The 43,589-nt window shown below is 30.3% G+C and carries 39 protein-coding genes and 2 pseudogenes; 25 read left to right on the plus strand and 16 right to left on the minus strand.

Going from position 1 to position 43,589, the window contains the following annotated elements; translation table 11 throughout:
* Positions 1–153 (plus strand): annotated as a pseudogene (locus QM495_RS04020) (leucyl/phenylalanyl-tRNA--protein transferase); the annotation flags it as partial.
* 18 nt (positions 154–171) lie between these two features.
* On the opposite strand, the gene QM495_RS04025 reads toward QM495_RS04020, so the two are convergent.
* Together QM495_RS04025 and QM495_RS04030 are read right to left on the minus strand one after the other, a co-directional pair.
* Positions 172–813: a hypothetical protein gene (locus QM495_RS04025; protein ID WP_408670823.1), complete on the minus strand. Its 642-nt coding sequence runs from the start codon at positions 811–813 to the stop codon at positions 172–174.
* Between the two features lies 1 nt (position 814).
* Positions 815–1,294, minus strand: coding sequence for an RNA polymerase sigma factor (locus QM495_RS04030; protein ID WP_408670824.1), 480 nt, complete (start codon positions 1,292–1,294; stop codon positions 815–817).
* 137 nt (positions 1,295–1,431) lie between these two features.
* Here QM495_RS04030 and QM495_RS04035 point away from each other — a divergent pair, with 137 nt between their 5' ends.
* Positions 1,432–1,758 carry a nucleotide pyrophosphohydrolase gene (locus QM495_RS04035; RefSeq protein WP_408670825.1) on the plus strand — a complete coding sequence of 109 codons (327 nt, stop codon included), beginning with the start codon at positions 1,432–1,434 and terminating at the stop codon, positions 1,756–1,758.
* Complete coding sequence (locus tag QM495_RS04040; protein ID WP_408670826.1) at positions 1,759–1,998, plus strand: hypothetical protein; 240 nt, start codon at positions 1,759–1,761, stop codon at positions 1,996–1,998.
* Positions 1,999–2,122: 124 nt separating this feature from the next.
* On the opposite strand, the gene QM495_RS04045 is transcribed toward QM495_RS04040, so the two are convergent.
* Positions 2,123–5,230: a WD40/YVTN/BNR-like repeat-containing protein gene (locus QM495_RS04045; RefSeq protein WP_408670827.1), complete on the minus strand. Its 3,108-nt coding sequence runs from the start codon at positions 5,228–5,230 to the stop codon at positions 2,123–2,125.
* Between the two features lie 85 nt (positions 5,231–5,315).
* On the opposite strand from QM495_RS04045, the gene QM495_RS04050 reads away from it, so the two are divergent.
* The 4 genes from QM495_RS04050 (at position 5,316) to QM495_RS04065 (ending at position 9,903) form a co-directional block, all read left to right on the plus strand.
* A complete protein-coding gene (locus QM495_RS04050) occupies positions 5,316–6,530 on the plus strand; it encodes a 3-phosphoshikimate 1-carboxyvinyltransferase (RefSeq protein ID WP_408670828.1) in 1,215 nt (404 codons plus the stop codon).
* A gap of 100 nt (positions 6,531–6,630) precedes the next feature.
* The gene (queA, locus tag QM495_RS04055) at positions 6,631–7,680 is read left to right on the plus strand and encodes a tRNA preQ1(34) S-adenosylmethionine ribosyltransferase-isomerase QueA (protein WP_408670829.1); all 1,050 of its coding nucleotides are present in this window, start codon (positions 6,631–6,633) and stop codon (positions 7,678–7,680) included.
* A 180-nt stretch (positions 7,681–7,860) separates the two neighbouring features.
* Positions 7,861–8,898, plus strand: a complete 1,038-nt coding sequence (gene rlmN / locus QM495_RS04060) for a 23S rRNA (adenine(2503)-C(2))-methyltransferase RlmN (RefSeq protein WP_408670830.1) — start codon at positions 7,861–7,863, stop codon at positions 8,896–8,898.
* Between the two features lie 27 nt (positions 8,899–8,925).
* Positions 8,926–9,903, plus strand: a complete 978-nt coding sequence (locus tag QM495_RS04065) for a polyprenyl synthetase family protein (RefSeq protein ID WP_408670831.1) — start codon at positions 8,926–8,928, stop codon at positions 9,901–9,903.
* Here QM495_RS04065 and QM495_RS04070 read toward each other — a convergent pair.
* Complete coding sequence (locus QM495_RS04070) at positions 9,900–11,423, minus strand: GH3 auxin-responsive promoter family protein (protein ID WP_408670832.1); 1,524 nt, start codon at positions 11,421–11,423, stop codon at positions 9,900–9,902. The two genes, QM495_RS04065 and QM495_RS04070, sit on opposite strands and share 4 nt — an antisense overlap.
* A gap of 47 nt (positions 11,424–11,470) precedes the next feature.
* Here QM495_RS04070 and QM495_RS04075 point away from each other — a divergent pair, with 47 nt between their 5' ends.
* Both QM495_RS04075 and fabD read left to right on the plus strand, forming a co-directional pair.
* Positions 11,471–12,268 carry a DUF2797 domain-containing protein gene (locus tag QM495_RS04075; protein WP_408670833.1) on the plus strand — a complete coding sequence of 266 codons (798 nt, stop codon included), beginning with the start codon at positions 11,471–11,473 and terminating at the stop codon, positions 12,266–12,268.
* Positions 12,269–12,372: 104 nt separating this feature from the next.
* Positions 12,373–13,254: an ACP S-malonyltransferase gene (gene fabD / locus QM495_RS04080; protein ID WP_408670834.1), complete on the plus strand. Its 882-nt coding sequence runs from the start codon at positions 12,373–12,375 to the stop codon at positions 13,252–13,254.
* A gap of 52 nt (positions 13,255–13,306) precedes the next feature.
* Here the strand turns inward: fabD and galE are convergent, their stop codons facing one another.
* The 7 genes from galE to QM495_RS04115 all read right to left on the minus strand — a co-directional run bounded on the left by galE (position 13,307) and on the right by QM495_RS04115 (position 20,443).
* A complete protein-coding gene (gene galE / locus QM495_RS04085) occupies positions 13,307–14,317 on the minus strand; it encodes a UDP-glucose 4-epimerase GalE (protein ID WP_408670835.1) in 1,011 nt (336 codons plus the stop codon).
* Positions 14,310–15,443 carry a DegT/DnrJ/EryC1/StrS family aminotransferase gene (locus tag QM495_RS04090; RefSeq protein WP_408670836.1) on the minus strand — a complete coding sequence of 378 codons (1,134 nt, stop codon included), beginning with the start codon at positions 15,441–15,443 and terminating at the stop codon, positions 14,310–14,312. The genes galE and QM495_RS04090 overlap by 8 nt, the downstream gene beginning before the upstream one ends.
* An 87-nt stretch (positions 15,444–15,530) precedes the next feature.
* Entirely contained in the window at positions 15,531–16,418 is an 888-nt protein-coding gene (gene cysM / locus QM495_RS04095; protein ID WP_408670837.1) for a cysteine synthase CysM, read from the minus strand.
* The gene (locus tag QM495_RS04100; protein WP_408670838.1) at positions 16,415–17,209 is read right to left on the minus strand and encodes a serine O-acetyltransferase; all 795 of its coding nucleotides are present in this window, start codon (positions 17,207–17,209) and stop codon (positions 16,415–16,417) included. Before QM495_RS04100 ends, cysM begins: the two co-directional genes overlap by 4 nt.
* Positions 17,210–17,256: 47 nt before the next feature.
* Positions 17,257–18,021 (minus strand): nitroreductase family protein, encoded by a 765-nt coding sequence (locus QM495_RS04105; protein ID WP_408670839.1) that lies wholly within the window; start codon positions 18,019–18,021, stop codon positions 17,257–17,259.
* Between the two features lie 43 nt (positions 18,022–18,064).
* Positions 18,065–19,180: a 3-isopropylmalate dehydrogenase gene (leuB, locus tag QM495_RS04110; protein ID WP_408670840.1), complete on the minus strand. Its 1,116-nt coding sequence runs from the start codon at positions 19,178–19,180 to the stop codon at positions 18,065–18,067.
* A gap of 87 nt (positions 19,181–19,267) precedes the next feature.
* A complete protein-coding gene (locus QM495_RS04115; protein WP_408670841.1) occupies positions 19,268–20,443 on the minus strand; it encodes a 2-isopropylmalate synthase in 1,176 nt (391 codons plus the stop codon).
* A gap of 147 nt (positions 20,444–20,590) precedes the next feature.
* On the opposite strand from QM495_RS04115, the gene QM495_RS04120 reads away from it, so the two are divergent.
* The 16 genes from QM495_RS04120 (at position 20,591) to argH (ending at position 39,785) form a co-directional block, all read left to right on the plus strand.
* Positions 20,591–22,135 (plus strand): hypothetical protein, encoded by a 1,545-nt coding sequence (locus QM495_RS04120; RefSeq protein WP_408670842.1) that lies wholly within the window; start codon positions 20,591–20,593, stop codon positions 22,133–22,135.
* 381 nt (positions 22,136–22,516) lie between these two features.
* A complete protein-coding gene (ilvD, locus tag QM495_RS04125; RefSeq protein ID WP_408670843.1) occupies positions 22,517–24,199 on the plus strand; it encodes a dihydroxy-acid dehydratase in 1,683 nt (560 codons plus the stop codon).
* Between the two features lie 4 nt (positions 24,200–24,203).
* Positions 24,204–25,937: a biosynthetic-type acetolactate synthase large subunit gene (gene ilvB / locus QM495_RS04130; protein WP_408670844.1), complete on the plus strand. Its 1,734-nt coding sequence runs from the start codon at positions 24,204–24,206 to the stop codon at positions 25,935–25,937.
* A gap of 2 nt (positions 25,938–25,939) precedes the next feature.
* Positions 25,940–26,461 carry an acetolactate synthase small subunit gene (ilvN, locus tag QM495_RS04135; RefSeq protein WP_408670845.1) on the plus strand — a complete coding sequence of 174 codons (522 nt, stop codon included), beginning with the start codon at positions 25,940–25,942 and terminating at the stop codon, positions 26,459–26,461.
* Between the two features lie 19 nt (positions 26,462–26,480).
* The gene (gene ilvC / locus QM495_RS04140) at positions 26,481–27,953 is read left to right on the plus strand and encodes a ketol-acid reductoisomerase (RefSeq protein WP_408670846.1); all 1,473 of its coding nucleotides are present in this window, start codon (positions 26,481–26,483) and stop codon (positions 27,951–27,953) included.
* 667 nt (positions 27,954–28,620) lie between these two features.
* Positions 28,621–29,238 (plus strand): GNAT family N-acetyltransferase, encoded by a 618-nt coding sequence (locus QM495_RS04145; protein WP_408670847.1) that lies wholly within the window; start codon positions 28,621–28,623, stop codon positions 29,236–29,238.
* A gap of 1 nt (position 29,239) precedes the next feature.
* Positions 29,240–30,421, plus strand: a complete 1,182-nt coding sequence (locus tag QM495_RS04150) for an argininosuccinate synthase (protein WP_408670848.1) — start codon at positions 29,240–29,242, stop codon at positions 30,419–30,421.
* A 2-nt stretch (positions 30,422–30,423) separates the two neighbouring features.
* Positions 30,424–31,401, plus strand: coding sequence for an N-acetyl-gamma-glutamyl-phosphate reductase (gene argC, locus QM495_RS04155; protein ID WP_408670849.1), 978 nt, complete (start codon positions 30,424–30,426; stop codon positions 31,399–31,401).
* Between the two features lie 17 nt (positions 31,402–31,418).
* The gene (gene proC, locus QM495_RS04160; RefSeq protein WP_408670850.1) at positions 31,419–32,213 is read left to right on the plus strand and encodes a pyrroline-5-carboxylate reductase; all 795 of its coding nucleotides are present in this window, start codon (positions 31,419–31,421) and stop codon (positions 32,211–32,213) included.
* 11 nt (positions 32,214–32,224) lie between these two features.
* Positions 32,225–33,352: an aspartate aminotransferase family protein gene (locus QM495_RS04165; RefSeq protein ID WP_408670851.1), complete on the plus strand. Its 1,128-nt coding sequence runs from the start codon at positions 32,225–32,227 to the stop codon at positions 33,350–33,352.
* The gene (locus QM495_RS04170) at positions 33,352–34,548 is read left to right on the plus strand and encodes a glutamate-5-semialdehyde dehydrogenase (protein ID WP_408670852.1); all 1,197 of its coding nucleotides are present in this window, start codon (positions 33,352–33,354) and stop codon (positions 34,546–34,548) included. Before QM495_RS04165 ends, QM495_RS04170 begins: the two co-directional genes overlap by 1 nt.
* On the plus strand, positions 34,532–35,308 hold the full coding sequence (gene proB, locus QM495_RS04175; RefSeq protein WP_408670853.1) for a glutamate 5-kinase: 777 nt from the start codon (positions 34,532–34,534) through the stop codon (positions 35,306–35,308). Before QM495_RS04170 ends, proB begins: the two co-directional genes overlap by 17 nt.
* A gap of 1 nt (position 35,309) precedes the next feature.
* Entirely contained in the window at positions 35,310–36,257 is a 948-nt protein-coding gene (locus QM495_RS04180; protein ID WP_408670854.1) for an N-acetylornithine carbamoyltransferase, read from the plus strand.
* 126 nt (positions 36,258–36,383) lie between these two features.
* Positions 36,384–37,166 carry an acetylglutamate kinase gene (argB, locus tag QM495_RS04185; protein WP_408670855.1) on the plus strand — a complete coding sequence of 261 codons (783 nt, stop codon included), beginning with the start codon at positions 36,384–36,386 and terminating at the stop codon, positions 37,164–37,166.
* Positions 37,167–37,355: 189 nt separating this feature from the next.
* Entirely contained in the window at positions 37,356–38,414 is a 1,059-nt protein-coding gene (locus tag QM495_RS04190) for a M20 family metallo-hydrolase (RefSeq protein ID WP_408670856.1), read from the plus strand.
* A gap of 93 nt (positions 38,415–38,507) precedes the next feature.
* Entirely contained in the window at positions 38,508–39,785 is a 1,278-nt protein-coding gene (argH, locus tag QM495_RS04195; RefSeq protein WP_408670857.1) for an argininosuccinate lyase, read from the plus strand.
* A 333-nt stretch (positions 39,786–40,118) separates the two neighbouring features.
* On the opposite strand, the gene QM495_RS04200 is transcribed toward argH, so the two are convergent.
* The 5 genes and pseudogenes from QM495_RS04200 to QM495_RS04220 all read right to left on the minus strand — a co-directional run.
* On the minus strand, positions 40,119–41,639 hold the full coding sequence (locus tag QM495_RS04200) for a DUF3570 domain-containing protein (RefSeq protein WP_408670858.1): 1,521 nt from the start codon (positions 41,637–41,639) through the stop codon (positions 40,119–40,121).
* A 14-nt stretch (positions 41,640–41,653) separates the two neighbouring features.
* Positions 41,654–41,866 (minus strand): DUF4266 domain-containing protein, encoded by a 213-nt coding sequence (locus QM495_RS04205; RefSeq protein WP_408670859.1) that lies wholly within the window; start codon positions 41,864–41,866, stop codon positions 41,654–41,656.
* Positions 41,863–42,846 carry an FAD:protein FMN transferase gene (locus QM495_RS04210; protein WP_408670860.1) on the minus strand — a complete coding sequence of 328 codons (984 nt, stop codon included), beginning with the start codon at positions 42,844–42,846 and terminating at the stop codon, positions 41,863–41,865. The genes QM495_RS04205 and QM495_RS04210 overlap by 4 nt, the downstream gene beginning before the upstream one ends.
* Positions 42,847–42,850: 4 nt before the next feature.
* Complete coding sequence (locus QM495_RS04215) at positions 42,851–43,282, minus strand: thioredoxin family protein (RefSeq protein ID WP_408670861.1); 432 nt, start codon at positions 43,280–43,282, stop codon at positions 42,851–42,853.
* A 116-nt stretch (positions 43,283–43,398) separates the two neighbouring features.
* Positions 43,399–43,589 (minus strand): annotated as a pseudogene (locus QM495_RS04220) (RNA pseudouridine synthase); the annotation flags it as partial.

The raw sequence follows: 43,589 nt of genomic DNA on the forward strand, positions 1-43,589 counted from the left end.
GCTTCTAAATTGGCATTTATTTATTTAACTCAAAAATTAGAAAAAGAAAATTACAAATTAATTGATTGTCAAGTATATAATAATCATTTAGCCAGTTTAGGTGCCAGTGAAATTTCAAGAGATAATTTTTTGAACTTCTTAACGAGCAACTAAACTTACTTTAAATATGCTTTATTTTCTTAATTCTTCAATATCAGTAATCATGTCGTTTAGCTTTCTAAAAATCCTACCGTAAATTAGATTTACATCAAAATTGTAGATTTTATCTCCAAAAACAGCCATCAAACTTGCAATTAAAACAATTGGTATTAGCCATAATATAGGGAACCCGTTTACTAAATAAATTTGATAAGGCTTACCTAATATTTCTGAAATAAATAGTTGAAAATTTCCAGAAAACCAAATACTAACACTAGCAATAATAAAAAAGAACGGATAGTAAATTCTTGCCATTTTTCTGTTCACAGCAAGTTGGTCTTTCATCCAATTATCAAAAGATTTTAAATATTGAAAGCTGCTTACGTTTTTATCTACGGTTTTTAAGGAGTTCATTAAGCGTTTATTAACAATAACAATAGCATTGCAAATAATAAAAGTTCCAATACCTAAAATGAGCATATTAAAGAAAATTGTAAAAATCAAGAATAATGTACTTCCTAAAACCAAGGCAATAAGGTTTCTTTTAAACATCCTGTTAAATTTCTCTATAAGATGTTTCGATTTTTTATGGTATAAATTGTTTAATTTTGGAGCTACAAGTGCATCATTTTTTAAAAAGCCATCTTTCCAAATTGTTTCTATTGATTTTTCCATTTTAATTTAATATTTTTTTTAAGCGTTCTTTAATTCTTGTAATTCGTACGGCAATGTTGTTATGAGATGTTCCAATAATTTCACCAATTTCCTTATAAGGTCTTTCTTCTAAATACAATAAAATTACTGCTCTGTCTATTTCAGATAATTGCTTAATTGCATTGTATAATAAATTTAATGATTCATCAGAAAACGCATGATTATCTTCAGAAGCTTCAGGAACATTATAATCTGAAACCGTATGTTGGCGATTATTTTTCTTCTTTTTAATCATTGTTAAACAAATGTTTAAAGACAATCTATACACCCAAGTAGACCATTTAGATTCTCCTCTAAATTGGTCCTTACTTCTCCAAACTTGTAAACAAACTTCCTGATAATAATCTTCGAAATCCTCCTGAGAATCAGTATATGCCCTACATATTTTAATAATTATTCCAGAATAGGGTATAATTGAATTCGTATAAAAATCGCTACTCATTAAATGTTTTTTCTTAATTAGTGTGTTAAGTTAAAGATTATTACACGCTAAGTGAAATATTTTTAAATGATAAAAATTCAGTCGAAATAATTATATAAAGAAATGATATCTTTGAACAATTATTAAACCAATTTTTTATGGATATTAAAAATTCACAATTAGTAGTTGATACTTGGATAAAAGAACATGGGGTTCGTTATTTTAATGAACTTACAAATATGGCTCAGCTTACTGAAGAAGTTGGTGAAGTTGCACGTATTATTGCAAGACGTTACGGAGAACAAAGTGAAAAAGAAAGCGATAAAGGAAAAGATTTAGGTGAAGAATTGGCGGATGTTGTTTTTGTGGTTTTATGTTTGGCAAACCAAACAGGAATAGATTTACAAGTTGCATTTGATAAAAAAATGGATATAAAAACAAAGCGCGATCACGATCGTCATCATAACAATCAAAAATTGAAATAAATGAATCAATATAAAAATCAACCGTTTTTAAAATTAGTAATCCGATTTGGATTTATTTTTTTAATTGTAATTACACTATTGAAAATAATAATGTCTATTTATAGCAATGGGAGTATTTCAGGAATGATAAATGAATTTTTTTCAGAAGAAACTTGGCTACTATTTGTTAAAATACAATTGGTAATGTCTGCTTTTTATGGTGTGTTTATGGCAGGTTACTATAAGTTTATAAAAAAATAAAAGAGGTTGTCTAAAAGCAGATTAAATGTCAACCAAATTTATTTCAGGTTCTCATGATATAAGTGATAATTTTGGTGAGATGCTGAAACAAGTTTAGCATAACGAATTTCAACATCTCTTTTTTCTAATTTAAATTTATTAAATTAATATCACTTTGTTTTACCTTTTGGTTAAGGGTTTTAACATCCTTTTCAAAAATTGAATAAATTTTAGCCAATTCAATATCAATTAACTTAATAACTTCATTTTTAAATGCTACAGATTGGTCAGTTGGTTTAAAATCTCCAATTGAACTTAGCGCATTTAAATGTGCTAATTTGTTATTTAACTTAATTGGAAAGTTTAATGGATCTTGATTACTCTTACTTTTTGTTTGATATAAATTGTTTTCGTATTTTGTTAAATCTTTTACAATTTTATCAGCCAATTCAATAATTTTTTTATTTTTTTCTTTATCAGTTATTGAAGATTTTAATTGTTTTACTTGCCCTTTAATTTTTGTAATATTCTTCAATGTTTTATGAATTTCAGTTAACTTTTCTTGAATTTCAATAATAAAATTAAATTGAGCTTCTAAAACTTCACCAGTTGCTGAACTTCTTGGGTCTTTTAAAAGTGTAAAAGTTTGTTCAGAAACTGATATTCCATTTTTACTTAATTTCACTTTATAATCTCCAGGTAAAGCTTTTGGACCTCTTAATGAAGCCCACCATAATATCATCCCTTTAATTTTTTCAGCATCAGGATATTGCATATTCCAATTAAACTGATTTGCACCTTTTTTAACTTTTAGTTTTTCTTCCTTTTGATCTGTATCAGGTTTTGTTGAAAAAGTTTTGATATGCTTTCCTGAATTTTCATAAATTGAAAGACTAATGGTATCTTTTTCTTCCACATTTTTAACAAAATAATGAATATTTACACCACCTGAATGGTTTTGTCCAGCAGTTTTTGAAGTTCTTTTACTTCCACCCATTCTGTAGCTATTTATAGGTTTATAAAGAAAGGCGTCTTTAGAAATTAATTCTTTATTTAATTGATGTAGAGGTGTTAAATCATCAATAATCCAAAATGAACGACCTTGAGTAGCAGCAATTAAATTGTTGTTTTTTACAGCCAAATCAGTAATAGGTACAATGGGTAAATTTAATTGGAATGAACTCCAATTTGTACCATCATCAAAACTAACATACATTCCAGCTTCAGTTCCAACATATAATAACCCTTTTCTATTTGGATCTGAGCGAAGTGCTCTTGTGAAATGTTCACCAGCTATTCCATTTGTAATTAGTTTCCAAGATTTCCCATAATCTTCAGTTTTGTAAATATATGGAGTATAATCTCCTAATTTATAACGTGTACCAACAATGTATGCTCCTCCAGCGGTAAATGGATCAACTTCAATACAGTTTATCATCATCCATTCAGGCATTTTTTTAGGAGTTACGTTTGTCCAGTTTTTGCCACCATTTTTAGTGATGTATACTAAACCATCATCAGATCCTGTCCAAATTAAATCTTTTTCAAAAGGAGATTCAACAGCCGCAAAAATAGTTCCATAATATTCTACACCAGTATTATCTTGTGTAATTGGTCCGCCTGACGATTTTAAAGTTGAAGGATCATTTCTGGTTAAATCTGGACTAATAATTTCAAAAGATTGCCCTTCATTATAGGTAACATGAACATGGTTAGATGTTGTGTATAACTTCTTCTTATTATGTGGAGAAAAGAAGATAGGATAATTCCATTGAAAGCGGTATTTAAAATCTTCTGCTCCATGCCCCATGGGGTCATCAGGCCAAACATTAATAACTCTTCTTTCTCCGGTTTTGTGGTTTATACGAGTTAATAATCCGCCATAACTTCCACCGTAAACAATATCATTATTTAAAGGGTCAACAGCAATATGCGCACTTTCTCCACCAGCGGTACTTTCCCAATCACTTTCTCCAATAGATCTTCCATCTGTACGGTGTAAAATTCTCACCGTTGAATTATCTTGTTGTGCTCCATAAATTCTGTATGGAAAATGATTATCGGTAACTACTCTATAAAATTGTGAAGTTGGCTGATTCATAATAGAACTCCAATTTTCCCCAGCATCAAAACTTACTTGCGCACCACCATCATCAGCAATAATCATTTGTTGATTATCTTCGGGTGCAATCCATAAATCATGATGATCTCCGTGCGGTGCATTAAAAGTTTTAAATGTTTTTCCACCATCTTTAGATTGGTGGTATTGAACATTCATTACATATACAATATTTTCATCTTGCGTATCGGCATAAATTCGTGTGTAATACCAAGCACGTTGGCGTAATTTTCGTTCACTATTAATTAATTTCCAAGTTTTACCAGCATTGGTAGATTTGTAAATTCCACCATCTTTATTTTCAATCAATGCCCAAACAATATCTGAATTTATTGGAGAAACAGTTACACCACTAATTCCCCAAACTCCTTTTGGTAAACCTTCATTTTTAGAAATATTTATCCAAGTTTCACCTTCATCAGTACTTTTCCATAAAGCAGAACCTTCACCTCCACTAGATAAACTATAAGGTGTTCTTCTAACATTCCAAGTTGAAGCATATAAAACACGTGGATTTGTTGGGTCGATTATTAAATCTACAGCACCAGCATTTTTATTTGCAAATAATACTTTTTTCCAATTTTTACCACCATCTATAGATTTGTAGATACCTCTTTCAGAAGTTGGTTTGTATAAATCACCCAACACTGCTACAAATACAATATCAGCATTTTTTGGGTGAATTCTAACTCTTGGAATATGACGAGACTTTTCTAAACCAATATGCTCCCAAGATTTACCAGCGTTTACAGATTTCCACATTCCATCACCAGATGAAACATTCCCACGAACTGTAACTTCTCCATTTCCAACATACATCACATTATTGTCAGATTCACTAACAGCTATAGCACCAACTGAACCACCAAAAAACTCATCTGAAATATTGCTCCAAGTATTCCCGGCATCAGTAGTTTTCCAAACTCCACCACCAGCAGCTCCAAAATAAAAGAGATTTGCCTTATTTGGAACTCCTGTAACTGCTGCACTTCTTCCGCCTCTAAAAGGTCCAATATTTCTCCATTCTATAGATTTGTAATATTCTTCACTAAATTTGGATACTATTTTTTGTGCGTTAACTTTGTGTGCTGAAAACAACAAAATACAGCCAACTAATAAGACGTATTTTTTCATAAGGTGTGGTTAATTTGATTGATAAAATATTGAATAGTAAATCTAATAAAAAATAATGTATTAAAGCTTACGAAGTTAAAAGAGGATGAATTTGCTAAAAATTGATAAAATATTTAAAACAGTATCTGGAAATGTTCAAATTACCGGATCTAAAAGTGAATCAAATAGGTTATTGGTTTTACAACAATTTTATCCGAATTTAAGTATTGAAAACGTCTCAAATTCAGATGATTCAAAGTTAATGCAGAAAGCTTTAGCTAGTACTTCAAATGAAATAAATATTGGACATGCAGGAACTGCAATGCGATTTTTAACCGCTTATTTTTCAGTTAAACTAAATTCCGAAATAATTTTAACAGGTTCACATAGAATGAAAAATAGACCTATTAAAATTTTAGTAGCTGCATTAACTTCCTTAGGTGCTAATATTGAGTATTTAGAAAAAGAAGGATATCCACCTTTAAAAATTATTAGAAAAAAAATGACCTCTAATTTTATTGAAATTGATGGTAATGTTAGTAGTCAGTATATTTCAGCACTGTTATTAATTGCTCCAACATTAAAAAATGGTTTGCAATTAAAATTTAAAGGAGAAGTTACTTCTGTACCTTATATTAAAATGACGTTGCAATTATTAGCTGAATTAAATATTAAATTTTCTTGGGAAAATAACATGATTTCAATTTTCCAAAAACCAACAATTAGTGATAAAAATATTGTTGTAGAATCGGATTGGAGTTCGGCTTCGTATTACTATAGTTTAGTCGCGTTAAGTCCGAATTCTGAAATTACGTTGTCATCGTATAAAAAAACAAGTTTACAAGGAGATTCAGTTTTAGCAACTATTTATAAAGATTTAGGTGTTAAAACTACGTTTAAAGAGCAAACAATTATTTTAAAAAATACGAATACGCCTATTTTTAAACCTTTAGAATTAGATTTAATTAGTGCGCCAGATATAGCACAAACCATTGCTGTTACTTGTCTTGGATTAGGAATAGCATGTTTTTTAAAAGGGCTTCATACCTTAAAAATAAAAGAAACCGATAGGTTAGTGGCGCTAAAAACCGAAATTGAAAAATTAGGTGGTGAAGTTATTATTACTAATGAAACACTTCATTTAAAAACTTCAACTAAAAAAATAAAAGAACATATAACAATTTCAACCTACGATGACCACAGAATGGCAATGGCTTTTGCTCCGCTTGCAGTGAAGGTTCCTATTCAAATTGAAGATGCAAATGTAGTTTCAAAATCGTATCCAGCTTTTTGGAAAGATTTTAAAAAATTAACGACTTAAAAATCTCTAAAACAAAGTTTTATTGCGAAACACTTGACAACGCCTATGCCGATGTTGTATATTTGCGCTCATTCTGTAAAAAAAAACTAAAAAGGCACACATGAAATTATCAAAATTTAAATTTGAATTACCAGACGAATTATTAGCAGAATATCCTGCAGAACATAGAGATGAATCTCGTTTAATGGTTTTAAATAGAAAAGAAAAAACCATTGAACATAAAATGTTTAAAGATTTAATTAATTATTTTGATGAAGGTGATTTAATGATATTGAATAACACAAAAGTTTTCCCGGCTCGTATGTATGGTGAAAAGGAAAAAACAGGTGCTAGAATTGAAGTTTTCTTATTAAGAGAATTAAATGCTGAAAGTAGGTTATGGGATGTGCTAGTTGATCCAGCTAGAAAAATAAGAATTGGAAATAAATTATTTTTTGGAGATGACGAAAGTTTAGTTGCTGAAGTTATAGATAATACAACCTCAAGAGGTAGAACTTTACGCTTTTTGTACGATGGTTCTTATGAAGAATTTAGAAAAAAATTACAAGAATTAGGTGAAACACCATTGCCAAAATACATTCAAAGAGCAGTGGAAGAAAGTGATGCAGAGCGTTACCAAACAATTTATGCAAAACATGAAGGTGCTGTTGCTGCACCAACTGCAGGAATGCATTTTTCGAAACATTTAATGAAACGTTTAGAAATTAAAGGCATAGATTTTGCTGAAGTGACATTACATGTTGGTTTAGGTACTTTTAGTGCGGTTGAAGTTGAAGATTTATCGAAGCACAAAATGGATTCAGAAAAAGCAATTGTAACAGCAGAAACAATGAATCAAGTAAATAATGCTATTAATTCAAAAAAACGTGTATGTGCTGTTGGTACAACTGCAATGAGAGCTGTAGAAAGTTCAGTTTCTTCAAATGCACGTTTAAATGAGTTTAATGGTTGGACAAATAAATTTATTTTTCCTCCATACGAATTTAGCATTGCAAATTGTATGATTACAAATTTTCACACACCAAAATCTACATTAATGATGATGGCAGCTGCTTTTGCTGGTTATGATTTTTTAATGGAAGCTTATGAAGAAGCAGTAAAGGAAAAATATAAATTTTACTCGTACGGAGATGCGATGTTGATTATTTAAAAATAAACTATTTTAAATAGGTTTAAAATTGTCTAAAAAGTTACATTTAGTACATCATTCTGAACTTGTTTCAGAATCTCATCACACTAATTATTAATCATGATGAGAACCTGAAACAAGTTCCGGTTGACGAGAAGTAAACTTTTCAGACAATTTTATTTTATAAACTTCATATACTTAATGAATTCAAAAAAAGACATACGAGCTTTAACCAAAGATCAATTACGAGATTTTTTTGTAGAAAATGGTGATAAGGCATTTAGAGGAAATCAAGTTTATGAATGGTTGTGGAGTAAAAGCGCGCATACTTTTGAGGATATGACTAATGTTTCAAAAGAAACACGCCAAATGTTACAAGAAAACTTTGTGATAAATCATATTGAAGTTGATAATATGCAGCGCAGTAAAGATGGAACTGTAAAAAATGCGGTTAGATTACACGATGGATTAGTTGTAGAATCGGTTTTAATACCAACAGGTACTAGAACAACAGCTTGTGTTTCTAGTCAGGTTGGTTGTAGCTTAGACTGTTTATTTTGTGCTACAGCGCGCTTAAAAAAGATGCGTAATTTAAATCCTGATGAAATTTTCGATCAGGTTGCGGCTATCAATAAAGAAAGTCTATTATATTACAATCATAAATTATCGAATGTTGTTTTTATGGGAATGGGAGAACCCTTAATGAATTACAATAATGTATTAAAATCTATAGAAAAGATAACTTCACCTGAAGGATTAGGAATGTCTCCAAAAAGAATTACAGTTTCAACTTCAGGAGTTCCAAAAATGATAAAAAAATTAGCAGATGATGAAGTAAAATTTAATTTAGCGGTTTCATTACATTCTGCAATTGATGAAGTTAGAACTAAAATAATGCCTTTTAATGAAAACTTTCCATTGAAAGACTTAATAGAAGCATTAGAGTATTGGTACGCAAAAACAAGTAGTAGAGTTACCTATGAATATGTTGTTTGGAATGGAATAAACGACAATAGAGAAGCCATCATGGCATTGGTGAAGTTCTGTAAACATGTACCTTGTAAAGTAAATTTAATTGAATATAATCCAATAGATGATGGTGATTTTCAGCAAGCAAAACCTCAAGCAGTAAGTGATTATGTTAGCATTTTAGAAATGAACGATATTATTGTAAATGTTCGTCGAAGTAGAGGAAAAGATATTGATGCTGCTTGTGGACAATTAGCGAATAAAAGTTAAACAATTTTCCGTACTTTTGATTTCTTTATGAAGCTAGTAGAACAAATAAAACAACCCATACTTCAAGAAATGGAACTCTTTGAAAGTAAGTTCAGAGAAGCCATGGCTACAAAAGTTCCACTTTTAAATAGAATTACACACTACATTGTTAGAAGAAAAGGAAAACAAATGCGACCAATGTTTGTTTTTTTAGTAGCTAAAATGGTTTCTAATGGGAAATTTGATGAGCGCACCTATAGAGGAGCTTCTATAATTGAGTTAATTCATACAGCAACTTTAGTACATGATGACGTAGTAGATGAGAGCAATAGAAGAAGAGGTTTTTTCTCTATAAATGCACTTTGGAAAAATAAAATAGCAGTTTTAGTTGGAGATTTTTTATTATCAAAAGGATTATTACTCTCTATTGATAATGATGATTTTGATATTTTAAAATTGATTTCTGTAGCTGTTCGAGAGATGAGTGAAGGTGAGTTACTTCAAATTGAAAAGGCTAGAAAATTAGATATTACTGAAGATATTTATTTTGAAATTATTAGACAAAAAACAGCAACTTTAATTGCCGCTTGTTGTGGAATTGGAGCAGCATCAGTAGGAAGCTCAACTGAAGAAGTAGAAAAAATGCGTTTGTTTGGTGAATTAATAGGAATTGCATTTCAAATTAAAGATGATTTGTTTGATTATACCGATGCTAAGATTGGGAAACCAACAGGAATTGATATTAAAGAACAAAAAATGACACTTCCACTAATTTATGTGTTGAATAATTGTTCAGAAAAAGAAAAAAAATGGTTGATTAATTCCGTTAAAAATTATAATAAAAACAAACAGCGAGTTAAAGAAGTAATTTCTTTTGTGAAAGAAAAAGGAGGTATTGAATATACTACAGCTAAAATGGAAGAGTATCAATCTAAAGCACTGGAAATTTTAGAAACGTATCCAACTTCAGAATATAAAAATTCGTTGTTAACAATGGTTAATTATGTTATTGAACGAAAAATTTAATTAATACTTGTTGTTAACTCCAACAATTCTTCTAAATATTTTCTAGAATTAGACAACCTCGGTACTTTATGTTGCCCACCTAATTTGCCTTTTTGCTTTAACCAATTATAAAATAACCCTTCTTTTGCAACATTAATTTTTGGCATTGCCAACGTTAAATTATGATAGCGTTTTGCTTCATAATCAGAATTAATAGCTTTTAAGGCGTTGTCTAATATTTCAGTAAAATAATCAATACACTCTGGTTTTTTTCTAAATTCAATTAGCCATTCATGTCCTCCATTATTTTTTCCATTCATAAAAACAGGAGCAACGGTGTATTCAGATACTTCAGCTTTGGTTATTAAACATGCTTTTTCTAATGCATTTTCGGCATTTTCAATAATTAATTCTTCGCCAAAAACATTGATAAAATGCTTTGTTCGGCCCGTAATTCTAATTCTATACGGATTTAAAGAGGTGAATTTCACAGTATCACCAATTAAATAACGCCACAAACCACCATTGGTTGTAATTACTAAGGCATAATTTGTATGTAATTTAACTTCAGAAAGTGAAATTGTTTTAGAATTTTCACCATCAAATCTATTCATAGGAATAAATTCATAAAAAATTCCGTAGTCTAACATTAATAATAAATCGAAAGAATTATTTTCATCTTGAATGGCAAAAAAACCTTCAGATGCATTATAGGTTTCGTAATATTTAAACTCTTTTTTCGGAATTAATTTTTTGAATTGTTCTCTATATGGATTAAAGTTTACGCCACCATGAAAATACACTTCAAGATTTGGCCAAACTTCCAAAATATTACTTTTTCCAGTTCTTTTTAATACTTTATTTAATAAAACAAGCATCCAGGAAGGAACACCAACCAAACTTGTAATATTTTCATGAATAGTTTCATTTAAAATGGCTTCCATTTTAGTTTCCCATTCACTCATCAAAGCTACTTCTTGTTTTGGTGAGCTGCTAAAATCTGCCCAAAGAGGCATATTTTCAATAATTATAGCCGATAAATCACCAAAATAGGAATTGTTATCTTCATAAACAGCGCTGCTTCCACCTAAACGTAATCCCTTTCCTGTAAACAGTTGTGCTTCAGGATTGTTATTAAAATAAAGGCAAAGCATATCTTTTCCAGCTTTAAAATGGCAATCTTCTAAAGCCTCATCACTCACAGGAATAAATTTACTTTTTGCATTGGTAGTTCCACTAGATTTTGCAAACCATTTTATAGGTGTTGGCCAAAAAATATTTTGTTCACCTTTACGAGCACGTTCAATTAACGGCTCAATAGATTCGTATTGTTGAATGGGTACTTTTTGAGTAAATTCTTTATAAGATTTGATAGTCGAAAATTCAAATTTCTCTCCAATTTCAGTATGTTTTGCTTTTTCTAATAATTTAAAGAGTAATTCATTTTGCACATCAATAGGATACTTTAAAAATAACGCTACTTGATGTTTTCTTTTTTTTAAAAACCAAGAAATTATTGAATTTACAATTGGAAATGGCATATATTATTAAGTATCTTTATCGAGTTAAATTTACTAAAAACTTTTGTATGCAATATCAAACTATACTAAAAAAAATGAAGACAGAATTAAATGATGTCGTTCAGTATTATTTAGATGTTGAAAATGATGTTTTAAATTTAAATCAGTTATTAGGTCGTGAAATTGAAATTAGTTTTGAAGGTTATCAGTGTTTATGCTGCGGAAAAGAGAAGAAAATTTTTAGGCAAGGGTATTGTTATGATTGCTTTTATGAAAGTGCAGCAGTTGGTGATTGGATTATGAATCCTGAATTAAGTAGGGCACATTTAGGTATTGAAGATCGTGATTTGGAGTATGAAAAAGAAGTACAATTAAAACCACATATAGTTTATTTAGCATTATCAAGTAACGTAAAAGTTGGTGTTACGCGTAAAACGCAAGTTCCAACGCGTTGGATTGATCAAGGAGCAACAAAAGCCATTGAAATTGTTGAAGTCCCAAATCGTTATTTAGCCGGTATTACAGAAGTTGCTTTGAAAAATTATGTTGCTGATAAAACCAATTGGCAAAAAATGTTAAAAAATGAAGTTTTAGAAGCAGATTTAATTGAAGAACGAGAAAAATTAAAAGCATATATTCCTGAAGAAGCACAACCGTATTTTTTAGGGAATAATGGAAATGTGACAGAAATTGAATACCCTGTTGTTCAATATCCAACTAAAATAAAATCTCTAAATCTTGAAAAAACACCTGTTTATAATGGAAAATTAATGGGCATTAAAGGACAATATTTGTTATTTGAAGATGGTATTGTTTTTAATGTTAGAAATAATGAAGGTTATAAAGTAATTATTACGGTACGTTAATTTCCATCAAATATTTTAATTTATGATTCATAAAAAAAGATTGACTCGAATATTACAAATTATTCCTATTTTTGTTTTTTGAAATAAATAACGAAATAAATAAGATGAAAGCATATATTTTTCCAGGTCAGGGAGCTCAATTTACAGGAATGGGTTTAGATTTATACGAAAACTCACCATTAGCTCAAGAGCTTTTTAAAAAAGCAAATGAAATTTTAGGATTTCCAATTACAGATATAATGTTTGAAGGAACTGTTGAAGAATTAAAACAAACCAAAGTAACACAACCAGCTATATTTTTACATTCTGTAATATTAGTAAAAACGTTAGGCGATGATTTTAAGCCTGAAATGGTTGCAGGTCATTCTTTAGGTGAATTATCGGCCTTAGTTGCCAACGGAGTTTTAACTTTTGAAGATGGTTTAAAATTGGTTTCTAAAAGAGCGTTAGCCATGCAAAAAGCTTGTGAAGCTCAGGAATCTACTATGGCTGCAGTTTTAGGCTTAGAAGATACAATTGTTGAAGAGGTTTGCGCAAGTATAGATGGTGTTGTTGTTGCAGCTAATTATAATTGTCCTGGACAATTAGTTATCTCTGGTGAAATTTCTGCTATTGATAAAGCGTGTGAAGTATTAACTAAAAAAGGTGCAAGACGAGCTTTAAAATTACCTGTTGGTGGTGCTTTTCATTCACCATTAATGGAACCAGCAAGAGAAGAATTAGCTGAAGCCATTAAAAATACAACGTTTAGTGAGCCAAATTGTCCGGTATATCAAAATGTAGTGGCAAAAGCTGTAACTAATTCTGAAGAAATTAAAGAAAATTTAATAGCTCAACTAACGGCTCCTGTACGTTGGACACAATGTATTGAGGCAATGATTGCTGATGGAGGAACTGAATTTATTGAAGTAGGACCCGGTAAAGTTTTACAAGGCTTAATGCGAAAAATTGATAGAAGTGTTACTGCAAGTAGTGCTTCAGTTTAATTTATAAGTTTCAGTAGCAGTTTATTTAAAAACTGCTACTGAAACTTACTTTTTACTTTAAAGTTTCTTGCCATTTCCAGGCTGAAAGAAGGGCCTCATCTAAGCTAAGTCCAGCTTTCCATCCTAATTCATTATTAGCAATAGTTGTATCTGCATAAGCAGCTGTAATATCTCCTTCTCTACGTTCAACAAGTTTGTAATTTAATTTTTTACCCGTAACTTTTTCAAAAGTATTAATAACTTCTAAAACAGAATTTCCTTTACCTGTTCCAATATTAAAAACTTCAAAAGCAGCTTTATTTTTAGTATTCAATAATCGTGTTAAAGCTACAATATGTGCTTTCGCCAAATCAACTACATGAATATAATCTCTTACGGCAGTTCCGTCAGTAGTTGGGTAATCACTTCCGAAAATCGATAATTCTTTTCGAATTCCAGCAGCTGTTTGAGTTACAAAAGGAATCAAATTTTGAGGAATACCAATTGGTAATTCTCCAATTTTTGCAGATTCATGAGCTCCAATAGGATTAAAATAACGTAAAGCAATGGCATTTATGTTAGATACTTTTGTAGTATCTTTTATAATTTCTTCTCCAATTTTTTTAGTATTTCCATAAGGAGATTCCGCTGGTTTTACGGATGCATTTTCAGTAATTGGCAATTCATCTGCTTGTCCATAGACTGTGCAAGATGAACTAAAAATAAAATTAGACACCTTATTTTCTTTCATTTCTTTCAATAAATAAACGAGTGAGCCAATATTATTTTCATAATATTCTAAGGGTTTACTTACACTTTCGCCAACTGCTTTAGATGCTGCAAAATGGATAACACCATCAACTTTATTCTCTTTAAAAAAATGTTGAACCTCAATTTTATCTTTTAAATCAATATTAAAGTAACTAGGTTTTTTGTTTGTTATTGAAGTAATTTTATCAAGAACATCTATTGTTGAATTGGATAAATTATCTATAATTAAAACTTCAAAGTCTTTATTTTGAAGTTCAACCACAGTGTGTGAACCAATATATCCTAAACCACCAGTTACTAAAATTTTAGCCATTATTCATGAAATTTAATAGTGTTGAAGTGATAAATTCTAATTGCTTATTATCAAGTTCAGTATGCATTGGTAAAGATAAAACGGTATTTATTAATTCGTTTGTCACTTTAAAATCCTCTTCTTTATAGCGAGTATCAACATAAGCTTTTTGGCTGTGTAATGGTACAGGGTAATAAATAGCATTTGGAATTCCATTATCTAATAAATGTTGATGTAATGCATTTCTATCTACATTTTTAACCTTAATTGTGTATTGATGAAATACATGTGTTGTAAAATCACTTACAATTGGAGTTGTAATATTTTTATGAACTGAAAAAGCTTTCGTATAATAATCAGCAGCTTTTCTTCTTGCATCACAATAGCTATTTAAAATGGGTAATTTTACACGTAATATCGCTGCTTGCATACTGTCCAATCTAGAATTTACCCCAACAACATCATGATAATAACGTTTGTACATTCCATGATTTACCATTCCTCTAAGTGTATGTGCTAACTCATCATCATTGGTAAATATAGCACCGCCATCACCATAACAGCCTAAGTTTTTTGATGGAAAAAAAGAGGTTGTTCCAACATTACCAATAGTACCAGCTTTCTTTTTAGAACCATCTTTAAAAGTGTAATCGGCTCCAATTGCTTGAGCTGTATCTTCAATTACAAATAAGTTAAATTCTTTGGCTACTTCTAAAACAGCTTCCATATTGGCACATTGTCCAAATAAATGAACTGGTACAATTGCCTTGGTTTTAGGAGTGATAGCTTTTTTAAGAGATTCAATATTAATATTAAAAGTATCTTTTTCAACATCAACTAAAACAGGTGTTAAATGTAATAAAGCTATAACTTCAACAGTTGCAGCAAAGGTAAAATCAGCAGTAATAACTTCATCTCCTGGTTTTAAACCTAATCCCATCATTGCAATTTGTAGGGCATCAGTTCCATTAGCGCAAGGAATTACATGTTTTACACCTAAATAAACTTCTAAATCTTTTTGAAATGCGTGTACTTCTGGTCCATTGATATAGGCTGAAGAGTTTAAAACATCTTGTAATTTTGAATCTATTTGGTTTTTAATTTTTTGATATTGACCTTGTAGGTCAACCATTTGTATTTTATTCATGGTAAGTAATTATAAAATTATTGCAAACAAAAATACAATAAAAGCAATTGTTAACCAATGTTAAATAAGTTAAAATACTACAACGATTTATTCAAATAAATTTGATGATAAATAGCGGTCACCTCTATCAGGAATAACGGCTACAACAATTCCACTTGATAAGTTGTTTATTAATTTTAGAGAAGCTGAAACTGCTCCTCCACTACTCATTCCTGCAAAAATACCTTCTTTTTTGGCGAGTTGTATTGTCATTGCACGAGCTTCGACTTCACTTACTTCAATAATAGTATCTACTTTTTTAGCATTAAATATTTTTGGCATGTATTCTTTAGACCATTTTCTTATACCAGGGATTTTTGAATTTTCACTAGGTTGAACGCCAACAATTTGAATGTTATTATTTTTTTCTTTTAAAAATGTAGAAGTTCCCATAATAGTTCCTGTGGTTCCCATGGCGGAAACAAAATGGGTGATTTTACCGTTAGTATCTTTCCAAATTTCTGGTCCGGTGGTTTTATAATGTGCTTTCCAATTATCTTCATTTGCAAACTGATTTAACATAAAATAGCCTTTTTCTAACACTTGTTTTTCAGCATATACTCTAGCTCCTTCAATTCCAACACTAGCAGGTGTAAGTGTTACTTTTGCACCATAGGCTTGCATTGTTTGAATACGTTCCTTTGTTGAGTTTTCGGGCATCACTAATTCAATTTTAATTCCAAATTGTTGCGCAATCATGGCTAAAGCAATTCCAGTATTTCCACTTGTTGCTTCAATTAAATAATCACCTTTTTTAATTTCATTTCTTTCAATTGCTGAAGAAATCATATTAAAAGCTGCTCTGTCTTTTACACTTCCAGCAGGGTTATTGCCTTCTAACTTAAGATATAGTGAAACGCCTTCTTTGGTTACTAAATTTTTTGTTTTAATTAATGGCGTATTTCCTATAAAATCGAATAAAGTTTGATTTTTCATTTCTTAAATTTAGGTTTTAACTTAGTTTCAGGAGAGTGATATACTAATGAATTTTTTGGTACAGATTCTGTAATCCAAACGTTACCGCCAATAGTACTATTTTCGTTAATTACAGTTTCACCACCTAATATTGTTGCATTTGCATAAATAGTTACGTTATTTTCAACTGTTGGATGTCGTTTTATATCTTTCATCTCTTTAGAAACTTGCAAAGCACCTAGTGTTACCCCCTGATAAATTTTAACGTGATTTTTTATAATACAAGTTTCTCCAATAACAGTACCTGTTGCGTGATCTATAAAAAATGATTTTCCTATAGTTGCACCCGGATGAATATCCGTACCTGTTTTGCTATGTGCATATTCACTCATTAATCTTGGAATTAATGGAGTTTTTAGTAACAGTAACTCGTGACTAAAACGATAAATAGCAATAGCATAAAACCCCGGATATGCTAAATAAACTTCTTCAATATTGTTAGATGCGGGATCATTATTCACCAATTCTTGTGCGTCTAAATTTAAGTTTTCTAATATTTCTGGTAATGCTGATAAGAAAGTTTTCCAAATAGTCCCGCAAGATTCTTGGTCAACTTTATGGGCTAACTTATAAATTTCATCAAAATCTATCTCTAATTGTTCAATATTTTTCGCAACGCAGGCATTTGCATCAAATAAGGTGTGAAACAAATTATCGGTAAATTTCTCTGTTTTATGTTTTAAGCTGAAATCTAAATGTGGTCGATTTTTACTCGACATAATTTTATGAATAATGCTTTCTTTTGCAGTCATAAATTTTTTAATTTTTCTAATTCTTTGTCGTACTAATTTTTAATAAATTACCATTGTTTGTATACTTTTTCAAAAGAAATTCTAAAACGATTACCATAAATGCCTTCAGGTTTACGAATACCACAAGAAATAACCATATTAATTTCACTTTTTGAAGGTAAATTTAGTACGTTTTTTACACGAATTGAATCAAACCCTTCCATTGGGCACGTATCATAATTTTCGGCAGCCATACTTAACATAAAAGTTTGTGCAGCTAAACCCGCACTTTTATGTGCAACAACTCTCATATCTGATTTTCTAAGTTGGCGGTAAGTAGGTTTGAAAATGCCAGTTAGCCATGAAATTGTATATTTTATCCAACCATAAATTCCAAAGAATTCACCGTATGCAAAAGGCATAATTTTTTTATAATAATTAAGTGCAAATTTTTCTCTTCCAGTGTATTCAGATTTTTTTTTCTTACCAAATAACTGATTTAAATAGGTGTAATTTTCCTTTGCTCTCTGTTTCCACAGGTCTTTTCTAACAACAATTACTACCATTTCTTTGGCTGTTGTAGCAGTGCTTTGGCCTAAACAGGCTTTAGCTAATTTTTCTAAAACTTCTTTTGAAGTAATATGATGAAATTCCCACAATTGCATATTGCTACTATTTGGAGCTAATGTTGCTTGTTGAATACATTTTTTTACAATTTTTGAATCTATTTCTTTATTTTCATCATAAACTCTAACTGATCGGCGAAAATTTAAAGCTTCTAATAATGTTGTTTTATTTTCCATGGCAATAAATCTACAAAAATTAAGCTCCATAAATTACTAGTTTATTGGGCTTAATTAAATATTTTAATTGAATTTATATAATTGTAGATTGTCCTAAATCTATATTATTTTTATTGTAAAATGTATTTTCTTCATCTAAAATAAAATCTCTTAAAAAATTTCCAACACTTGTTGTTGAAAAATGATTTGTAGTATTTAAATCGGGTGTTGAAATGTTAAGTTCTATTGATTTTTCAACGGCACTTTTAATATCTTCTGCTTCATCATACAAATTGAAATGTTCTAATAACATTGCTGCCGATAATACAGCGGCTAAAGGATTAGCTATATTTTTTCCTTTTGCTTGAGGATATGAACCATGAATTGGTTCAAATAATGCTGTGTTTTTTCCTATGGAAGCTGAAGCTAATAATCCAATTGAGCCTGAAATTACACTTGCTTCGTCTGATAAGATATCTCCAAACATATTTTCAGTTAAAATAACATCAAACTGTTTTGGATTTAGAATAAGTTGCATTGCAGCATTATCTACAAATAAAAATTCTAATGTTATTGTTGGATATTGTTTGGAGATTTCTAACACTCTTTTTCTCCAAAGTCTAGATGTTTCTAGTACGTTAGCTTTATCAACTAAGGTTAATTTTTTTCTTCTTACAAATGCAGCTTTAAAAGCTAAATGTGCAATTCTGTCAATTTCTTCAGCAGTATAACTACAATTGTCAGACGCCGAATTACCATCATCACTTAATTTTTTTTCTCCAAAATAAATACCTCCGGTAAGTTCTCTGTAAATAACAAAATTAGTTCCATTAATTATATCTTCTTTTAAATTTGATTTATGAATTAATGAATCATAAGTAATTAAAGGTCTAATATTAGCAAAAAGACCTAAATTTTTTCTAAGTTTTAGTAAACCTTGTTCTGGACGAATTTTAGCACTTGGATTGTTATCATATTTTGTATCTCCTATTGCACCAAACAAAATAGCATCTACACTAGCACAAATTTTTAGTGTTTCATCGGGTAATGGATTTCCAGTTTCATCAATTGCAATAGCGCCAACTAAAGCGTTTATATACTCAAAAGTATGGTTATATTTTTTAGAAATAGCACCTAAAATTTTAACTGCTTGTTGGATTACTTCAGGCCCAATCCCATCACCTGGAAGTAAAGCGATTTTTAATTTCATGTATTTGAATTATAGTTGTTTAAATATCCCAATTGCTTTAACGTAACTATGTTGTTAATGCAAAGTTATCATATAATTCTTTAATTTTTAATGATGAACAGCAGTTTTATGCACATGATTTAACTCCATTAAATGATGAATATCTTCATCTTTAACTTCTTTATGAAAATCTGCGTATTTTAAAAATTGTGGGTACAAATCATCCAATTCAATTTTAGTTAAGTCGTAGCCTACATTTTTGGCTCTATATGCTAACGCTGCTCTACCACTTCTTGCTGTTAATACAATTGAAGACTCATTAACACCAACATCAGATGGGTTAATAATTTCATAGGTTTCACGGTTTTTAATAACTCCGTCTTGGTGAATTCCAGAGCTGTGTGCAAAAGCATTTTCACCAACAATTGCTTTGTTTGGCTGAACTTTCATACCCATGCTTTCTTGAACAAGTTGACTTGTACTGTACAATAATTTTGAATTTATACTGGTATCTAAATTTAAATTTGGATGTTGTCTTAAAATCATAACTACTTCTTCTAATGAAGTATTTCCAGCACGTTCACCAATTCCATTTATAGTACATTCAATTTGACGAGCCCCGTTTTGGATACCTGCAATTGCATTTGCAGTTGCTAAGCCTAAATCGTTATGGCAATGGCAAGATAGAATTACATTGTCAATTCCTTTTACGTTTTCTTTTAAGTATTTTATTTTTGCCCCGTACTCGTCAGGTAAACAATATCCTGTAGTATCAGGAATATTCAATACAGTTGCACCGGCTTTAATTACTTGTTCTAAAACTCTTGCTAAATATTCATTATCAGTTCTACCAGCATCTTCAGCATAAAATTCGACATCTTCTACAAAAGATTTTGCATAAGTAACAGCTTGTATAGCACGTTCAATAATTTTTTCTGGGGTGGAATTAAATTTATGAATTATATGAGAGTCAGAAGTTCCTATTCCTGTATGTATTCTTGGTCGTTTTGCATATTTTAGTGCAGCAGCAGCAACTTCAATATCTTTTTTATTAGCTCTTGTTAATCCACAAACAGTAGCTGTTTTAACTAATTTTGAAATTTTTTCTACTGAAGTAAAATCACCCGGACTTGAAACAGGAAAACCAGCTTCAATAACATCAACACCTAAAATATCTAAGCGTTCAGCAATTATTAATTTTTGCTCAGTATTTAATTTACAACCAGGGACTTGTTCTCCATCTCTTAAGGTTGTGTCAAAAATTTGGACTTTATTATTACTCATTTTTGGATTTTTTTTATCAAATTTGAACATCAAAAATAGTATTATACGTTTTTTGAAGATTTCAACAATTGAATTGTTTACTATATTCAAACAGTAAATTACTTCGTAAAACATTTATAATCAGTATTATAAAATAAATTTGTTACAATGGCTATAGAGCAAAAAGATGTTCTTTTTACCTTAGTAAAATCTCTTTCCAAATCAGAAAAACGACAATTTAAATTGTATGTTGGAAGATTAGGAGGAAATTCCGAGGCTAATTTTATTTCATTATTTAACTTATTAGATAAAGTGATTACTTTTAATGATGATTTAATTTTAAAAAAAACGAATATAAAAAAGCAACAAATATCTAATACTAAAGCACATTTATACAAGCAAATTTTAGTGAGTTTAAGACTAAATCCTGTGCATCAAAATACACGTTCTCATATTAGAGAACAATTTGATTTCGCTGCAATTTTATACAGTAAAGGTTTGTATAAGCAAAGCTTAAAAATTTTAGAAAAAGCGAAAGATTTGGCATTAAATAATGGTGAAAATAATTTAGCCTATGAAATTGTAGAATTTGAAAAGGTTATTGAATCTCAATATATTACAAGAAGTTTAAGTAATAGAGCAGATGAACTTTCTTCACAATCAAAAGAGTTAAGTTTAATAAATGCAAGAACAAGTAAGTTGTCAAACTTATCACTACAGCTGTATAGTTTACTATTAAAAGAGGGATATGTTAAAGATGATGTTGATTCGAAAAAAGTAAAATTATTTTTTATAAAACGATTACCAAAGTATAAATTATCTGATTTAGGATTTATAGAAAAGTTATTTTTATACAAGGCTTATTTATGGCATAGTTTAATAATGCAAGATTTTGTTTTAAGTTATAAATATTCTCAAAAATGGGTTGATTTGTTTGAAGAAAATCCAGAAATGAAAAAACAAAATTCGGTTTTTTATCTGAAGGGTGTTAATTACTTGTTAGAATCGTTGTATTTAATAAAGCACAAAACGAAGTTTAATAAAGTACTTGAAAAATTGGATTTTGATATTCAAAATAGAAATATTTCTTTAAATGAAAATACAAATACCTTAACGTTTTTGTATTATTCTCAAAATAAATTAAATCTGTATTTTTTAGAAGGAAGATTTAATAAAGGGATTCGCTATGTTTTAAAATTGTTGGATGAAATTAAAATTTATGAAACAAAAATAGATGCGCACCATATTATGGTTTTTTATTATAAAATTGCGTGTATGTATTTTGGAGCTGGTAAAAATAAAGAATGTATTTTTTATTTGGAGAAAATTATTAGCAATAAAGATTTAAAAATGCGTGAAGATTTATTGTGTTTTACCCGTGTTTTAAACTTAGTAGCACATTACGATGAAGGTTTAGATTATGATATAGATAAATTAATAATTTCAACGTATAAGTTTTTATTAAAAATGAATGATTTACATGAAGTTCAACGTAAAATGATTTCATTTTTAAAAAACCTGAGTTCAATCTATCCTCAAGATCTTCATAAAGCTTTTATAAGATTACATAAAGAATTAATCAAATTTGAAAATCATCCTTATGAAAAACGCTCATTTTTATATTTAGATATTTTATCTTGGTTAGAAAGTAAAATTCAAAATGTTCCAGTTGAGATTATTATTAAACAAAAGGCTAAAAAATTAATAAAATAACAACGTTAACAGTTGTTTATTAAATTAATAATAGCATATTTGCGGCTTAAGTATGAAAAAACTGATTATAAATAGTATTCTTATCAATGTCTTTGTGATTATTTCACAAGTAGATTAGGAATATCGTATAGTTTATATAAATTATAAAACCTTCCTAATTTTTTAGGAAGGTTTTTTTATGCTATAATCATTGTAAAAATAAAATATGTAACTACCAGAAATACAAATAGATATGGTTAATAATGTAGAGGTGGATATTGTAATATAAATGAATAAATAAAGAGTGAAATAAATAACTAAATTAAATTTACCAATTGTTAAAAAACAATAGAAAAGGTAAATTATTTAATAAAAAATATAAATAATAAAAAGTTGAAATAAATGCAACTAAACAAATATAGTAAAAGAGTTACACAAGATCCAACGCAACCAGCTGCGCAAGCAATGTTATATGGTATTGGTCTTTCTGAAGCGGATATGAAAAACCCTCAAATAGGTATTGCAAGTACCGGTTTTGATGGCAATCCTTGTAATATGCACCTAAATAATTTAGCTTCTCAAATTAAAGAAGAAGTTAATAAACAAAATCAAGTTGGTTTAATTTTTAATACAATTGGTGTAAGTGATGGTATTTCAATGGGAACTTCTGGGATGAATTATTCCTTACCTTCTAGAGATATTATTGCCGATTCTATTGAAGTTGTTATGAATGCTCAAAGTTATGATGGTTTAGTTACTGTTGTTGGCTGTGATAAAAATATGCCTGGAGCTATAATTGCCATGTTGCGTTTAAACCGACCTTCATTAATGGTGTATGGTGGTACAATTGCTTCTGGACGTTATAAAGGTCAAAAATTAAATATTGTTTCCGCTTTTGAAGCATTAGGACAAAAACTTGCTGGAAATATTTCAGAAGAAGATTACAAAGAAATTATAAAAAATGCTATTCCAGGAGCTGGTGCTTGCGGTGGTATGTATACTGCAAATACAATGGCTTCATCTATTGAGGCAATGGGATTTGCTTTGCCATATAATTCATCTATTCCAGCTGAAAATCCTCATAAAGAAAATGAAAGCTCACGAATAGCTGGAGCTATTAAAAATTTATTAGAGAAAGATTTAAAACCTTTAGACATCATTACAAAAAAATCACTAGAAAATGCAGTGGCTTTGGTAAATGCTTTAGGAGGTTCAACTAATGCAGTGCTACATTATTTGGCAATTGCACACGCAGCAGAAATTGATTTCACATTAGAAGATTTTCAACGGGTGAGTGACAGAACTCCTTTAATTGCCGATTTAAAACCAAGTGGCGAGTATTTAATGGAAGACGTTCATGGTGTTGGTGGAACTCCAGCAGTTATGAAATATTTGTTAGAAAAAGGATATTTACATGGAGACTGTATGACGGTTACAGGTAAAACATTGGCTGAAAATTTAGCACATGTAACACCGCTTAGTTTTGAAGATGATCAGCAAGTAATACATTCAACTGAAAAAGCATTAAAATCATCAGGAAATTTACAAATTCTATTTGGAAACCTTGCTTCAGAAGGAGCAGTTGCTAAAATTAGTGGTAAAGAAGGAAATGTATTTGAAGGAAAAGCAGTTGTTTTTGATGGTGAAGATGCTGCAAATGAAGGAATTGGAGTGGGGAAAGTATCAAGAGGAAATATTGTTGTAATTAGATATGTTGGACCAAAAGGAGGACCTGGAATGCCAGAAATGTTGAAACCAACTTCTATGATTATGGGTGCAGGTTTAGGAAAATCTGTTGCATTAATTACCGATGGTCGTTTTTCTGGTGGAACTCACGGTTTTGTAGTTGGTCACATAACGCCAGAAGCTCAGTCTGGTGGTACAATTGCACTAATTGAAGATGGAGATACTATTGTAATTGACGCCTCAGCTAAAACAATAGATGTAAAAATTTCGGATGCAGAATTGACTGAAAGAAAATCAAAATGGACTGCTCCAGCATTAAAACATACAAAAGGAATATTATATAAATATGCTAAAACCGTTTCTTCAGCTTCAGAAGGTTGTGTAACGGATAAATTTTAAATATATGGAAACATTTAAAAAAGATATTCAAGAAAAAAAGACTTCCAAAACAATAAGAGTAAAAGGTGCTGAAGCTGTAATAAAATGTTTATTAGAAGAAGGTGTGGATTTAGCTTACGGATATCCAGGAGGTGCAATTATGCCAATTTATGATGAATTATATAAATATAAAGATAAATTACACCATGTACTAACTCGTCATGAACAAGGAGCAACACATGCCGCACAGGGTTTTGCACGTGTTACAGGAAAACCAGGAATTGTGTTTGCAACTTCAGGTCCGGGAGCAACAAATTTAGTTACTGGGATTGCTGATGCGCAAATAGATTCAACACCAATGGTTTGTATTACAGGTCAAGTAGGTTCACATTTATTAGGCTCTGATGCATTTCAAGAAACGGATATTATTGGTATTTCAACTCCTGTTACAAAATGGAATTATCAAGTTACAAAAGCAAGTGAAATTCCAGAGGTTCTTGCTAAAGCTTTTTATATTGCAAAATCAGGTCGACCAGGTCCTGTTTTAATTGATATTACAAAAGATGCTCAATTTGAAGAATTTGATTTTTCATATAAAAAATGTGAAAAAATTAGAAGTTATAAAGCAATCCCAAAATTAGATATTACTAAAGTAAAAGAAGCCGCTGAATTAATAAATAGTGCAAAAAAACCGTTTATTGTTTTTGGGCAAGGGGTTATTATTGGAAGTGCTGAACATGAATTTAAACGTTTTATTGAAAAGACAGATATTCCTTCTGCATGCACAGGGTTAGGGCTGTCAGCTTTAGAAACTGAACATCCTTTAAATGTTGGTATGGTTGGTATGCATGGAAATTATGCACCTAATGTTTTAACAAATTCTTGTGATGTTTTAATTGCAATAGGAATGCGTTTTGATGACCGAGTTACAGGAAATTTAGCAACGTATGCAAAACAAGCTAAAGTTATTCATTTTGATATTGACCCTGCTGAAATAGATAAAAATGTAAAAACTGCTATTGCGGTTTTAGGAGATGTAAAAGAAACCTTAGCGAAAATTATGCAATTTGTTGAAAAAAATAAACATAAAGAGTGGATGGGAGAATTTCAGAAGCTGCATGATGTTGAACATAAATCGGTAATTTATGACCAGTTGAATCCTACTAAGGAAGGACTTACAATGGGTGAAGTTTTAGGAGGTATTAACAAAGAAACAGGAGGAGATGCTGTTATTGTTTCAGATGTAGGTCAGCACCAAATGTTTGCTTGGCGTTATGCTAAATTTAATAAAACGCGTAGCAATATAACTTCAGGAGGTTTAGGAACTATGGGCTTTGCGTTGCCAGCATCAATTGGCGCAAAAATGGGTGCTCCAGAACGTGAAGTTGTTGCAATTATTGGTGATGGAGGTTTTCAAATGACGATACAAGAGTTGGGAACAATACTTCAAACTAAAGCTGCCGTAAAAATAGTTGTACTTAACAATAGTTTTTTAGGAATGGTTCGCCAATGGCAAGAATTATTTTTTGACAGGCGTTATGCTTCAACAGTAATGACAAACCCAAATTTTGTGAAAATTGCAGAAGGGTATGGTATTGAGGCAAATAGAGTTGATAAACGTGAAGATTTGGCGGGTGCTATAAAAACGATGATTGCTTCAAAAGAATCTTATTTTTTAGAAGTAATGATAGAACAAGAAGATAATATATTTCCAATGATACCAACTGGAGCAAGTGTTTCAGATATAAGATTAAGTTAATTATGGAAGAAAGTAAAAATTTTACAGTTTCAGTGTATACTGAAAATAATATAGGAATATTAAATCGTATTTCAGCAATATTTTTAAAACGTCATATTAATATTGAAAGTATGACAGTTTCTAAATCTGAAATTGAACACGTACATAGATTTACGTTTGTGGTTGAAGTTACAGAGACTTTAATTAGAAAAGTTGTTGGTCAATTAGAAAAACAAATTGAAGTTATTAGAGCTTTTTATCATACTGAAGATGAGATAATTTATCATGAAACAGCATTGTTTAAAATTGCCTCAACACATTTATATGATGAAAAAATTCAAGATAAATTAAAGTTTAGAAGAGCACATATAATTGCAATTACCAATCATTATTTTGTAATTGAAGCTTCTGGCTTAAAAGAAGATATAAACAGAATGTATGATAAGTTAAAACCATTTGGCTTATTGCAGTTTGTTCGTTCAGGACGTATTGCCATAACACGGCCTAAAATGGCAATTTCAGAATTATTAACAGAAATTAATTAAAAGAATAAAAAATAAAAAAATGGCAAATTATTTTAATACGCTACCATTACGTTTACAATTAGAACAATTGGGACAATGTGAATTTATGGATAGTTCTGAATTTAGTAAAGGTGTAACGGCTTTAAAAGGTAAAAAAATTGTAATTGTAGGTTGTGGAGCTCAAGGGCTAAATCAAGGACTAAATATGAGAGATTCAGGTTTAGATATTTCATATACTTTACGGGAGGCTGCAATTAAAGAACAACGTCAATCTTACAAAAATGCAAGCGAAAATAAATTTAACGTTGGAACGTATGAAGAAATGATTCCCACGGCTGATTTGTTAATCAATTTAACACCAGATAAACAACATACAGCTGTTGTAACTGCTGTAATGCCTTTAATGAAAAAAGGAGCTGCATTATCCTATTCTCATGGATTTAATATTGTGGAAGAAGGAATGCAAATACGAAAAGATATTACCGTAATTATGGTAGCACCAAAGTCGCCAGGTTCTGAAGTTAGAGAAGAATATAAACGAGGATTTGGAGTGCCAACTTTAATTGCAGTACATCCTGAAAACGATCCTGAAGGAAAAGGTTGGGATTATGCAAAAGCTTATGCAGTAGGAACTGGTGGACACACGGCAGGTGTGTTAAAATCATCTTTTGTTGCTGAAGTGAAATCGGATTTAATGGGGGAGCAAACAATTCTTTGTGGATTGTTACAAACGGGTTCTATTTTATGTTTCGATAAAATGGTTGATGAAGGTGTAGATTCAGGATATGCTTCAAAATTAATTCAATATGGATGGGAAACTGTAACAGAGGCCTTAAAACATGGTGGAATTACAAATATGATGGACAGATTGTCTAATCCTGCAAAAATTGAAGCATTTAAGGCTTCAGAAGATTTAAAAGAAATTATGCGTCCACTTTTTCAAAAACATATGGATGATATTATGTCTGGACATTTTTCAAAAACCATGATGGAAGATTGGGCAAATGATGATAATAACTTATTAACTTGGAGAGCAGCAACTGGAGAAACTGCCTTTGAAAAAACACCAGCTGCAACTATTGAAATTTCTGAACAAGAATATTTTGATAACGGCGCATTAATGGTTGCTATGGTAAAAGCGGGTGTAGAATTAGCTTTTGAAACAATGACAGAAGCTGGTATTATTTCAGCATCTGCTTATTACGAATCTTTACACGAAACACCATTAATTGCTAATACAATTGCACGTAAAAAGCTTTTTGAAATGAACCGTGTAATTTCAGATACTGCAGAATATGGATGTTATTTATTTGATCATGCTTGTAAACCTTTAATTGCAGATTATGTAAAAAATGCACCAAGTAATATGGTAGGAAGACCATTTAATAATGGTTCAAATGACGTTGATAATAAAGAGTTGATTAAAGTAAACGCTACAATTAGAAATCATCCAGTTGAAGATATTGGAGAATATTTACGAGAGTCTATGACCTCGATGACCAAAATAGTTTAATTTAAAATTAGTTAAACCCATTTAATGAAAACAACTATTAAAAATAGCATCTCATTAGAAAAAATTTATAAATCTTAACATAACATCAAAGGAATTGTAGAACAAACTCCTTTGATGTTTATGAAGAATTTTTCGCATAAAATAAAAATATGTTTGTACATCCTTTTGATGATTTAGAAGTAATTGCCAGACAAGGAACTGTTGGCTTAGAAATTTTAAATAATAATCCAGAATTATTTCAGTTTTTAATATAGTAAGGTAATTTTAGATGTTAATTAAGTGTAGTTAAAAACAACAATTTGTTAAATAATAAACAAATTTAGCATGATATTAATTTTTTTACGTACTATTGTACCAATGAAAATAAACAATTTAAATATAACTGTAAAAACTCCCCGTTGCTTTTTCGATGTTTATCGCTGCGCGCGCTAATTCTTTCAATTCAAAAAAACAGTATATTAATTTTCATTTCTCAACAACAATTTTGCAATATATTTTTCACATAGTATTTTTTTTAATTTTCACTTTAGTTAATAAAGAAATTAGAATCGTTTGCTTTTTTTCTAGTCGCCGTCCCGTGAGGGCGTAATATTCTTTTGAAAACGGTGCGTCCGTTTTCCCTGTTAAAAAACATTAAAATTTAATTTTTAAAATAAAAAAGGAACTAGTGAAAGTTGTTATAGTCAATATATCACACATCAAATTTTCCAAAGTAATTTGTGAAACCATCAAAGAGTCTGCTAAAGTTAGAGGTACTGGTATTGCTGAAAGAACACCAGAATATATTACCAAAAAAATTAGCACGGGTGATGCCGTAATTGCAATTCATAAAGATGAATTTGCAGGGTTTTGTTATATAGAAACTTGGGATAATAAGGAGTTTGTTGTCAATTCTGGGTTAATTGTACATCCAAATTTTAGAAATCAAGGCTTAGCTAAAAAGATTAAAAAGAAAATTTTAGAATATTCAAAAAAAAAGTATCCCAAAGCTAAAATATTTGGTATTACTACAGGTTTAGCGGTATTAAAAATTAATTATGAATTAGGCTATCAGCCGGTTACTTTTTCTGAATTAACAACAGATGAAGCTTTTTGGAATGGTTGTAAAACGTGTAAAAATTATGATGTTTTACTTAGAATGGATAAAAAAATGTGTTTATGTACAGGAATGTTGTACGATCCCAATCATGATAAAAATGTAAAAGAGCATCCGTACAATTCAAAAGTTTTGAGCAGATTAAAAAAAATAAAACAAGCATTATTTCTTAAAAAAAATAAAAAATAACATGGATAAAGTAGTAGTAGCATATAGTGGTGGTTTAGATACTTCCTATTGCGTAAAATATTTACAAAACGAATTAAATTTAGAAGTACACAGTGCACTTATAAACACAGGAGGGTTTTCAGACAATGAATTAAAAGTTGTTGAAAAGAAAGCTTATGAAATGGGTGTTTCTTCTCACATAAACAAAAATATTTTAGAAGAATATTATAACAAAGCTATAAAATATATGGTTTTTGGGAACGTATTAAAAAATAATACTTATCCGCTTTCTGTAAGTGCTGAAAGAATTTTCCAGGCTATTGAAGTGGTTAAATACGCAAAAAAAATTGGTGCAAAATATATAGCACATGGAAGTACAGGAGCAGGAAATGATCAAGTACGTTTTGATATGATTTTTCAAACTTTAGCTCCTGAAATTGAAATTATTACACCAGTTAGAGATTTAAAATTATCTAGACAAGAAGAAATAACCTATTTAAAAAAATGTGGAGTTGATTATCCTTGGGAAAAAGCGAAATATTCAATTAATAAAGGAATTTGGGGAACAAGTATTGGAGGTGTTGAAACCTTAACGTCACATCAACCATTACCAGAAGATGCGTATCCAAGTCAGTTAGAGAAAACGAAGCCAACGGATATAAAACTTCATTTTAAAAAAGGGGAACTAATTGGGTTGAATGATGAAATTGATACACCAGTAAATACCATTTTAAAGTTAGAAGAATTGGCTTCTAAATATGCAATTGGTAGAGATATTCATGTAGGTGATACCATTGTTGGAATTAAAGGAAGAGTTGGTTTTGAAGCTGCAGCAGCTATAGTAATTATAAAAGCACATCATTTGTTAGAAAAGCATGTGTTGTCTAAATGGCAACAAAATTTAAAAGAGCAATTAGGAAGTTGGTACGGAATGTTATTGCATGACGGTCAATATTTTGAGCCTGCAATGAGAAATATTGAAGCTTTTTTAGAGAATTCTCAAGAAACGGTGACAGGTGAGGTTTTTGTAACGCTAAAACCGTATCACTTTAGTTTAAATGGTATTGAGTCTAAACACGATTTAATGAAATCTAAATTTGGAGAATATGGCGAAACTAATAAAGTATGGTCGGCAGAAGATGCAAAAGGATTTATTAAAATTCTAGGGACAGCAAATAAAATTTATCACAGTGTAAATTCATAATTATGATTAAAGTTGGAATAGTTGGCGGTGCAGGTTATACAGCAGGGGAATTAATTAGATTGTTAATTCATCACCCTAAAGTTGCGTTAAATTTTGTGTACAGTACATCAAATGCAGGAAATTATATTTACAATGTGCATCAAGATTTATTAGGGGCAATCGATTTAAAATTTACAGATACCATAAATTCTGAAGTTGATGTATTATTTCTATGTTTAGGACACGGAAATTCTAAAAAGTTTTTAGAGCAATATCAGTTTTCTTCAATTACTAAAATAATTGATTTAAGCAACGATTTTAGATTAGAAAACGATGCTGTTTTTGAAGAAAAAGAATTTGTATACGGCTTGCCTGAATTACAAAAAGAAACTATAAAATTAGCTAAAAATATTGCCAACCCTGGCTGTTTTGCTACAGCCATTCAATTAGCTTTATTACCATTGGTAAAACATAATTTAGTTAAAAGCTCTGTTCATATCAATGCGACAACTGGTTCGACTGGGGCAGGTGTTTCACCTAATACAAAAACACATTTTAGTTGGAGAGATAATAATTTTTCTGTGTACAAAGCATTTACACACCAACATTTAGGAGAGATAAATGAAAGTTTAGCCTCGCTTCAAAAAGGGTTTAATCAAGAGTTGTTTTTTATACCAAACAGAGGAAATTTTAGTAGAGGAATTTTTGCGTCAATCTATTTAGAATTTGATAAAGATATTGAAGTAGCCTACGAGTTATTCGAAGATTTTTATAAAGGTGCCGTATTTACGCATGTTTCTAAAACACCAATTCACTTAAAACAAGTAGTAAATACAAACAATTGTTTTCTCCATTTGGAAAAATATAATAACACACTTTTAATTACTTCGGTAATAGACAATTTATTAAAAGGAGCATCTGGTCAGGCAATTCAAAATATGAATCTGTTATTTGGTTTTAAAGAAACAGCAGGGTTACAATTAAAAGCAACCTCATTTTAAATAATAAAAACGAACAAATGAAAATAGCAATTATAGGAACAGGGAATTTAGGGTATTCAATAGCTTTAGGGATTTTATCTCAAAAGAATTTTACGTTGGATAACTTGTATTTAACAAAGCGAAATATAGCATCTTTAAGTTCGTTGGATAAGTTACCAAATGTTCAAATTTCTACAGATAATAAAGAGGCAATAAAATTTTCAGATATTATTATACTCGCAGTGCAACCAAATCAGTTATCAGCTGTTTTAGAAGAAATAAAAGAAGAAATAGACACTAAAAGACACACCATAATATCTGTAATAACGGGTAGAAAAATTAACGAGATTGAAGCTGTTATTGGAAATAAAACAGCGATAATTAGGAGTATGCCAAACACGGCTATTTCTGTTGGACAATCTATGACCTGCTTGAGTGCAAACCAAAATGGATTTGAGAATATTGAACTAGCTAAAACTATTTTTAATTCGTTGGGAAAAACAATATATATTGAAGAAAAATTAATGCAATCGGCTACTGTAATTTGCGCAAGTGGTATTGCTTTTTGGATGCGTTTAATCCGTGCAACAGCTCAAGGAGCAGTTCAGTTAGGTTTTCATGCAAACGAAGCGCAAGAATTAGCAATGCAAACCTGTTTGGGAGCAGCTAGTTTGTTAATAGAATCGGGTAATCATCCAGAGCAAGAAATTGATAAAGTAACCACACCAAGTGGTTGCACTATTGAAGGTTTAAATGAGATGGAACACCAAGGGTTAAGTTCTTCAATAATAAAAGGATTGGTAACATCTTTTGAAAAAATTAATCAGATTTAAAACTATTAAAAATGGAATTATTTAATGTGTATCCGTTATATAATGTTACTCCTGTAAAGGCTAAAGGAGCGTATGTTTGGGATGAAAACAACACAAAATATTTAGATTTATATGGAGGTCATGGTGTAATATCTATAGGGCATACACATCCGCATTATGTTAATTTATTATCTGAACAGTTAACTAAAATTGGATTTTATTCAAACTCAATTCAAAATCCGTTACAGCAAAAGTTAGCAAATAAATTAGGAAAACTTTCAGGTTGTGATAACTACAATTTATTTTTGTGTAATTCAGGTGCTGAAGCGAACGAGAACGCCTTAAAATTAGCGTCGTTTGTAACAGGAAAAAGTAGAATAGTTGCCTTTAACAATTCTTTTCATGGAAGGACATCAGCAGCAGTTGCAGTTACAGATAATGCAACTATTAATGCGCCCATAAATTTACAACAAGAAGTTACCTTTTTACCTTTGAATGCTATTGAATTGGTTATTAATGAATTGGAAAAAGAAGATGTAGCAGCTGTAATTATTGAAGGAATTCAAGGCGTTGGAGGGTTAGATGAAGGAACTACCGAGTTTTTTCAAGAAGTAGAGGAAATATGTAATAAAAAAGAAGTGCCATTAATTTTAGACGAAATACAATCGGGTTATGGACGAAGTGGGCAGTTTTTTGCATTTCAGCATCATCATATTCAGCCAGATATTATTACCATAGCTAAAGGAATGGCCAATGGATTTCCAATTGGAGGTGTTTTAATAGCTGATAAATATGAAGCTAAATTTGGAATGTTAGGCACCACTTTTGGAGGAAATCACTTAGCTTGTGTAGCCGCAATTTCAGTATTGGATGTTATTGAAGAGGAAAGTTTAATAAAAAATGTAAATGAGGTTTCTAATTACTTTTTAGAAGAAATTAAAGCAATTTCTCAAGTAAAAAAAGTGAAAGGAAAAGGATTAATGTTGGGTGTTGAATTCAATTTTGAAGTTGCTGAACTTCGAAAAAAATTAATATTTAACAAGCATATTTTTACTGGAGGAGCAAGTAATAAAAAATTGTTAAGAATTTTACCACCACTAAATATCAATAAAGAGCAAATAACTGTTTTTATTAATGCATTGAAAGAACTATTAGCCTAATGAATAGAAACTTAACATCTCAACAAAAAAATGCTGTTTTATTGTCTATGGCACAACTAATTGCTGCTGAAAAAGCAGTAATAATAAAAGCTAATAAAATAGATGTAGAAAGTTATAGAGGTGAAGATATAGCAATGTACGACCGTTTAAAAGTAGATGAAGAAAAAATTGAGGGAATGATTTTGTCACTCCAACAACTAATTGCTGATGTTGATCCAGTAGGAAAAGATTTATTTCATTTTACACACGAAAACGGGCTAAAAATCACCAATAAATCTGCACCATTTGGAACGGTTTTAATTATTTATGAATCTAGGCCAGATGTAACTGTTGAAGCAGCAGGAATTGCTTTTAAATCGGGTAATAAAATTTTATTAAAAGGAGGGAAAGAATCATTAAATTCAAATTTAAAAATTGTGAATTTATGGCACAAAGCACTCATAGAAAACAATATTTCAACCAATTGGGTTGAATATTTAAATTATAATAGAGCCAAAATACAAGTATTTTTAGAAAACCCTACACAAAAAGTAGATTTAATTGTACCTCGCGGAGGTGAAAAACTAATTGCCTTTGTAAAGCAACATGCAACTTGTCCGGTAATTGTAAGTGGTAGAGGAAATAATTTTATTTATGTAGATATAGAGGCTAATCTAAACCTTGCTTTAAAGGTGATTTTGAATGCGAAAACAGCAAAAATTTCTGCTTGTAATGCGGTGGATAAAGTTATTATAAATTCTAATTTAATAGCTAAAGAAACCTTCATTAAGAAATTAATTAATAAACTTTTAAAGTTTAATGTTGAAATTTTAGGAGATGTAGAGTTATCAGCTTTTGAAAATGTAAGTTCTTTCGATAGTGATGAAATTTGGTTTAAGGAGTTTTTAGATTATAAAATTGTAATTGGAACTGTAAACTCTTCAGAAGAAGCTATTGCCAAAATCAATAAATACGGAGGTGGGCATTCAGCAGTAATTATCACAAAAAATGATAAAACTGCAAATACATTTATGGAATCGGTTGATTCAGCGGCGGTGTATCAAAATGCTTCAACCAGATTTACAGATGGTGGAGAGTTTGGTTTAGGCGGTGAATTGGCAATAAGTACTGATAAATTACATCATAGAGGTCCAATGGGATTGCAACATTTAGTAACAAATAAGTGGTATATATACGGAGATGGGCAAATCAGATAAAAAAAGAATACTATTAAAAATAGGTACGAATGTACTGACTAAAGAGACGAATAATATTTCTAGAGGAAAAATTGAAGACATTGCTCGGCAAATAGTAGCTTTAAAGGAGGAGTATGAATTTGTAATTGTAAGTTCAGGTGCAATTGCCGCAGCTAAACAATTTGTAAATTTAGAAAGTAATGGAAAGAAAATAAATGTGAAGCAGGCATTAGCATCAATTGGTCAGCCTCATTTAATGCGGATTTTTCAGGAAAATTTTAGAGAGTTAGGTTTATTAACTTCTCAATGTTTATTGTCGTATTCAGATTTTGAAAAAAAACAATCTAAAAAAAACATTATAAACACGATAAATGTGTTAGTTAAAAATAATTACATTCCAATTATTAATGAAAATGATACAGTTGCTACAGATGAAATTAAATTTGGAGATAATGATAAATTATCGGCTTTAACGGCTGTTTTATTAGATGTTGATTTGTTCATAATAGCCACCAATACCAACGGCATTTATACAAAAGAATCAATGAATAATAATGAAGCAAAAACTATTATAAAATCATCGAATATTCAGTTGCTTAAAACTCAAATAGAAAAATCAATTTCAAAAGGAGGTACTGGAGGAATGAAAACCAAAATTGAAGCTGCAGAAATAGCTCAAAAAGCGACTATTGAAACTTGGATTTTAAATGGATTAAATGATAATTTTATGGTTAATGCTATTAAAAATAAAATAAACTTTACAAAAATAACAAGAAAATAGAATGAAACATTATTCAAGTATATACAATCTTAATAACCTTCAGAAGACGGTTAAGGAAGCTATTGAACTTAAGGGAAAACCTTTAGAATATGAAGCACTTGGTAAAGGAAAAACAATTTGCTTGTTATTTTTTAACAACAGTTTACGTACTCGATTAAGCACTCAAAAAGCAGCTCAAAATTTAGGAATGCAAACTATTGTAATGAATTTTGGTAGTGAAGGATGGCAACTAGAATTTGAAGATGGCGCTGTGATGAATGAACATAAATCCGAACATATAAAAGAAGCAGCAAAAGTAATTTCTCAATATTGCGATATTGTGGCAATAAGGGCATTTGCATTGTTAAATAATAAAGAAAAAGATGAAGCAGAAATTGTATTAAATAATTTTAAAAAATACGCAAGCGTTCCTGTTGTTAATATGGAAAGTGCCATTGGTCATCCGTTACAAGCGTTGGCTGATGCAATTACAATAGAAGAAAATAAAATAATAAATAAGCCTAAAGTTGTGTTATCTTGGGCACCACACCCAAAAGCTTTGCCACACGCGGTTGCAAATTCATTTGTAGAAATGATGCAATTGCAAGATGTAGATTTTGTAATTACACATCCTGAAGGTTATGAGTTAAATCCAGAAATCACTAAAAATTCAATGATTGAATACAATCAGGAAAAAGCATTTGAAAATGCAGATTTTATTTATGTAAAAAATTGGAGTTCGTATAAAGAGTATGGACAGGTTTTAAAAACTGATTCTGAATGGATGATAACAGCTAATAAAATGAAATTGACAAACAACGCGAAGTTTATGCATTGCTTACCAGTGAGAAGAAATGTGGTGGTTACCGATGAGGTGATAGATTCTAAAAATTCAATTGTAATAGAACAGGCAAATAATAGAACTTATTCAGCTCAAATTATATTGAAAAAAATATTGGAGAATCTATAATTGAGAGAATTTTAAAATAAGTTTACGCAGTCAACCTGAATTTGTTTTAGGTTATCATAACAAGTAGTTATTAGTAGGGTAAGATTCTGAAATAAATTCAGAATGACGATTTAAGTAGTATAAAAAATGAAAAAAGAAACACTGCATATAGTTAAAATTGGTGGAAATGTTATAAATAATGAAGAAGCATTAACTTCATTTTTAAAAGATTTTTCTGAACTAGAAGGGTTTAAAATTTTGGTGCATGGAGGTGGGAATAGAGCGACAGAAATTGCTTCAGAAATGGGTTTGAAACCAAAAATGATTCAAGGAAGAAGAGTCACGGATGAAACTAATTTAGAAGTGGTAACAATGGTGTATGCAGGGTTGTTAAATAAAAACATAACAGCTCAATTACAGCAAAATAATTGCAATGCTTTAGGTTTGTCGGGTGCTGATGCTAATTGTATGTTGGCTCACAAACGTATTGTTAAAGACATAGATTATGGATTTGCGGGTGATATAGATGCTGTAAATTCAGAAATTATAAATGTATTTTTACAAAACAATATTACTCCAGTTTTTTGTGCAATTACTCATGATAAAAAAGGTCAATTATTAAATACAAATGCAGATACAATTGCTTCAGAAATTGCAATTGCAATGAGTGAGTTGTTCCATGTACAGTTAAATTATGTATTTGAATTGAAAGGAGTTTTAGAAACTATTGAAGATGAAAATTCAGTAATTAAAGACATTAATTTGGATAAATACGAACAGTTAATTGAACAGCGTATTATTTCAAATGGGATGATTCCTAAACTTCATAATTGTTTTAATGCCTTAAAAAAAGGAGTTCAAAAAGTAAAAATTGGTGACGCTTCATTAATAAAAAGCACTAATAAATTATATACAACACTAACAATATAAAAAGGTTCTTCATGCTGAAGATGTCACACTGAGCTTGTCGAAGTGTTGTTTCAGCATCACATTCAATGAAGAAAAAAATTAAATGATTTAGTAAAAGTTTGAAACTAATATTAATAATAATTAAAAAATGATGAGACCCTGAACCAAGTTTAGGGTGACGTAAATTTTAAAGTACTTAAAAAGTAGATAATGATAGAACAATTAACAAAAGAAGCTATTGAATTGCTTAAAAATTTAATTTCGAAGCAATCGTTTTCAAGTGAAGAAAATGAAACAGCTCTGTTAATCATGCAATGGTTTTCTAGCCACAATATAAAATTTGAAAGTAAAAAACACAATATTTGGGCAAAAAATAAATATTTCGACATTTCCAAAAAAACAATATTGTTAAACTCGCACCATGATACTGTGAAACCAAATAAAGGTTACACAAAAGACCCATTACATCCGGAAGTTGTTGATGATAAATTGTATGGCTTAGGAAGTAATGATGCAGGTGGTTGTTTGGTTTCTTTATTAGCAACATTTACCTATTTTTATGAACGAAATGATTTGAACTATAATTTTGTAATAGTGGCTTCTGCTGAGGAAGAAAACTCTGGTCCAAATGGTTTAAATAGCATGCTAAAAGTGATTCCTGAAATTGATTTTGCAATTGTTGGGGAACCAACATTAATGCAATTAGCAATTGCAGAAAAAGGATTGCTGGTTTTGGATTGCGAATCGAAAGGAACTGCTGGTCACGCTGCACACGGAGTAGGAGATAATGCAATTTATAATGTGATTGAAGATGTAAATTGGTTTCAGAATTTTAAATTTTTAAAGATCTCTGAAACCTTAGGGGAAGTTAAAATGACAGTTACTCAAATAGAAGCAGGGCATCAGCACAATGTAATTCCGGCAAGTTGTAAATATGTGGTTGATGTTAGAGTTACAGATGCGTATAGTAATCAAGAAGTTTTAGAGATTATTCAGTCAAATGTGAAGTCTCAAGTAGTTGCTAGATCACTTCGGTTAAATTCGTCTTCAATACCGAAAAACCATCCAATTGTTGAAGCTGGAATTAAATTAGGAAGAGAAACTTACGGTTCACCAACATTATCAGATCAAGCGGTTTTAAGCTGCCCATCTTTAAAATTAGGACCAGGACAAAGTTTACGTTCACATACCGCCGATGAATTTATTTATGTAAACGAAATTGAAGAAGGCGTTGATTTATATATTAAAATTTTAGAAGGAATAACTTAGGAAGTGGTCACTGAGCGGAGTTGAAGTGATGGTAAATGAATGTTATGTGGTTTTGACTCCGCTCAACCACCAAATTTTTAAAACAAGAAAATTATGAAACTTTGGGATAAAGGATTTTCAACCGATAAAAAAATAGATTTATTTACTGTTGGAAATGACAGAGAGTTAGATTTGATTATTGCCAAATACGATATTATTGGGAATATTGCACACGCAAAAATGTTACATAGTATTGGATTGTTAACTTTGGAAGAACTAAAAGATTTGGAAGTTGAACTAGCATCAATTTTAAAAACTATTGAAAAAGGTGAATTTGTTATTGAAGATTCGTTTGAAGACGTTCATTCTAAAGTAGAATTTTTATTAACTGAAAAGTTAGGTGATACTGGTAAAAAAATTCACACAGCACGTTCAAGAAACGATCAGGTTTTGGTTGATGTGCATTTGTATTTAAAAGATGCATTGAACGAAATAAATGGAGAAGTTGATGAACTTTTCGATTTGTTAATTTCATTAGCTGAGCAATATAAAGAAGTACTATTACCTGGCTATACACATTTACAAATTGCAATGCCATCATCATTTGGATTATGGTTTTCAGCCTATGCAGAAACTTTGATTGATGATATTTATTTTCTAAAAGCAGCGTATAAAGTTGCTGATCAAAACCCGTTAGGTTCAGCAGCAGGATATGGTAGTTCATTTCCAATTGATAGAGATTTTACAACTAGAGAGTTGAATTTTGAAACCTTAAAATTTAATTCTGTAGCAGCTCAAATGGGAAGGGGAAAATTAGAAAAATCAGCGGCGTTTGCTATAAGTTCTGTAGCAAGTACATTGTCAAAAATGAGTATGGATATTTGCTTGTATATGAGTCAGAATTTTAGTTTTATTTCATTTCCAGATGAATTAACCACTGGCTCAAGCATTATGCCTCACAAAAAAAATCCAGATGTTTTTGAATTGATTAGAGGGAAATGCAACAAATTACAAGCGTTACCTTATGAATTTACATTAATTACAAATAATCTTCCAAGTGGTTATCATAGAGATTTACAATTGTTAAAAGAAGGGTTAATTCCTTCATTTTCAACCTTAAAATCGTGTTTAGAAATGTTAACCTATTCCTTAAAAAATATTCAAGTAAAAACTACGATTGTTGAAGATGAAAAATATACATATTTATTTAGTGTTGAGGAAGTTAACAAACTAGTTCAAAATGGAATTCCGTTTAGAGATGCTTACAAAATTGTAGGTAAAAACATTCAGGAAGGTAATTTTAATCCAGACAAAAAAGTAAATCATACACACAAAGGAAGTATTGGTAATTTGTGTTTAGATGAAATTATAGCAAAGAAAAATAATGCATAAAATAAATGAAAATTGATGTCATATTGAGCTTGTTGAAGGGCGGTTGACTTTTTCCTTAGTCTAGGTTTTTGTCTTCATTTATGAGATTGCCACAGTCGCTACCGCTTCTTCGCAATGACAAAAAAAAATATCATTGCGAGAGCAACGAAGCAATCTGTTGTTTTGGAGTTCTATTCATGAGATAACTTCGGTTATACTTTCCTCGTTATGACGTGTTGGTTTTTGTTTTCGTCTTTGTTTTAAGCATTAGGCACTAGTTGTACTTTTCCCTTCGTTTTAGTTTTTAGGTAAAAGACGAAAGCTTACATCCCAAACAACTTCTTAAATTAGTTTTTAATCCATCACAAATTTAAACCCAAGGGAAACTATTCCTGAGCTTAAACCAGTATTTCTCTGATAGTTACTATACTTTAAATCTATATTTTTTAAGCCAAATTTTCCAATATGCCGTTTGGCAAAAATATCGGTATAAGAAATTCCGAAACCAACTTGACTAGAATTGTATTCAGACAAATCATAATCTGAAGTGTAAAATTGTTCTGTTGAAACATGCTGTTCAAAAGGAGCAAAATACTTCGCTTTAGTTTGTGTGTAATATCTATATGATGGATAAAGAGTAAAGTTATCACTTATTTTAAAAGGTAATTCAATACTTGCCGTTTGTGAATTTATTCCCCAATCATCTGAATAATATCGATAATAAGTTCTTAAGGTAAGTTTTTCATTGATGTAATAATTAAAACGTGCACCAATAGGTATTTTCAATCTTGTATTTGGCAAACGCTCAATATCATCCGCTAATTGAAAAACATCCGTATTATTTTTAGATGTATAATTATGAATGCTATTTGCATTTCCAATATAATAATTTGCCCTATCACCAAAATATACCCGTTGCATGGGATTTGATAACCAACCACTTTGTTGAACTACATCTACAAATAATGATAGCTGTGCTTTTTTGCTAATAATTTGAGAAAATGAGAGAGAAGCAGCATATGAATTTCTTTTTTTATCAGTTACCAAAGTTGTATTTATTGGCATCCAAACATTGGCACTATTTTTATCAATAATTGAACCACTTTGATCTAAAATATCTACACCACTAAAAAAACCGGCATTTAAGTTCTCATTAGCAGTAATATAAGAATAAATTTCAGTTGGATATCTTGGATTCCAAGTATCTAAATACACATTTCCTTTCAGGCCTATTTCTGTATTTTTTTGATTAAATAATTTTGCTATTCCGCCTCCAATTCCAAAAGATTGATAATCATATTCATGAGAGATGCTGAGGTTTCCGTTAATAATGGTATTTCTATCATCTGAAGAGTGACTGTAATTAAATGTGCCATTTACCCAAACATCGGAGCGGGAAGCTCCTGTTGATTCAACCCATGGAGTTGCTCCTCTATTTGCTACATTATTAGTATTTGATTGTGAAGCTCCAGATTTTGCATTAAATCCACCCTTATTTTTGGAGTTACTTTTGTCCTCATCTCTATCTTTGTCTCCATTTTCATTTTTAAAAGTACTTCCAGAATAATCAAAAGGATTTAAATTACTTGAAGATGCAGATGTGTAGGCAGAAATTGTTGCATCAACAGTAAATACATCATCATCGTTTAACGGAATTGATACTACAAAATTTGTTGCAATATCGGTTAGTTTTTCATTTCCAATACCTCCAGTTACAGCGGCATTATCACCATTTTGAGAATAAAAGCTAGAAATCATGTCAATTTCAGTAGTTTCTAAAACTCTTTTTTTATAGGTAGTTTCATTTTTAATTTCTGATTGTGAATACCCAATTATGGAAATAAACAATGTACTAAGAATTAAAATTTTTCTCATTGTATTATTTAAAATTAATTACAGCCGCAGCCTCCACCCGATTTTCCTCCATTTGCGCCAGATGCACCTTCTCTATACACTTGAAAACTAGTTTCAAAATGTTTGATATATTTTGCGGATAAAGCCATGTCAGGATCATTTAAATATACTTTTTCATATTCTTTAACAACTACACAAGATGTTAAAGAACTCAATAATAGCAGTAATGCACTAATTTTTTTAATCATAATTTGTTAATATTTATATGTTTTGAAGTGTAAATTTTTCCTGTATCATCAATAATAATACATTCAACATTTTTCAGTTGATTTATTCTGTTTAAGCCAACATCAGTACCCATTACAAAAATTGAAGTTGCTAAAGCATCTGCTAATTCAGCTTTTGGAGCAAAAACCGAAACGCTAATAATTCCGCTTGAAGGGTAGCCAGTTCTAGGATTAATAATATGTGTGTATCGTTTGTTGTTAAAAGTAACGTACTTTTCATAATCTCCCGATGTAACAACTGCACCATTACTAATTGGGAAGATGGCAAAAGTAGTATTTTTATTTAATGGATTTGTAATTGCTACTTTCCAATCATCACCATTGGGTTGTTTCCCCCACGTATTCATATCCCCAGATGCATTTATAATCCCTGCTTTAACACCTTTAGAAATCAATAATTGTTTTGCTTTATCTGCTGCATATCCTTTTCCGATACCTCCAAAGCCAATTTTCATCCCTTTTAATTTTAGAAAAATGGTTTGGTTTTTTGTGTCTAGAATAATATTTTGATATCCAACTTTTGAAACGGAATTTATTATTTCTTCTTCCGAAGGCATTGTTTTCATGCTTCCATCAAACTTCCAAATTTTATCCATAGAAGCGTAACTTATATCAAATGCGCCATCAGTTAATGTTGAAAGAGCTATAGCTCTTTCAACAAGGTTAAATAATTCTTTATCAACTTTTACGGGGCGAATTCCAGCGTTTTTTATAATGTTTGAAGTTTGAGAATTTTTATCCCAAGATGATATCATTTTTTCAATTCTTAAAATTTCTGAAATAGCAATTTTAATATATTTTGTTGCTTCTAAAGAATCAATAGCAACTACTGAAATATCAAAACGACTTCCCATCAATTTTAATGTTTGTCTATGTATTTGTTGTGCATAAGACGTACTAACCAAAACTAGTAATAGGATTAAAATAGTGTATTTTTTCATAAAACTAAAACGAGGCTAAAATTTTAATATATTTTGCTGGAGTTGTTTTTTTATAACCGGTACTTCCTAGTACTTTTCCATTTTTATCTAAAACAGCAACATAAGGAAAATAACCTCTTAGGTTATATTTTTCCATCAATTGGTTATTTTGAAATTGTTGTTCTTTGGTTAATTTATTTGTTTTCTTTCTTGGAAAATCGGCTTTAATTAGCACAAAATTATTTTTTGCGTATGTTTTAAACTCTTTTGAGCTCCAAATCTCTTTTTCTAATTTAATACACGGTGCACACCAATCGGAGCCTTGAAAAACCAACACTATATGTTGGTCTTTTTCAACGGCAATTTCTTTGGCGGTTTCAATATTAGTTAGCCACTCTTGTGCAGTTCCTATAAAAACAATTAAAAAGAACAGTACACTTAAAGTTATTTTTTTCATTTTACCAATTGGGTTTTAGCAATAGTCGTTAGATTATAATTTAATAACAAAGAATAAACTTAAAACCCTACCGTAAAAAAACTAAAATTTAAACGAATTGAAAACCAGTTAAATATCTAGTTGCAAGCTTGCCAAATAACTTCTTTTGGAGTTGGCGCAGTAATTATAACAATTTTTTTAGTAACTGGGTGAATAAATTCAATGTTGCGTGCGTGTAAATGAATACTTGCATCTTTATTGCTTCTGTTGAAACCATATTTTAAATCACCTTTAATAGGTGATCCAATAGTTGCTAACTGACATCTAA

Origin of the sequence: Lutibacter sp. (assembly GCF_046055765.1) — a bacterium.
GTDB lineage: Bacteria > Bacteroidota > Bacteroidia > Flavobacteriales > Flavobacteriaceae > Lutibacter.

Excerpts from the sequence above, each read along its gene's own strand:
- QM495_RS04215 (WP_408670861.1), bottom strand. The coding sequence starts at position 43,282 with ATGAAAAAAATAACTTTAAGTGTACTGTTCTTTTTAATTGTTTTTATA.
- ilvN (WP_408670845.1), top strand. The coding sequence starts at position 25,940 with ATGGAAGAAAGTAAAAATTTTACAGTTTCAGTGTATACTGAAAATAAT.
- argB (WP_408670855.1), top strand. The coding sequence starts at position 36,384 with ATGAAAAAAGAAACACTGCATATAGTTAAAATTGGTGGAAATGTTATA.
- QM495_RS04070 (WP_408670832.1), bottom strand. The coding sequence starts at position 11,423 with ATGCCATTTCCAATTGTAAATTCAATAATTTCTTGGTTTTTAAAAAAA.
- queA (WP_408670829.1), top strand. The coding sequence starts at position 6,631 with ATGAAATTATCAAAATTTAAATTTGAATTACCAGACGAATTATTAGCA.
- argH (WP_408670857.1), top strand. The coding sequence starts at position 38,508 with ATGAAACTTTGGGATAAAGGATTTTCAACCGATAAAAAAATAGATTTA.
- leuB (WP_408670840.1), bottom strand. The coding sequence starts at position 19,180 with ATGAAATTAAAAATCGCTTTACTTCCAGGTGATGGGATTGGGCCTGAA.
- proC (WP_408670850.1), top strand. The coding sequence starts at position 31,419 with ATGAAAATAGCAATTATAGGAACAGGGAATTTAGGGTATTCAATAGCT.
- QM495_RS04090 (WP_408670836.1), bottom strand. The coding sequence starts at position 15,443 with ATGAATAAAATACAAATGGTTGACCTACAAGGTCAATATCAAAAAATT.
- QM495_RS04180 (WP_408670854.1), top strand. The coding sequence starts at position 35,310 with ATGAAACATTATTCAAGTATATACAATCTTAATAACCTTCAGAAGACG.
- rlmN (WP_408670830.1), top strand. The coding sequence starts at position 7,861 with ATGAATTCAAAAAAAGACATACGAGCTTTAACCAAAGATCAATTACGA.
- QM495_RS04075 (WP_408670833.1), top strand. The coding sequence starts at position 11,471 with ATGCAATATCAAACTATACTAAAAAAAATGAAGACAGAATTAAATGAT.
- QM495_RS04105 (WP_408670839.1), bottom strand. The coding sequence starts at position 18,021 with ATGGAGCTTAATTTTTGTAGATTTATTGCCATGGAAAATAAAACAACA.
- QM495_RS04190 (WP_408670856.1), top strand. The coding sequence starts at position 37,356 with ATGATAGAACAATTAACAAAAGAAGCTATTGAATTGCTTAAAAATTTA.
- ilvD (WP_408670843.1), top strand. The coding sequence starts at position 22,517 with ATGCAACTAAACAAATATAGTAAAAGAGTTACACAAGATCCAACGCAA.
- argC (WP_408670849.1), top strand. The coding sequence starts at position 30,424 with ATGATTAAAGTTGGAATAGTTGGCGGTGCAGGTTATACAGCAGGGGAA.
- QM495_RS04045 (WP_408670827.1), bottom strand. The coding sequence starts at position 5,230 with ATGAAAAAATACGTCTTATTAGTTGGCTGTATTTTGTTGTTTTCAGCA.
- QM495_RS04170 (WP_408670852.1), top strand. The coding sequence starts at position 33,352 with ATGAATAGAAACTTAACATCTCAACAAAAAAATGCTGTTTTATTGTCT.
- QM495_RS04115 (WP_408670841.1), bottom strand. The coding sequence starts at position 20,443 with ATGAGTAATAATAAAGTCCAAATTTTTGACACAACCTTAAGAGATGGA.
- QM495_RS04205 (WP_408670859.1), bottom strand. The coding sequence starts at position 41,866 with ATGATTAAAAAAATTAGTGCATTACTGCTATTATTGAGTTCTTTAACA.
- QM495_RS04065 (WP_408670831.1), top strand. The coding sequence starts at position 8,926 with ATGAAGCTAGTAGAACAAATAAAACAACCCATACTTCAAGAAATGGAA.
- ilvC (WP_408670846.1), top strand. The coding sequence starts at position 26,481 with ATGGCAAATTATTTTAATACGCTACCATTACGTTTACAATTAGAACAA.
- QM495_RS04165 (WP_408670851.1), top strand. The coding sequence starts at position 32,225 with ATGGAATTATTTAATGTGTATCCGTTATATAATGTTACTCCTGTAAAG.
- QM495_RS04025 (WP_408670823.1), bottom strand. The coding sequence starts at position 813 with ATGGAAAAATCAATAGAAACAATTTGGAAAGATGGCTTTTTAAAAAAT.
- fabD (WP_408670834.1), top strand. The coding sequence starts at position 12,373 with ATGAAAGCATATATTTTTCCAGGTCAGGGAGCTCAATTTACAGGAATG.
- QM495_RS04200 (WP_408670858.1), bottom strand. The coding sequence starts at position 41,639 with ATGAGAAAAATTTTAATTCTTAGTACATTGTTTATTTCCATAATTGGG.
- QM495_RS04050 (WP_408670828.1), top strand. The coding sequence starts at position 5,316 with ATGAATTTGCTAAAAATTGATAAAATATTTAAAACAGTATCTGGAAAT.
- QM495_RS04120 (WP_408670842.1), top strand. The coding sequence starts at position 20,591 with ATGGCTATAGAGCAAAAAGATGTTCTTTTTACCTTAGTAAAATCTCTT.
- cysM (WP_408670837.1), bottom strand. The coding sequence starts at position 16,418 with ATGAAAAATCAAACTTTATTCGATTTTATAGGAAATACGCCATTAATT.
- QM495_RS04210 (WP_408670860.1), bottom strand. The coding sequence starts at position 42,846 with ATGAAAAAATACACTATTTTAATCCTATTACTAGTTTTGGTTAGTACG.
- ilvB (WP_408670844.1), top strand. The coding sequence starts at position 24,204 with ATGGAAACATTTAAAAAAGATATTCAAGAAAAAAAGACTTCCAAAACA.
- QM495_RS04030 (WP_408670824.1), bottom strand. The coding sequence starts at position 1,294 with ATGAGTAGCGATTTTTATACGAATTCAATTATACCCTATTCTGGAATA.
- galE (WP_408670835.1), bottom strand. The coding sequence starts at position 14,317 with ATGGCTAAAATTTTAGTAACTGGTGGTTTAGGATATATTGGTTCACAC.
- QM495_RS04150 (WP_408670848.1), top strand. The coding sequence starts at position 29,240 with ATGGATAAAGTAGTAGTAGCATATAGTGGTGGTTTAGATACTTCCTAT.
- proB (WP_408670853.1), top strand. The coding sequence starts at position 34,532 with ATGGGCAAATCAGATAAAAAAAGAATACTATTAAAAATAGGTACGAAT.
- QM495_RS04035 (WP_408670825.1), top strand. The coding sequence starts at position 1,432 with ATGGATATTAAAAATTCACAATTAGTAGTTGATACTTGGATAAAAGAA.
- QM495_RS04040 (WP_408670826.1), top strand. The coding sequence starts at position 1,759 with ATGAATCAATATAAAAATCAACCGTTTTTAAAATTAGTAATCCGATTT.
- QM495_RS04100 (WP_408670838.1), bottom strand. The coding sequence starts at position 17,209 with ATGACTGCAAAAGAAAGCATTATTCATAAAATTATGTCGAGTAAAAAT.